Genomic DNA, 57,671 nt, shown 5'->3' on the forward strand with positions numbered 1-57,671 from the left:
GTCATCAGTTACGCGTAGGGTAAGGCAATCATGGCAATTCGTTTGAACGACGACCTCGATGAAAGCGGCGAAATGCATGACATTAACGTCACGCCTTTCATCGACGTTATGCTGGTGCTGTTGATCATCTTTATGGTTGCCGCGCCGCTGGCGACGGTAGACGTGCGGGTTAACCTGCCAGCGTCTACCGCCCAGTCTCAGCCTCGCCCGCCAAAGCCGGTGTTCCTGTCGGTCAAAGCGGACAACCAGATGTTTATTGGCGATCAGGCAATTACGCCTGATAACCTTGGCGCGCTGCTCGACCAGCGCACCAGCGGCGACAAGCAGACCACTATTTTCTTCCGTGCCGACAAGTCGGTGGATTACGCGACCATCATGAGCGTAATGGATAAACTGCGTGCAGCGGGTTATCTGAAAGTAGGGCTGGTGGGCGAAGAGAAGAACGGCGCTGCGGCGCAGTAAACCTTCTTTCTTCCTTTCTACGCGCTTAAGTTTCGCACTAAAATAGAAGGCCCGAGCCACGCAGGTGACTCGGGCCTTCTGCTTTTAACGATCTCCGCCTCGCCGCCGCCTTTGCCAAGGACTGTTATACTTAAGGCTGAACATTCTGGCAGGAGGAAGCATGAATCTGGACCTTTTCGCGCACCCCGATTTTCACCCGAGCTGGCGTGAAGACCTGTGCCCGGGCGCGGTGGTGCTGCGCGGCGCGGCGCTGGCCGACGAGCGGGAGTTGCTCAAAGCCATCAACAGGATTGCGATTAAAGCGCCGTTTCAGTATCGCGCGACGCCGGGCGGCTATGCGATGTCGGTGGCGATGACCAACTGCGGCGAGCTGGGCTGGATAACCGATCGACAGGGTTATCGTTATCAAACTACCTCGCCCGAGACTCGAAAACCGTGGCCGCCGATGCCGGACCTGTTCCACACGCTCGCCGTTCGCGCGGCAAAAGAGGCGGGCTTCGACGATTTCGAGCCTGACGCCTGCCTGATAAATCGCTATCAGCCGGGCGCGAAGATGTCGCTGCATCAGGATAAAGACGAAGAAGATTTCGGCCAGCCGATCGTGTCGATCTCGTTGGGATTGCCCGCGGTATTTCAGTTTGGCGGACTTGAACGTAGCGACCAGACTCAGCGCGTTAACCTGACTCACGGCGACATTGTGGTCTGGGGCGGGCCCGCGAGGCTGCGTTATCACGGAATTTTGCCGCTAAAAACGGGCGAGCATCCGCTAACGGGCCAGTATCGCTTTAATCTGACCTTTCGCAAGGCGCATTAACCGCGAGCATTGATGAGTCGCTGCGTAAAGCACAGGACTTCCCGCGCGTTGTGCATTAAACTAGGCGGCTTCACTGTTTCCCTCCCCGATTTCAAAAAAACGTAGCGGGTAAAACAGGCATTTTTGAACGAATTTATTAGGTGGTAAGAGCGATGAACGGTGTAATCACAACCTGGTTTGAAGATAAAGGTTTTGGCTTTATCAAAGATGAAAACGGCGATAACCGTTATTTCCATGTGATTAAAGTCGCCAATCCTGATCTTATCAAGAAAGATGCCGTGGTGACCTTTGAGCCGACGACCAACACCAAAGGTCTGTCAGCCTTTGCCGTGAAAGTCGAACCTGAGAGCAAGCATATTTTCATCGCCGGTGAGCGTATCAAAATCACCAGCATCAAGTCGTTCCTGGCTTTCAACGAAGAAGTGCCTGCAGAGACTAAAATTGATAAAGAGAACGCCGTTCTCTCTGTTGGCCTGCTGATGAATCGCATCAAGCCGAAAGATGAAGAAGTGAAAGCGACCACGCGTACCGTGAAAAAACTGCTGATCACTACCTTCCAGAATTCGACCTACGTCTTCACCGAAGATGAGATTGACGTCGACGCGACGGTTAAAATCCTTAAATCGCTGTAATCTGCTTTCAAGCCGTCGACACCTTCCCGCCGACGGCTCAATTTCTTTCTCTTCTTGCCTTTCTTCCAGCTTATCTTCTTGAATCTCTAGTTTAATAAGTCACGGTAACCGTCACGGTATCGCTATAGGTTCCGGCGGGCACGTTTGCCTGCGTGGTATTAACCTGCGCCGTATACCCTACCGCCTGCGAATTGCCGTTGCCCGTCGCCCCCTGATCGTTGGTCGGTGACCAGACGGTCGCATCCGCCTTGAGTATCTGATATTGCAGATAATATGTGGTGCCGTTAATCAGCGACGACATCTGTCGATAATTGCCAACCAACGGATTGCTGCTGGTCATTTTGATGGTGTAAGCCGCGCTTTGGGTGCAGCGCACGCTCAGGCTGTTGCTGGTAACTGGCGTAGTAAAGTTGCTCGGGAACGGATTGGAGCCGAAGCTGACGTTGGGCGCGCTGTCGAGGTAGCAAAAATTGGTGACCACCAGCGTTACGGGAATGGTGGTGGTGGCGGTTTGGTCAGTGTAAGAACAGAGCCCCAAAATGCCGATAAAGCAGACGTGTGACGCCCAGCTCAGGTTAAGCGTGTCATTGTAAGTACCGGCGGGAACGTTAGCCAAGGTCGTTTTAACATACAGCGGCAGCGTACCGTTGGTGCCGGTGAACAGGCCAAGCAGGCCGAGCAGCGAGGTCTGGGTGTAAGTATACGAACCGCCGATAGGCACGGTATTCGCGCAGCCGGAATCTATGCACAGCGTGTAAGGCACATAACCCGCCGGGATCGCGCCGTTGGCGGCGGCAAAGAGTCGGGGCGTGGTGCCCGTGCCGTTGGTGCTGGAAGAAAGCGTAACGCGAATCGTATTGGTTGCCAGCAGCGCCAACGCGCCGCCCGTACAGCGATAACCGGTGTTGGCGGTCACCAGCTGCTGCGTGCCGTTGACGGTAAACGAGCTCTGCGTGCCGAAGCTTGCACTGCCGGTCGCCGCGCCGGTGCCGTTGGTACAGTCGGCCAGCGCGGTGCCCATTCCCGCGAGGCTCAACAGCAGCATGATTGCGGCACGCCGTCCGGCATTTAGTCCGGCACGCAGTCCGGTAATAGGTTTCATTATTTATCTCCTTGTGGCGCGCTCGCGTTCGGGCGACAGACCAGCGGGCCGACCTGCTCGATGCTGTGATTTTCAGGATTCAGGTCGAAGGCGAGGCGGCAGGACGATTTGTCCTCAAGCTGCACGGTAATCATGTTGTGAACCTGCAAGTTGGTGAAATAGACCAACCCTTCATAGCCGACCACGGCAACCTGATGGCTGTTCTCTTCCGTCACCAGCGAGCCGAGTTTGATTGGCTGACCGCTGGCGTCGTTAAGACGAATGGTCGCCGACATCACTTTTTTCACCGGGAAATCGACCACCACGCCGCTGCCTTCGCGTACGGAAACGCGTTTCGAGACGTCTGGCGCAATCACGTCGGCGGGCAGGGGCAGGGTGTCGATATCAAATTTCGCCGGATAGAACGAGCTGACGTTCGGCACCAGCAGATGCCCGCGTCGGTCGGTATCGCCGATTTTCTGGTTTTCATACAGCACCGGCACGCCGCTATAATTTTCAGTATTGACCACCACGAAGGCGTCGTTAATCTTGTCGGAAATAAAGAAATCGTTGTCGATAAACACCACCGATCCGCTGACATCCGCCCAGTTGGTGTATTCGCCTTTCGGCCCGTAAACCCCGCCCTGCAACGTTGCGTAGTGGGTTTTCCACGTCACGTCGGCCTGCTGATAAGCATTGTTGCCGGTGGAATAGGCCAGATCCCAACCCACGCCGCCGTCCGTTGGCACCGATTTGCTGGCACCAATCTGCTGCTGATAATTGCCCTGATTGTCTCGCTGACTGCCGATATTAAGATTGGCGCCGAAGTCCAGCGGGATAATAAATTGCAGCTGCGCGCTGTAACCCGTTTCGCCCAGCGTTTTGTTGGCTGATAAAAACATGCTGCTTTGCCCCCACAGCGAGCGGCTGTAGGAGAGGTTCAGCAGTCGGGTGTGACTCTCATCGGCGGCTTCGACGTCAAAATAACCGATGCCCACCGTGCCGTTTGACGCGCCAAAAGGTGAGGCGCTGAAGGTGGCCTGATCGGCGCGGCGGCTCAGACGCGAATTATTGGAGTAGGAGGTAATATCCTGATAACCGTCGGTGCGCGAGGAGCGCTGCACCGCGACGCTGTAGCGGGTGGAGTAATAAGAGTAACCGACCACGTACTGCGAGCCGTTGGTGCGTTTATCTTCAATCGAATAACCGCCGAAATCATTGTAGGCCGCGCTGTTGGTCAGCGTCTGGGTCAGGCTGTCGGTGCCGTAATAAGCCGTGCCGACCACCCGATGATCGGCGCGACTCTGGCTGCCCGCGAGGCTCAATGTGCCAAGCCGCCAGACCGCGATGTCCGCGCCCACGCCGCCGAGCTGCAACCCTTTGGTCGCCTCGGCGTGGGTCGAAAGCGTGAGAGAGTTGGTTACGCCGAGCCGATAGATGCCGCTGAATGCCGGATCGCCGTAATCGTTGCTGTCGAGGCCGTAATTGTTACGCACCTTGCCGAGCGAGAAGTCAAAATCGGTCAGCCCTTTTTGCAGCAGCTGGTTGGAGACATAAAACGGCACCGAGGTTGAAACCTGCCGTCCGAGCGCATCGGTGGTGACTACCGTCGCCTCGCCCGCGCCGTTGATGTAAGGCACGTTTGTGAGCGTAAACGGCCCGGAATTCAGATTACTGCTGCTGGCCTTGTAGCCGTTGATAAATAAATCGACCGAGGTCGGCACCGCCGCCGTGCCGCTGTATTGCACCAGCGGATAGGTCACCACGTCAGGCCGCACGCCGAAGTTGCGGCTTATACGCAGGCCGCCCATGCGCGCCGAGTTGCTCCAGGTCAGCGAGTTACTCACGAAGTCGCCGACCTGATAACTGATCAGCCGCTGGTCGTCGCTGTAGCGCCAATAGGTGTCGTAGCGCAGATAGCCATCCTGATAACCTGCGCTTTCGTTATCGCTGCCGTCATCAACGCTGGTGCGCCAGGTTCCGGTGTTGGAGAGAATGCCGACGCTGCTGAACAGCCGCTGTTCCAGATAGGTCGCCAGCGTCCGCGAGCCGTGATACGGGTCGGAATAGTAGGAGTCATAGTTAAACAGCACCCCGTTGCTGCTCTGCGCGGGGGTGTAATTCAGCAGCCGCGCGCTCTGAATATCCTGCTTGGGCAGCCAGTCGTCCGGCATGGTAATAATCAGCTGCTGCGCCGACGCCTTGTAGCTGGCCTTGACGTTGGGCAGCGCGCCGACGTCGACCAGTCCCTGCTGCTGTCCGTTAAGATGAACATGATATTTAGACAGAATGCCTGATTCCACCAGATAGCTGCCGTTGCGATACACCACCGGCACCACCTGATTGTCGGTTTGCCCGTTCACCACCAGCGAAAGATAGTAGGTCGCGCTGCTGACCACCGGCGCGGCGCGCGGCGGCTCGGGCAGCGAGGAGTACTCCTGCCCCTGGGCACCGAAAGTCAGCAGACTCAGTCCGCTGACATAAAACAGGCTTCGACGACCCTTCAAACGCGTTTTCAGGGTCTGACGTCTTTTTTGCATGCAGCCAGGCTCCTGCCTTTATTCGCCGTATTTAATGACGATAGGCCGGGTGTTATCGGCAATCTGCGCGTTGAGCTGGCTGCTCGAGCTTGGCGTTCCCGCGCCTGATGGCAGCGGCCAGCGCATGGTTTTACCCGGTAAAACATAGCCAAGGAAGCCGGTGGTCATGGTTTTAACGGCCTGCTTCTGGTTATTGCTCGCCGACCAGAACACGTTGCTCAAACGCGCGTGAACGATGCCGCTGTTATGAACTTGCAGATAAGGTTTGCCGCCCACGTTTTGCAGGCTCCAGCTTAAAATCGGTTTGGTGGCTGAATCACTGTCGCGCTTAATGTCGGTGCGTTCGTCGGTCCACAGCCCTTCGCCGTCGATAAACAGCGGCAGCAGATAACGCATTTGCAGCTGTAATCCCACCATCGGTTTGCCAGATTCTTTAGGCTGATTTAAAGAAGACGGCACTTCGTCGATGATAATGCGGTAAGCCTGTTCCGTGCGCGCCGGGGCAGGCGTATTGCGGATTAAACGAATCAGCTGACGCTCGCCCGGCGCGACGGTCGCAAAAGGCGGGCTGATCACGATGTTGCTTTGATCGGCATAGGTTTCATTAAAGTTGTCCTGCTTCCAGGCGTAGACACGAATTTGCAGCGTAACGGGATCCGCCCCGCGATTCTCCAGCCACAGGGCAGAACCGTTTTGATCCGATTCGATAATCTGGTAAACCGGCCACACCAGCACTGAACTGGCGGCAAGGGAAGAGGCGCTGACGGTAAACGCGGCGGCAATAACGGCCCAGCGGGCTAAAGAACGCAATGTGGATAAAACCATAATAAAATCCTATCTGTCAGTAAGTTAAAGTCACAGTCACCGTGTCGGTATAAGTACCGGCGGACGGTAGCGTGCTGACGGCAAACATTCGGCCATATACCGTGTACGTTTGCGTGGTCGCAGGAAACGAGGCGACGGTCATCGCCTGCGCGCCTGTGCCCCAGACCAAAGTGCGGGCGTTGTTCTGATAAAGCTGATAGGCGAGGGTTTCGGTTCCGGCGGCATTGGCCATATAACGCTGGGTCACGTTGCCGCCGTGAATACCGTAATCCATCGCGATGCTGACGGCAGTGCCGGGCGTGCAGGTCACGACTACCGACCCTGCGCCGCTGGTACTGGCGATATCGACGTTGCTCGGTACGGTAGAAAAGGAGCCGAAATTCATCGTGCCGAGGTTGGTTATCGGACTGACGGGCGTGCTGCCAAAGGCACAGCCTTTTGTGATGACAGCGGAAACGGTAAAGGTGAGCGCAGGCGTTGTCGCGGCCCGAACGGGAAGCGCGAACAGCAGGCCGGTGAGCAGGGTTGGGAGCAGCAGATGGCGCGGCTTTATCATGGTAGCCTCCGCTTACCAGCTGACGGTGACATTAACGGTGTCGCTGTAAATACCGGCGGCGGGCGTCGTTTGGCTCGGAACGCGGCCATAAACCGTGTGCCATTGATCGGCGCCGTTGCCGACATCACTCACGCCGACAGTGTTATTCCACACGGTCGCGCGGGCGGCATCGGTATATAAGTTGTAGAGCACCGTCAGGCTTGTATTGGTGGTGTTGACCATCGTTCTATTGGTCACGCTGCCACTTTTTCCGCCATCCATGAAAATTTTGTAGCTCAGCCCATTGACGCATTTCACGCGGATCGATCCTGCCAATTGGGCGCTGGTGGCATTAATGACACTGTTTAATGAGGCATAATTGCCGAAATTGAGCGTGCCATAACTGATGGCACCGGAGGTGACCGTACCGGCTTCGCACGCGGGTAACAGGGTAGCTTGAACGGACAGGGTAGCGGCGCGGGCGCAATCAGATACGCCTAAACCGTAAGGCAGGAGGAAAAGCAGTGGTAGTACGCGTACCTGAAATCTCATACCTCTTCCCTTCGCTTGCCATTCCCTTGCTATACCTTGCCATTCCATTTAAGGCACTGATAAACAGGGCCTTGTTAGGCCCTGAATGTCAGATGTTACCATGCAATCGTAGCGACGACGGTATCATTATAGGTAGCAGCAGCCGGAGCCGTGGTGGTCTGATCGGCAGGCAGTACGCGTGCATAAATCGGGAAGTCCTGCGCACCGATGGCCAGCGCAATCGGGGTATTGATGCCGATTTCGGTGGTACGCGCGGTGTTGGAATAGAGACGATAAGGAATAGTGGTCGCGCCGCCTGCGGTCATGGCGCGCACGCCGGTTCCGCCGTTGTTGCCGGCATTAAGTGACAACGTTGGAGTCAGGCCGGTGCTGCAGGTCACGGTGACCGCAGAGGTTCCATTAGCACCAATCAACGTACCGTTGACCACGTTGGTCAGGTCGGAATAGTTACCAAAGTTGATGTTACCCCATTGGTTAACACCTGCAGTAACGCTGCCGTTGCCTACGGTACAACCTGCACTAATCGTCAGCTGAACGCCGATTTGACCTGTCAGAGTGCCCGCCGCAAATGCGCCTGATGACAGAGAGAACGTTGCCGCTGCTAACAGCGCAGATAAAGCTATGTGTTTAGTACCCATGATGACTCCCAATAACAACTTACACTGATGTGCTTCACGCAAGAAACTTGCGAGTGGAAATCCTTGGTGGTTTGAAATCAACAGCAAAACAAAGCAATACGTGGGCGAGCCTTTTGCTCTGGGGCAAAAGTTATCGTTTACTCTAGACCTGCTCGTTGCTGTCGATCCTTTGCGGATCTGGCCATCACGGGCGGGTGGCAAAACATTAATCAACCTTATGAAACATTCGGTCGTACCCTAATATAATTTAATAAAATTAACTTAAGGAGATCTTTTTAGCATCTTGCGAAGAATCGATTTAAATCCTTATTTACCTAAAAAGGCAGTGCAAAATATCGCCAGCATGCCCTTTTGGTAATGTTTGTTCTTTGTCAGATTTACGTTTAGGCTTTGTAAATTGACAATTAAAATAAAGTTAACATTCTTTTATGGATTGGGGTGCTGGCTCTTTCTTTAAACAGAGTGCCGCATAGACGATAACGGCTGAAATCAGCGTGATTGCCGCCAGCCACAGCAATAACTGATGGAAAGCATCGGCATAAACCGCCGTAAGCTGTTGCGCGTTACTGGTCGGCAGGGCCAGCAAAGCCTGCTTTACATCGCCGGTCGCCAGACGCTGAACCGCGACACTCGCGCCATGACTTCCCAGATTTACCGCGAGATCTCCACTGCTTGCCCGTAGATTCCCACCGCTTGCCAATAGATTTTCACTGTTTGCCAATAGCTTAGCCACGCTTTGGCCGACAAAACCCGCCAGCATCGCGCCGACAATGGCGAGGGCAATCCCTTCGCCCGCCACCCGCGTGGTGCTGAAAATTCCTGTCGCCATGCCCGCACGCTCTTTCGGTACCACGCTTATCGACAGCCCGTCCATCAATCCCCACGGCAGTCCAATCCCGATGCCAATTAGCGCCATCGGCAGCAGCGTCGCTGACATTGTTTGGCTGGCAATCGCCTGACTCAGCCACATCAGGCCGCCCGCTGAAATCACTAAACCTGCCGTGCAAACCAGACCCGCCGAAATCCAGCGCGTCAGTAAGGCGGCAAACAGCGGCACCACCAGCATCGGCACCGACAGCGCCATCATCATCAGTCCGGCCCGCTCTTCAGACATGCCGGCCACGCCAATAAACTGCATCGGCAGCAGCACCAGCAGCACCACGAAGGCAAAGGCGGTCGCCAGCGGCAGCGCCTGCACGCCGATAAAACGCGCATAGCGGAACAGTGAAAGATCCAGCATCGGATGACGAACGCGCTTTTCGGCCCAGACAAACAGTGTCAGCAGCACGACGGTCAACGCCATCAATCCCAGTACCTGCACGCTAGCCGCGCCGTAAGCCGGGATCTCCATTAATCCCCAGGTGAGCGAGGCGAGCATGGCGGTAAACAGCAGCGTACCGGGCCAGTCAATGCCTGCCGCCTGCGGATTTTTAGACTCGCGCACTCGCGTTACGCCAATTGAAAGCGACAGCAGCGCGATCACCATCGAAGAGAGGAACACGGCGCGCCAGCCAAAATGCGCAATCAGCAAACCGGCGAGGAAAGGCCCGAAAGCTAAACCGACGCCAAAACTGCTGCCGAGCAGGCTGAAGGCGCGCAGCTGCGCCCGGCCTTCAAATTCCTGCGCCAATGAGGCCGATCCGCCCGCCAACGCCGCCGCTGCCGCCATGCCTTGTGCCGCGCGCATCAGGTCAATCCACAGCAGGCTTGAGCTGAAGCCGATTAATCCGGAAAACAGGGTGAACAATGAGACGCCGATGATAAAGACTTTTTTGCGGCCTATCTCGTCGGCCAGCGCGCCCGCCGCCATCAGAAAGCAGCCGAAACTCAGCATAAAGGCGTTGGTTATCCAGCTCAGCGCCTGCGCGCTGCCACCTAATTCGCGGCTAATGACCGGCGTCGCAATCGATCCACTGACAAAGCTCAACGGCAAAATAATCCCCGCCAGACAAATTGCGAACAGCACGGGCGTTTTGCTCGCCGGCTTTTGGGTCGATGAAGAAGAGGGGGTAGATAAAGGCGAAATTGTGGGATGCGTCATCGGGCTTCTCCAGATAAGGTTAAGACCCAAGATGATAAATTGTCCTGAATTTGACGGAAACGGGCTGCTTGTCCGAGGATTAAGGACAAAAACGCTCTAATGGCAAGAGGTGAGATGGACAATATCAACGGCATGCTGGCGTTTGTACGGGCAGCACAGTGTCAGAGCTTTACCGCGGCGGGCGAACGCCTGGGTATTTCTGCCTCGGCGGTGGGCAAAAGTGTCGCGCGACTTGAAGCGCGGCTTAACGTGCGGCTGTTTAACCGCAGCACCCGCCGCATCAGCCTTACCGACGAAGGACAGCTGTTTTTCGAACGCTGCCAGTCGATTGTTTCGCAAATTGAAGAGGCCGAAAACGAGCTGTTGCGCCTGTCGGCCACGCCGCGCGGCAAGCTGAGGGTAAGTTTGCCGCACATTGGCTATCGAATGCTGCTGCCGTATCTTGCCGAATTTATGCAGCGTTATCCGGAAATTGAGCTGGAGCTGGATTTCACCGATCGGATGGTCGATATCATCGCCGAAGGAGTGGATATCGCCATGCGCAGCGGCGCGCTGACCGATTCGGAAATGATGTCGCGCTCGCTTGGCAGCTTTCGTTTCGTGATAGTCGGCAGTCCCGACTATTTAGCTCGCTGCCCTGCGCCACGGCGGCCCGAAGATTTATCACGGCACGCTTGTCTGCGTTACCGTTTTACAAAAAATGGCCAGTTGCAGAACTGGGATTTCGCCGACGGCAAGCCAAGAGATCTGCCAATTGCGCTAACCTTTAACAATCTCGAAGGATTATTACAGGCCTCGCTGCGCGGCCTTGGTTTAACCTATGCGCCGCAATTTATCGTCAAAGAGTATCTGGCGTCGGGCGAGCTGGTCTCGCTGCTGGAAGATTTTATCAGCGATGGCGGCAAGTTTTCGGTGGTCTGGCCGAGCAGCCGTCATTTATTGCCCAAAATTCGCGTGTTCATCGACTTTCTTAGCGAAAAGAAGGTGTTAAGTGAGGAGTGAACGATCCCGCCTGCGCCGCGAGAAAGCGCATGATCACTCATACAAATCGGGGACAATCATGGTTTCAGGCAGCATCGTGCGCTTGTAATCATCGCTGTAATTGCGCTTTGGCAGGGTGATGGTCGGCGGTTCCATCTCTTCGTAAGGCACCTGTTCGAGCAGGTGATTGATGCAGTTCAGGCGCGCTTTTTTCTTGTCGACGCCCTGCACAATCCACCACGGCGCTTCTGGAATGTGCGTACGTTTGAGCATCACCTCTTTGGCGGCGGTGTAGTTTTCCCAGCGGCGGCGGCTCTCGAGGTCCATCGGGCTGAGTTTCCACTGTTTCAACGGGTCGTGAATACGGCTCAGGAAACGTAATTCCTGCTCTTCATCGGTAATTGAAAACCAGTATTTCACTATTTGAATGCCGCTGCGGGTGAGCATTTTTTCGAATTCGGGCACGCTGCGAAAGAACTCTTCGTACTCCTGATCGGTACAGAAACCCATGACCTTTTCGACGCCCGCGCGGTTGTACCAGCTGCGGTCAAACAGCACCATTTCACCGGCGGCAGGCAGTTGCGCGATATAGCGCTGAAAATACCATTGGGTGCGTTCGCGATCGTTAGGCGCGGGCAGGGCGGCAACGCGACAGGTGCGCGGATTGAGCCGTTGAGTGATCCTTTTAATCACGCCACCTTTGCCGGCGGCATCGCGACCTTCGAAAATAATCACCATCCGATGGCCGGTGCGCATCACCCAATCCTGCATCTTGACCAATTCGCCCTGCAAACGCAGCAGTTCGCGGAAATACTGTTTGCGCCAGGTTTTATAATCGTCTGATTCCGGCTCGCCATCGCCAAGGCGACGATCGTCCAGCTCCATCTCCAGCTCTTCGTCGTAGCTGTCATAAAATTCTTGTAATAAGCGTTGGTTAAAGGTGTATTCACCTGCTGAACCGTTCTCGTGCATAGCCATAACGCTTTCCCTCAATGTTATGCTGCAAAAAAGTCATGCTGCAAAAAATGTCATGCTGCAAACGCAATAAATTCAGTAGGATTATTGGTACTGGAGGTGACATTTTTATGACAGTAAGGTGACATTTAAGCTTCTGTTTTATGAAGGAATTATTGCCAGCAATGGCGCATTAAACACAGCGGCAATTTTATGGGCGTCAGGCATCCAGCGTCAGTTTTTCCATCATCACAATCATCTTTTGAATCACGATTTGCGCCGCGCGGGAAAGCTGGCGACGAGGCGCGACGCACAGCGCGAGGGTCAGCGGTTTGACGCTATGGCCCTGTAACGGCACGAAAGCCAGGCGTTTTTCCTGCAAATCGGGAATAACGTCGAGCAGGCTGAGCACGCCAACTCCGGCTCCTTTGCGAATCAGCTCGCGCATCATCCGCACGTCGTTACAGACAATCGAAGGCGCCTCGTGCAGCTGATAGCGGTTATACAACAGCTTGGCACGCGCGTTTACCATCAGCGGTTCGGAGGGAATAATGTGCCGATAATCCGTGATATCGCCGAATGACAGCGACTTTTTTTCGGCCAGCGGATGCCCAATCGGCATCGCGATACCAATCGGTAATTCGGCAAACGCGCGAACTTCTAGACCCGTGTGCTCGATAGGGTCGAGCAGCAGGCCAAAATCGACCTCGGCCGAACTGACGTGTTCACTAATATTACGGCTCTCTTCAATACGAATATTGAATGTCAGATACGGAAACTCTTTGCCCACGTCGGCAATAAGCTGCGCCATCAAACCTTCACTTAACGCCGCTATTATCGAAATACTGACGTGGCCGCGACGTAAACCCTGCATTTCATCGAATCTTTCACGCGTGCGGGCAAACTCTTTGCGCCAACGTTTAATGTCATCAAACAGTACTTCACCCGCCGAGGTCAGTTTTAACCCTGCTGGCAGACGTTCGAAGAGCGGCGTTTCCATGGTCTTTTCGGCCTGCAAAATTTGCCGATTAATCGCCGAAGCCGAGACGTGCAGCACCTCGGCGGCCTTGCGCAAACTTCCCGTACGGGCAACTTCAACGAAATATTGTGAAAAGCGAGAGAATGGCGACATAGGGTGTACTAATTTTTGCAGTGAAATAGTGAGATATCTATTATGGACTGCATCACCTATTTTTCCTAGATTGTACGAGATCTGTATGGAAACAGGTTTTTCTGATGTTTTTCTACAAATTGGCTATAAATAACAGGCAGTGATGACAGGGTTCGTCAAAACACGCAGTTTTTCCGTGTGGTTTTATTTCGAGTCAGACGAATCTTGCCTTCTGTACTCTTGTCGCGCGGACGTGTTTTGAAAAACAAAACTTATAACAAGCGTGTATTGAATAGCGCGCGTCCGAGAGACAACCAATGTTAGAGAAAATATTTAAACTCAAGGCTCACCGTACTAACGTTCGTACCGAGATTCTGGCGGGCATCACCACGTTTCTGGCCATGGCCTACATTCTTTTCGTCAATCCGTCGATTCTAGGCGCGACCGGCATGGACAAAGGCGCGGTTTTCGTCGCGACCTGTCTGGCTGCCGCAATCGGTTCCGCGTTGATGGGATTCATCGCCAATTACCCTATCGCGCTTGCGCCGGGCATGGGTTTAAACGCCTTCTTTACCTATACCGTCGTGCTGCACATGGGATACAGCTGGCAGATTGCTTTAGGTGCGGTCTTCCTTTCAGCCTGTATTTTCTTCGCGTTATCAATTTTCAAAATTCGTGAATGGATTATTCGCAGCATTCCTCTGCCGCTGCGTTCGGCGATTGCCGCCGGTATTGGTCTGTTCCTCGCCCTTATCGCGCTTGAAAGCTCCGGCATCGTGATTGGCAATCCTGCGACGCTGGTGGGTCTGGGTGATTTGACCAAGCCTGCGCCATTGTTTGCGATTTTTGGCTTTATTATCATCGTAGTACTGGAAGCACGCCGCGTCACCGGTGCCGTATTGATCGGCATTCTGGCGGTCACTATTCTCGCTATCGCGCTGGGCTTTACGCCGTTTGGTGGCGTGATGTCGATGCCACCTTCGATCGCCCCGACCTTTATGCAGCTTGATATCAAAGGCGCATTCAACGTTGGCTTGATTAGCGTAATCTTCGCCTTCCTGTTCGTTGACGTGTTCGACAACTCCGGCACATTGATTGGTGTGACCAAGCGTGCGGGCTTAACGGACGCCGACGGCAATATCCCGAAGATGGGCCGTGCTCTGGTCGCTGACAGCGCTGCTGCACTGTTTGGCTCTTTGTTGGGGACATCAACAACGACCAGTTACATCGAATCTGCGGCTGGCGTAGAAGCCGGCGGACGTACTGGCTTAACGGCTATCGTTGTCGCGATTCTGTTCCTGCTAAGTCTGTTCTTCGCTCCGCTGGCGGGCAGCGTTCCGGCCTTTGCGACCGCGCCTGCGCTGTTGTTCATCGCCGTATTGATGACATCGGGTCTGGCTGAAATCGACTGGAAGGACATTACCGTCGCCGCGCCGGTGACGGTCACTGCGTTGACGATGCCGCTGACCTATTCGATTGCCAACGGTATCGCGTTTGGGTTTATCACTTGGACGCTGGTGAAGTTGCTTAGCGGGCGCTGGAAGGAGTTGAACACCGCAATGGTGGTGTTATCACTGTTGTTTGTTATTAAACTTGGTTGGCTGAGCGCATAAGCTTTGGTATTTAGATTTGGAATCTAAAGGCAATTTTTTAAAAGGCGAGTTTGGATTTTTAATTCAAACTCGCTTTTTTGTTTTAATTGCAAATTGGTTTTTAAGTTTAAGTTTAATTTTAAGTTCAAGTTCAACTGCATGCGCTTCGCTTACTGCGCGGCGGCGCAGACCGCCTCAAGGATGTTCCTAAGCGAACACCCTTGAGAATCCCGCGCTTTTTTTCCAAAGTTGCAACGTGAGGACTACATTCGTAGATCTTTCCAGATGCTCCCGCGCGTGGCGTAGGTCGCGCGGCTTCGCCGTTCCTTCGCTACGTTCACAAGCCAAAAACGTCTTGCTCAACTACGCTCAGCGCCGCCCTGAGGCCGCCAATAATAGCTAAAAATAAAAAACCGATAACTCTCAGGCGGTCAAAAGCCGATCCCTCAAACAATAATTTTTAGGTTGAAAGATCGGTCCTTGACCGCCTAAGAGTTTCCGCCCTTGCTTTAAGAGCTGTAATTGGCGGTCTCAGGGCGGCGCGGAACGGCGTGAAGAAGACGTTTTTGGCTTCTGAGCAAAGTGACGGAAGCGCGAAGCGCCGCGACCAACGCCACTCGCGATGGTCACTGCAAAGATGTAACTTTCTAGTCCTCATGTACCAGCTGTGGAAAAAAAGCTTGGGATTCCAAAGGGGCGAGCGACTGCGCCTCTTTGGGCGGTCTGCGCCGCCGCGCAGTAAGCAGAGCGCATGCAGTTGAACTTGAAGTTGAATTTAAAAGTTTGCTATTAGATTTTCAAATCTAAACCCGACTGCGCTTCTTTGGGCGGTCTGCGCCGCCGCGCAGTAAGCAGAGCGCATGCAGTTGAAGTTGAACTTGAACCTAAAAGCAATTTTTGAATCAAAAGACCAAGATTTTGCCCTTAAAATTAAATTTGAAATTAAAAAAGGAAAACATCTTTTCTCCGTTTTAGGGCCTTTTGGTGCTCTGAAACTTCAAAATTACCCCATTATTTGTTATATTATTGAGCACTTCATCGATACTGATTTTCATCGATGAACAGGCTTCTTTAAATCGCTTTACCAGGATAACGACATGTTAGATTTTCGCTTTCCGACAGCAATGCAGATGGTTTTTAGTGTGGCACTGGCTGAAAAGTCCGGTCATCGCTGTACCAGTGCGACTTTGGCAGCGAGCCTGGAAGCCAATCCAAGCTTTATTCGCAAACTGATGGTGCCGTTAACCCATCAAGGCATTATTGTCTCGACCCTCGGTCGTACCGGTTCCATTCGTCTGGGTCGTCTCGCCGATGCCATTACGCTGCGTGATATTTATACCAGCGTCATCGAAGATAAACGCCTGTGGGCCGCGCGTCCCGAAGGATCCGCCAAGTGTCTGGTCAGCGCCAACGCCTGCGGCTATTTCAAATCGGTTGTCCACGAGGCCGAAGAGGCGTCAATGGCCGTTCTGGCGCGCTACACCGTCGCCGATGCGCTAGCCGAATTCGAACGCAACGGCAGCTACAGCTGCGGCGGCGAAGAACTGGTCGCCAAGTAGCTTCCCATTTCTGAAGACATGAGTTTCTGAAAGTACGCACTGTGATAAACATTCAGTAAAAACAAAGGGACACCTCTCGCGACGTGTCCCTTTTTAGTTTCTGTTTTTCTGTGAGTTAACCGTAAATTTTAAGGCTTAACTTTCCGTTTGCGGAGCCGTAACCACCTCGCTTTTAGCCTCGCTTTTTTTACTGACCAGCTTTCTCAACGCGACGTAAAATACCGGCGTCAGGAACAGCCCAAACAGCGTGACGCCGAGCATGCCCGCGAATACGGTAATGCCCGTCACGCCGCGAACTTCAGCACCCGCGCCGTGTCCGAGGATCAGCGGCACAGTACCGGCGATAAAGGCTATTGAAGTCATAACGATAGGGCGCAAACGCAGGCGACAGGCTTGCAGCGCCGCCTCGACAATTCCTTTGCCCTGCAGCTCGAGTTCGCGAGCAAACTCGACAATCAGAATGGCGTTTTTGCACGCAAGCCCCATCAGCACGACTAATCCAACCTGCACAAAGACATTGTTATCGCCGCCCGTTAACCACACGCCGAACAGCGCGGAAAGCATGGTCATCGGCACAATAAGAATCACCGCCAGCGGCAGCGTCCAGCTTTCGTACAGCGCGGCCAGCACCAGAAAAGCCAGCAGCACGGACATCGGGAAGACGATGAGCGCGGCGTTGCCCTGCGTCGATTGCTGATAACTCAGGTCGGTCCATTCAATATTCATCCCGTTAGGCAGCAGATTTTTTGCCAGCGCGCTGACTTCGGTCATCGCCTCTGCGGAGGAAAGCACGCGCGGATCGGCGTCGCCAATTAAATCCGCCGCCGGATAGCCGTTGTAACGAATCACCGGATCCGGCCCGTAAGTAGTAGTGATATTGACCATGCTGCCAATCGGCACCATCTCGCCCTTATCATTACGGGTGCGCAGATTACCAATGTCTTCAACGCTGTCGCGAAACTGACCGTCGGCCTGCGCCATGACCTTCCACGTGCGGCCAAAGCGGTTGAAATCGTTGATATAAGCCGAGCCCAAATAGGTCTGTAGCGTACTGAAAAGTTCATTCAGCGACACGCCCTGCGCTTTGGCTTTGTCACGATCGATTTTCGCTTCGAGCTGCGGAACGTTGGCCTGATAGGCGGAGATCGGGAAACTCATGCCCGGCGTTTGCATAATCGCGCCCGACATCGTATTCACCGCCGTTTGCAGCGCGCCAAAGCCGAGACCCGCGCGGTCCTGAATATAAAGTGAATAGCCAGAGCCCTGACCTAAACCGAGTATCGGCGGCGGCATAATTGAGAACGCAAAACCTTCCTGCAGCTGCGAGATCTTGGCGTTGATTTCAGCATTAATCTGCGCCGCCGTGCGGGTACGTTCGCTCAGCGGTTTCAGCGCGAAAAATACCGTGCCGGTATTCGGCGTGTTGGTAAATTGCAGCGCGTTGAGGCCCGGGAAAGCGACGGCGTCAATCACGCCATCAGTTTGCAGCCCAAGCGCGCTGATTTTGCGCACCACGGCGTCGGTACGCGACAGCGACGAGCCTTCCGGCATCTTCACACCGGCAATAAGATAAAGTTTATCTTGGGTCGGAATAAATCCGCCGGGCACTACTTTAAACATAAATCCGGCCGCGCCAAGCAGCAGAATATAGACCACAAATACCGCGCCTCGACGGCTCAGCGTCTTAGCCACCGCGCTCTGATATTTGTGCGAGCTGGCGTTAAAAAAGCGGTTGAACGGGCGGAAGATCCAACCAAATAAGCGATCGATAATGCGCGACGGCACATCTTTCGGCGCGCCGTGCGATTTCAGCAGCAGCGCCGCCAGCGCGGGTGACAGCGTCAGGGAGTTGATGGCCGAAATAACGGTCGAGATAGCGATAGTCACCGCAAACTGCTTGTAGAACTGTCCGGTTACGCCCGACAGAAACGCCATCGGCACAAACACGGCGCAGAGCACCAGCGCGATAGCAATAATCGGCCCCGACACTTCGCGCATCGCCTGATGTGCCGCGTCACGCGGTGCCAATCCTTCCTCAATATTTCGCTCGACGTTTTCTACCACCACAATGGCGTCATCGACGACAATCCCTATGGCTAATACTAATCCGAACAGGCTTAGCGTATTAAGAGAGAAACCGAGTAAATAGAGAATGCTAAACGTACCGATAACCGAAATCGGCACCGCTAACAGTGGAATAATCGAGGCGCGCCAGGTTTGCAGGAACAGAATCACCACCAGCACGACCAGCACCACGGCTTCGAGCAGGGTGTGAACCACCGCGCTGATTGAATCACGCACGAAAACGGTCGGATCGTACGGCGCGCGCCACGTCAGGCCATCGGGGAAACGCGTCGAAAGCTCGGCCATTTTTGCCCGCACGGCGTCGGAAAGGTCGATGGCATTCGCGCCCGGCGCCTGGAAAATACCGATGCCGACGGCGTCTTTATTGTTTAACTGTGAACGAAGCGCATAGCTACCTGAGCCCATTTCGATGCGTGCGACGTCACGAAGGCGGACGATAGACCCATCTTCGCTGGTTTTAAGGATAATATTGCCGAATTCGCTTTCATCCTTGAGACGACCCTGCGCATTAATCGACAGCAGATAATCGCTCTCTTTTGGCATCGGTTCTGCGCCCAGCTGACCCGCCGAAACCTGCACGTTTTGCTCGCGCATCGCGGTGACTACGTCGGAAGCCGTTAAACCACGCGCCGCGACTTTATTGGGATCGAGCCAGACGCGCATCGCGTATTCACCCGCACCAAAAATCTGCACCTGACCCACGCCCGGCAGCCGCGCCAGCTCATCTTTGACTTTCAGCGTGGCGTAGTTGCGCAGATAGAGCGAATCATATTTGCCGGAAGGCGAGTACAGATGCACCACCAGCGTCATGGTTGGCGACTGTTTCTGGGTGGTCACGCCTTGACGCTGCACGTCTTCGGGCAGTCGAGCTGCCGCCTGCGCCACGCGGTTTTGCACCTGAACCTGCGCCTGATCGGGATCGGTTCCGGGGCGGAAAGTCACGGTGGTCACCAGCACGCCGTCCGAACCGGCCACCGATTTCATGTACATCATATTTTCGACGCCGTTAATCGCCTCTTCGAGCGGCGTGGCGACGGTTTCGGCAATCTCTTTCGGGTTGGCACCCGGATATTCGGCGCGCACCTGCACGCTAGGCGGCACGACGTCGGGATATTCGCTGACCGGCAGCAGCGGCAGGGCGATAGCGCCGGTGACTAAAATGAGGATCGACAGCACGGCCGCAAAAATGGGGCGATCGATAAAAAAGCGCGAAAAGTCCATGGTTGGGATCCTGTTATTGTGCGGCGTCAGCGGCGGCTGGCGAGCTATTTTTTGCCATCTCTACGCGCTTGGCGTTGACCGACATTCCCGGCATAAAGACTTTTTGTACGCCGTCGATCACCACGCGATCGCCCGGTTTCAGCCCCTGCTGCACGACGCGCAAACCGTCGGATAGCGCGCCGAGTCGAACATCCCGACGATCGGCTTTTCCGGCAGAATCGACCACGTAAACGTATTTGCGATCCTGATCGGTGAGCACGGCCTTGTCGTCAATCAGCAGGGCATTAAATTCGTTGCTGCCGGGCATTTGTACACGGGCAAACAGGCCGGGCGTGAAGCTGCGGTCGCGATTATCGAGCAGCGCGCGCATGCGAATGGTACCGGTGCTGGCGGTGAGCTGGTTATCGGTGAAGTCGATAACGCCTTGATGTGGATAACCTTCTTCGCCAACCAATGCCACGTGAACCGGCAACGGCGCGCTTTTTTGGCTTTGCGCACGGGCAATCGACTGATAACGCAGGAAGGTCGCTTCGTCGACGTCGAAGTAGACGTAAACTTTATCGAGTGAAACGAGGGTGGTCAGCACGCTGGCGCTGTCGCCGGTGGTCACCAGATTACCGGCGGTTATCATTGCGCGGCTGGCTTTGCCGTCGATAGGAGCGATAACACGAGTAAAATCAAGGTTGAGCTGCGCCATGTCCAGCTGCGCCTGCGCGGCCAGCACGTCAGACTGCGCCTGAGCCGCGGCGGAACGGCGCTGTTCCCAGAGCTCTCGAGAAATCGCCTCGGAGCTCACCAGCTTTTCAGTGCGGGCAGATTCGCTGCGCGCCAGAGCGGCCTGATTTTTAGCCCGAACCAGCTCGGCTTTCGCCTGTTCCTGCGCGGCGCGGTAGGTGCGATCGTCGATGGTAAACAGCACCTGACCTTTCTTAACTTCGTCGCCTTCCTGATAATTCACCCGATCGATATAACCGGAAACCCGTGGTCGCAGCTGCACGCTTTGCACGGCCTCGACGCGTCCGGTGAACTCATCCCACTGCTTAATTGGTTTAACGACCACGTCGGCAACGCTGACGGCAGGCGGCGGTGGCGGTGCGTTTTGCGCCACGCTGTTGTCACATCCCGAAAGCAGAGCCACCAACAAGGCGACGGCGGAAAGTGGCACGAGAAGGGACGTGACGGCGCGACCACCCTGAGGTCGCTGATGAGAATATTGCCTGCTGATCATTATTTTTATTTCCAGTGAATAAACGCCCTCAGCCATGACTATCGGTCCTGTCCACCGACGTGACGTCCTTTGCCTGAGCAGTTTTTGGGAGGCTTGTGCCTATCATAGACACAATAAAGTATCCATTACTGATACACTAACTGAAGGGGATTGTAGGGAGCGCGCGTATAAACTGCAAGAATTATTGTTGCACTTTATGTGCTATTGTTAAAAGGAGATTTGTGAAGAGCTGTAACTTTTACACTGCGATGGATTAAATGCAATAGTAAAACTTGCATTTTATGCAAAACTGCGTCAGCCTAATAACAGGCGCTCGTTGAGAGGGCACAAACCATACGGGAAAAGCGGATATGAAAACCGAAGATTTTATTCACGATCTGATCGACTGGATCGATCACAATCTGGAAGAGCGATTGGATATTAAAACCGTGGCTGAACGTGCAGGCTATTCGCGCTGGCACCTGCAACGTATGTTTAAAGAGCACACCGGCCTGCCGATGGGCGAATATATTCGTGCGCAAAAAATGAAAAAATCTGCCGCTATGTTGGCAAGCAGTGGCGAAACCATCGTCAGCGTGGCAATCTCCCTTGGCTTCGACTCTCAGCAGTCGTTTACCCGCAGCTTCAAACGCCAGTTTGGGCAAACGCCGGGCGATTGGCGTCGTGCTGAAAACGGCCAATCTGTCGCCCGCGCCTGCCACTAATCTGGTCAGTAAAAAGCGTGGACGGGTCAATGACAGGCCTACTGCATCAACTGTTGCATCTGTCGGCTTAACGCCATTAATTGCGCATTAAGCGGAACCAGCTGTTTCTGAATAGCGTTATATTTATTCAGCTGCGCCTGGCTCGCAAATTGAAGCGTGTTGCCTGTGACAGTGACTTTCTTACCCTGATCTTTGATAAAATCGGCCTTTACAACAATGAGTTTCAAAACTTGCGGTAGCAGGGTGAACAGCTGTTCAGCCACGTCTGCAGGCTGTGAAACGGCTTTGTTATAGGCCTGATCGTACACTTTAGCGAGATCGGGAGGCTGCTTTAATGTGCCGCGCTGCGCCTCTGCCTGACTGCGCATGGCGTTGATATCTTTCTGCCATTGAGCGCTTTTGTCGGCCATTATTTGCAAATCGTTGCGTTGCTCCAGCAGGGCATTTACCGACGTCAGCGCGTTCATGCTGGTAAAAACCGGCACCAATGAAGAGTTAAGCTCGGTAGCCATTTTTTGATGAAAGTGGGCGATAACCGCATAATCCTTAACATAATGTCCGAAGGCTTTATTCTGTTGTTCACTCAGTTGGGGCAGGTCTAGCCGACCATTAGCCAGCACGCGGGTCTGTAAAAAATCGATAAAGGCTTTTCGCTGTGTCTGTTCATTATCGCCACAGCCGCTGAGCGTGAAAATTATTAGCAATAAAAGGCAGGGAATAAAAAAATAAGGCCATAGCGTATTTTTATATTGGCGACTTTCAGGTTTCGACATCATTATTTCCGGCATGTCATTAATTCTCCTCTCGACTCACGACGTCCTTATTCACCTTAGCGCAAAACTTTCCCTTCAGGCAAAAACTGAATACGGCAAATTACTGTGATTAATTAAGGCGGAATGATAAAAGAGTGGAGAAGTTTGTCGATGAAAATGAAGGGAATTGACTGCAATCTTGAATTTACGACACCGCCGCCGGGAGGGCGATGCCGTTTCTTTGCAGAAGATACTGGCTTATAAAATCTGGCTCAGCATCTGTTCGCGGGTCCAGGCAGGATGACCCGTAATATGAGCGGCAATCTGTTCAATCATGCCTTGTGTCGTGGCTTGTTTACCCGTGCTGACCAGTATTAGCGGCACGATTAGCATCATGACCAATTGGGGCACGGTGAAAGCGCTAATACTATTCCTACGATGGGTAAACAGGAACAGCGTGCTGGCGGTAACGCCGATAATCAGCCCGGTCACCACCTCGCTTACGGAATGCGCACCAATGACCACGCGGCTGATTCCGACCATCACTGGAATCACATAGCCGATCGCTATCATCACCCGATGCACATTACGATGATAGCCACCACTTAGCAGCCACAATAAGACCGGCCAAACCGTGGCCGACATGGTGGTATGTCCGCTGAAGCCGGTGAAATTATAGCTGACGCTGCCAATTCCCCAGGCAAGAAACAACAGCTTGGAAACACTAACCAGTAATCCGACGATACCAAAAGTTATTAACCACGCAACAGGTGTTAATTTCCCGCTGACTTTCCACGCCATAAACAGGCCAATAATAATCCCTGTCGGCAGCAATAACATGCTGTCGCCAAAATAAGTCAAACTATTCCAAGACAATAGGATTCCCCTTAATTAAATTTTTTATAAACGAGAATTAATAGTAATTTCAGGGAGTTTACCAGCAGGGTAAGCGGGAGTGAAAGTTTAATCGTCTTAATAGCGTGGGTAAAAATCAGGGTAATTTAGGAAGCATTGTCATTAAAGAGAAAGTAGACAAATTCCGCTGGAATAAGGAGGGCGCAGAGGCTGTTAAGCTGTTGCGCCCATTAAAACTTTTACAATGCGTCGGCGATGGCCTGACCCAGCAAACGCGTGTTGCCTTTTCCGCCGAGGTCACCGGTCAGCGGCGCATTTTCAGGCCCCAGACTTAATACTTTTTCAATTGCCTGAAGTACTTCGGCACCCGCCTGTTCGTAGCCTAAATGCTCGAGCATCATGGCGCCGCACCAGATTTGGCCGATCGGGTTGGCGATGCCTTTGCCCGCAATGTCAGGCGCTGAGCCGTGTACGGGCTCAAACAGGCTTGGGAACAGCCCTTCCGGGTTGATATTTGCCGACGGCGCGATGCCGATAGTGCCGGTACACGCCGGGCCCAAATCTGAAAGAATATCGCCAAACAGGTTGCTGGCGACGACGACATCGAACCAGTCGGGATGCAGCACGAAGTTGGCAGTTAAAATATCGATGTGATATTTATCGACGTCAACCTCTGGATAGTTTTTGCCCATTTCCACGACCCGTTTGTCCCAATAAGGCATGGTAATCGCGATGCCATTGGATTTTGTGGCCGAGGTCAGATGTTTTTTAGGCCTTTTTTGCGCCAGCTCGAAAGCATATTTTAAAATACGATCGACACCGGTGCGGGTCATCACGGTTTCCTGAATCACGATTTCGCGTTCAGTATCAGGGAACATAATCCCGCCGACGCTAGAATATTCGCCTTCGGTGTTTTCGCGGACCACGTAAAAGTCGATATCACCCGGTTTACGGTTAGCCAGCGGCGCTTTTACGCCAGGCATCAAACGCACCGGACGAAGATTTACGTACTGATCGAATTCGCGACGGAATTGCAGCAGCGATCCCCAGAGTGAAATATGATCCGGCACCACGTCTGGCCAACCCACCGCGCCAAAATAGATCGCATCGAAGCTTTTTAAGGTTTCATACCAATCGTCTGGCAACATTTTACCGTGTTCGAGATAGTAATCGGCACTGGCGAAATCGAACCATTGCCATTCGATTTTAATATCATGCTTGGCGGCAATCTTATCCATCACTTTGATCCCTTCCGGCATCACTTCTTTACCAATCCCATCACCTGGAATCACGGCAATTCTGTGTGTTCTATCTGACATCGTGTAGGCCTTTTATTATTTATTTCGACCTCCTGAGTGTATTTGCTTCTCTGCCGAGCAACAATTTGCTAAATATTTAAGGCATTCTTAACTCAAAGTGAATAATCATGTCCTCACTTGACGATCTCAGATTCTTCGCGCTGATTGCCCGGCTTGGCAGCCTGACCGCTGTGGCCCGCGAAATGGGGCTTACGCTGGCGGCGGTGAGTAAACGTTTAACGCAGCTTGAACAGCGCCTGGGGGTGCAGCTGGTGCTGCGTACGACGCGCAGGCTGGATCTGACCGTCGAGGGGGAACGTTATGCCGAGGGCGCGCGGCCGATTATTCATCAGCTCGATGAACTTGAAAGCGTGGTCTCCAACAGTCAGGCGCTGCTCACGGGCCGACTGAATATCAATGCCTCCTTTGGTTTTGGCCGTCGATTTATCGCGCCGCTTATTTCCGCGTTTCAATGGCAGCATCCTGAGCTGGATATAGACCTCCAGTTAACCAGTCAGCCGCTTAATTTCCTCGATAGCAGTGTCGATATCGATTTACGCGTGGGCGAGCCGCCTGATTCGCGTTTGGTGGCGATAAAGCTAATGACCAATTCGCGGGTAGTTTGTGCGTCGCAGGCTTATCTGGATAAAAACGGTATACCCGAAAGTGTCACGGATTTGGCGCAGCATAATTGTATTGTGCTGCGCCAATATGAAAGTGACTATTCGCTGTGGCGATTCACCCGCGAAGGCCGGGAATATGTGCAAAAGGTGAGCGGCTCTCTCTCGAGTAATGATGGTGAAACCGTGGTGCATTATGCTCGCGAGGGACATGGCATTATCTTGCGTTCGCGCTGGGATATTAAAACCGACCTCCAACAGGGCGCGCTTATTCCCGTGCTGACCGATTATCAGGCACCGGCGGCAGATATCTACGCTGTTTATACTTATCGCAAACATGTACCTGCTCGAATAAAGGTCTTTATTACTTATCTTAAGCAGCGTTTGAGTGAGCAGCAGGAAAGCTGAGGAGTTGGCTGAATGCGCGTAAAAGCACCACTTTGAGAGGGTTTTGCTTTAAAAAACATCATTCGAACACGTTGGCAGACGAAACGGATAAAAAGCCGTTGACGGCAGAGAGCCAATACGGTTTAATGCGCCGCGTTGCCCGGATAGCTCAGTCGGTAGAGCAGGGGATTGAAAATCCCCGTGTCCTTGGTTCGATTCCGAGTCCGGGCACCATATTTAGAAGAACCCGCCTATGGCGGGTTTTTTGCTTTTGGAGATACGGACTCTACATCGAACTCCGTTCGAACTCTTTATTAGAACTCCGTTCTGAACGGCTATCCCATCCTACCAATATCCAACACTCCAAACAGCGCGTCATAAAGTCAAAAACCCCGACTGCCTGAAAGGCGGCCGAGGTTTTAGGGATAGATTGAAGCTGGAATAGATTAGAGCAATTTCTCGCCGTTATTCCAGGTCATCAGGCGTGCTGTAGACGATATGCTCCAGCGCCTGAAGATAAATATCTTGCTGAGTCTCATCTTGTTCAGACTCTATCTTCCTGATCAGACAAAGAATAATATCTTTATTGCTGACCGAATCTTTATATTTCTTCAGCTCGTTACAAATGGCGGCGATAACTTCATTATCAGAATGAAGCTCAGGGTGAGTAATCTGTATGTAGTCAGCTAACTTCAAATCGGTAGAGGACATATCAAACATTTTCTTGGGACCCCATTGTCAATACATCGAAATAGTCGAGCAGCGGTAAAAGCTACTAAATCTCTGAATCGAACAATACATCCTCTGTCCCCATCCTATGAATGAGAATGCCTGGTGCGTCTTTATTCGAACAGAGCTGCGTTATATCTGTAAAGCTATACAAAAGTTCAAAATTGTACAACATTGCGGTGAGCAAAAAATGCGGAATTAACGCTTAAAGCGCACACTTTTAACTATAGTCGTGATTCTCGTCCCTGAGTTTTTGTCCTTGAGGCTGACGGAATGCCGCGTTACAGCCTGTGAAGCGGGGCTCACACCAGAGGAGAGTGATTCTGTTCGCGTATGTACTGGCTAATGCTGTCGGTCGGCTGATCTTGCCGCGTGGCGATGAGATAAATTTTACCTTCCAAGTGAAACTCGCGAGTAATATATTCGCTCGCAGAATCTACCTCATTAATGTTTGACTCATTAACTTCTGCCTTTTCAGCAAGATAATTATCTTTCTCTTCATTTTCCCACGGTCTAATAACGCGGCCTGTTCCGTACCATGGCCACGGAATTAAGGAAGTATTTCCGTTGAAGGGACCTCCGATAAATAAAACGCTCTGTTTTTTCATTAAGTTGATTCATTCATTTTAAGTGGAGCACGATAAAATACTAATCAATGAAATGATCGGCGTTTACTTTCTCAAATAAGAAAATAAATATTTTAAAATTTTTAACGAGCGAGAAAGAGCGGCGATAGTAGAGGTAAAAGTCCTGACAAGCTAGCTATATTACCGACAGGTAAATATTTTGAGAAAATGGATAAAAAGAATTTCAAAACTATATTTAAGTTAAATTAATATATTAAGTGTTATTTTAAATTAACTTACCAATACTGTGTTGTTTTAGAGTTGCTAGTATGAAACAGGGTGGAATATTGAGTTTTATTAAATATGAGGTGGTTAAAAATAGAGGGAGAAATTTTATTTTTTCGCGAAGTTTAATTAAGAATAACCACCAAGGCTAAATTTTAGCCTATTAAAGACTACGTTCTGAGATCGTTTCGCGCCTGTAACAACTCGGCAAAGAGCCGGTTAAAATTATCAACCTTATTTCTCAGGTCGATCATGTGACGTTCTTTCTCGGATTCAGGCAGGTAGGCAAAAAGTTGGAGCAGTTCGAGTTCGCGCTCGGTAAGAGGCATCGCCAACGATGAAGCTGGAGTTGGTGAATATTCAGTGTCGCCGTATAAAATCCAGTTTGGTGAGCATTTTAGCGCATCGGCCAGAGCAAAGAGGTTTTTACCGCCGGGCGTAGTGTCTGAGCTTTCCCACTGCGAAATTGTGACGTGGGAGACCTTCACAGCCAAAGCAAGGTTGCGCTGTGTCAGTTTCATCTCTTTTCTTCGCAATTTAATGCGTTCGCCGGGAGTCATCATATTGGCTAATTCTAGATTGTCGTGGCTTAAATATCTCAAACACGTGAATATTAGATAAACTTAACAATAAGATGTGTGAAATTTACCTCGCAAGGCATAATTAATTTCTTCTGCTATCACACTTCAGTCTGAAAATTTAAAATATTTAAACACTATGGCGTGATTGGAAGAGGAAAAAGGCGGCAAATTCTAGATAAATGAGTTTACCCCCTCTTTTAATATGAACCTATTTTCTCCAGAAATCAGAGGTATTATCAAAAAAGGCTATTTAAGATAGTTTATGAATAGAATAGAGCTAAAAGTGGTCGAAAAAATGCGTTTATTTTGGCAGGGTTTAAGTGGAGAGTTAAGTAGGAAGTTAAGCAATTAATCAGTTCTACTAAATAATTATAAAGGACATTTTTGTTCGTAAAAATATTGATCCGTTATTCAGTGGAGTATTCAGCAAACAAAGAAAATTGCTGAAATTAAAAAGCTCACCCGAAGGTGAGCTTGAGTGGGCAGCGTGTAAACTACCCAGAGACGACGCAAGCCGATTTAGACTGTACCGGTACCGCCGTCTGAACACCACACCTGACCCGATGCATAGCTGTTATCGGATGAAGCGAAGGTCACATAAAGCGGGGCAATTTCCGCTGGCTGACCTGGGCGTTCCAGCGGCGCACTTTCGCCAAACTTCTCGATTTTGCTCTGTGGCTGACCGCCGCTGACCTGCAATGCCGTCCAGTATGGACCCGGCGCTACGGCGTTAACACGAATGCCGTCTGGACCCAGCTGTTTCGCCAATGCTTTGGTAAACGCGGCAATGGAAGCCTTGGTAGAGGCATAGTCGAGCAGGATATCACTCGGCTGATAAGCCTGAACCGAGGTGGTGTTAATGATTGACGCGCCGCGTGGCAGATACTCAACCGCCGCCTTGGTTATCCAGAACATGGCATAGACGTTGGTTTTATACGTCGCGTCAAAAGATTCGGTGGTTAAATCTTTGATGGATTCACAGAACTGCTGACGACCCGCGTTATTGACCAGAATGTCCAGCCCGCCTAACTGATCGGCCGCCTTTTTAACCAGCTCTTTACAGAAAGATTCGCTGGTAATATCGCCCGGAATCGCCACGGCCTTGCGTCCTTCGGCTTCGATAAGTTGAATCACTTCTTTCGCGTCGGACTCTTCCGCAGGCAGATAGTTGATAGCAACGTCTGCGCCTTCGCGGGCATAGGCAATCGCCACCGCGCGACCAATACCCGAGTCACCGCCGGTGATCAGCGCTTTTCGTCCGGCAAGTTTGCCGCTGCCTTTATAGGACGTTTCGCCATGATCCGGTCGAGGAGACATTTCGCTCGCTAGACCCGGCCAAGATTGTTCTTGCTGTTTGAAAGGTGGGGCAGGATAAGATGCCGCATTGCCCAAAACATTCGAATTAGGGGAACTTTGCTTGTTACTCATGGTGCGCTCCTTTCGTCTTTATGTTGATGATGCAAGCTGATGTAATGTGATTTACATAACTAAAGCCTAGTGCACGAAATCACACTTTTGAGGGTTTTAAGACTATTCTGCTAAATATTGGCCTTAGCAAAACTATCAGTCACTGCCCTCTCATCACTTATCACTACAGTCCGCTGATCGATCCGTCCTTCACCGCTTCGGCGTCAAGTTTGACTAAAAAGCAGAGCAGCGTTGAGTTGCCGGTTGATTCGATCTCGGGCAAAGGATCGTCGCCAGACACTGCGTCGCCTTTATAAAGCACGTTATTTTCTGCGCTGATTTCACCGTCCATCACATAAAGAAATTGGGCAAAACCCGTCTGCTGCGGAATCTCAATCAAATCTTTGTGTTCGAGTTTGACGTCGTAAACGTAAACTTCCTGCCTAATCTCCAGCGGCGCATTTTCACCTTCCGGCGCGGCCAGCAGCGTCCACTCTTTGGTTTTTATGCCGTCAGGCCTATCAAAAAACTGTACGCGGCCTTCAAGATTCGCCTGACGCGGACGAATAAAAATCTGCAGCATTTCAGCCGCTACAATCGGCGTCGACTCTTCGTGCCAAAAACTTTTTCCGGCATTCATCATCATTATTCTCTTGGATGAGAGCGGCGTACGATTACCCGTTGAATCTTCATGCACCATCGATCCCTGCCACACATAACTCAGGATTTCGTCATTAACGTGCTCGTGCATGCTGACCAGCGTTCCGGTTAGCAGATTAGCGTGATCGATCACGCTTAATGGCCCAAATGCGTCATCATTTTTTTCAGCAGCTTGCTTAGATTCTTGTTCAAGACCTTGTTTAGCTTCTTGATCAATAACTATTTTTCCAGGTCGCATTCGACGAATTTTGAAAGGGCCATATTCAAACGTCGATTTAGGTTCAGCACGCAATACCTTTAACATGACGATCTCCAAGAGGTTATTAAGCAACAGGAAATAAGCTAAAGCATAGTTCACCGCGAATATAGCTCACGACGAATAAATAACGGCGTAGTCCTCATAAAGATCCTCAGTAAGAGCAGGTTCGTCGTTTTCCGCGCTTGATAGCTGTATAAATATTCAGTAATATCGGGCTGTTTAATTTTCATTCGATAACTGCCTCGCTATTAAGCAACTATTCCAAATAAGCAACTATGCCAAACGAAAATTCGCCATTGCTTTACCAGTATCCTGAACATCTTCGCTTCACGCTTGAAACGCTGCCTTCTTGCAGCGGGGTCTATATTTTTTACGGGCAGGATCAGACATTCCCGCTTTATATCGGCAAAAGCATTAATATTCGCAGCCGCGTAATGTCGCATTTTAGAACCGCCGCCGAAGCCAAGTTACTGCGCATGACGACCAATATCGAATACATCGAAACGGTAGGGGAAATAGGCGCGTTATTACTTGAATCGCAAATGATTAAAGACCAGCGCCCGCTGTTTAATAAGCGGCTGCGCGTGACGCGCAAGCTCTGCTCATTGCGGGTTAGCGATACTGGCACCGGCATTGTATTCAGTAATGAAACGGATTTTTCCACCGCTGAAGATCTATTCGGATTATTTAAGACCAAGTTTGCGGCCATCGAAAGATTACGTGAAATCGCCGATCAGGAACGGCTTTGCTATGGCGCGTTAGGATTGGAAAAACTGACCGCCAAACGCGCCTGTTTTCGATTTTCTTTGGGTCGCTGCGCGGGCGTTTGCTGCCAAAAAGAGACGCTGGAGGAACATCAGCAGCGTTTGAAAACGGCGCTGGAGGCGATGCGGATCCGCGCGTGGCCTTATCCTGGCCGGATTGCCATTGAAGAAAAATCGGAAATTGGCCGCGAATATCACGTGCTGAATAACTGGTTTTATCTCGGCACGGCCAAAACGCTGGATGAGGCCAAAGAGGTGCAGGTTCCACCGCCGCATTTTGACCGCGACAGTTACAAGATTCTCTGCCAGCACGTGTTTAAACAGAAAGCGTTGAGCATTACTCTGCTCGACTGATTGGCTCAATTCTTTGAGCAAGTGACTAAATCGTCGGCAATTAGCTTAATCGTCGGCAAATAGCTAAATCGTCGGCAAATAGCTAAAACGTGCGTGAGTAACTAAAAGTTTCATTTGCATTACTTTGATACGTTTTGTTATGTTATTACATAACAAAATTTGTCGAGTTAATTCAGCATGGCCGTCAGTAATACCCAATCTCACCCGCAGACAGTGCTGGAAATCGCGCAGCTTTGTCTGCGTATTGAAGAAAAGATCCTGATTGATAATCTGAACCTGACACTTCACGCCGGCGAGAAAGTTTGCCTGCTTGGCGCGTCAGGCTCAGGAAAATCGTTAACCGCAAAAGCCGTTATCGGCACCTCGCCAGCCAATGCTGTGATCACTGGCTCGATACGCGTGATGGGAGAAGACGTTGCTAATTTGCATCCCCTTCAGCGTTCGTCGCTCGCCCGTGTTTCCGCCATTTTTCAAGATAGCTCGAGCGCGTTAAATCCGCTGATGACCGTCGGCAAGCAGCTGTTATTACTCCAAAACCACAAAAATAAAGAGGCGCTAAATGCACTGCTGGCGCAGGTCGAACTTGGCTCGTTAGAAGAATTAATGCGTCGTTATCCGGCGCAATTATCGGGTGGACAGCGCCAGCGAGCCTGCATCGCGCTGGCTTTAATGGGCAACAGCAAATTATTGGTTGCCGACGAGCCGACCACGGCGCTCGACGTCATCGCCCAGCGGCGAGTTTTGGAGGTGCTACATCAGGTTTGCGCGGCCAAAAACGCGCCCGCTTTGCTGTTTATTACCCACGATATTGCTGTCGCCGCACAGCTTTGCGATCGCGCAATCGTGATGGAAAGCGGCCGCGTGGTGGAATCCGCCACCCTGCGCCAGCTCATTACGCAGCCGAAACATCCTTATACTCGCCAACTGATTGTCGCCGCGCAAACGCCAAAAAGTGGCACCGAGGCGATCGCCGTATGAATTCCATGCTTCATGAGGTGAGCACGCCTTTTCTCCAATTGGAAAATCTCTGCCGCACGCATTCTTCACGGCGTTTTCCGTGGCAGCCAGCCAACGCGCGGACTATTTTTTCAAACCTCTCGCTCTCACTTCGTCGGGATGAAACCGTCGGTTTAGTCGGCGTCTCAGGCTGTGGAAAATCGACCTTACTCAATACCTTGCTGGCGCTCAGTGCCGCCGACAGCGGCCAAATTTACTGTGAAGGAAAAAGCGTCGTGCCCGGAAGCGTGCGCTCACTTCGCTGGTATCGCCGCAAAGTGCAGGTGGTGATGCAAGATCCCGCGGCATCACTTGCGCCGGGTCAAACCGTTGCTGCGCTGCTCGCGGAACCTCTCCGCTGCCTCGGCGTTGAAGCGAATATTGCAAAAAGTATTGCCGACGTCATGGAGCAGGTTGCGTTATCGCCTCAGCTGCTCACACGCACGGCGGCCACGCTTTCTGGCGGGCAGGCTCAGCGGGTTGCGATCGCCCGCGCACTGATTGTTCGTCCCGCATTTCTGCTTGCCGACGAACCCGTCAGCGGCCTCGACCTGCCTTTACGCGCCCAAATCAAAGCACTGCTTCAGCAGATTACCCGCGAAAATCGCATGGGTCTGTTAATGGTTTCGCATGACATTTCAATGATTAACGGACTTTGTGAACGCATCCTGGTGATGAGCGAGGGCGGCTTCGTCGAGCAGGGTCCCACCGCAAAAGTCCTTTCTTCGCCGCAGCATTCACACACTCGCGACCTGCTACAGGCTATTCCTGCAGTCGATTTTTATTAACACGCAATCACAGTTCATTTGCTGATCCATTAAATTAAAGGGAAATAAGATGAGTTTCCGTATGCCACTCTGGCCCTGTGCCGGACTCTTGACGGCGCTGTTTTTACTGGCGGGATGCTTTAACGAACCGGCGCAAACAACGGCAGATAATAGGCAAAACCGCCTGCGTTTGGCGATGCTGCAACCGCCGCGATCAGCCCTGACGCCGCTCAGCGACGATGCGTTTAAACTTTCGCGTTGGAGCACGGCGGAAACCTTGGTGGTGCTGGATAAACTCGGTGAAGCCAAGCCTGCGCTGGCAACAACGTGGCAGCAAATTGATAGCAACAGCTGGCGTTTTGAGCTGCGGCCCAATGTCCGTTTTCATGACGGCAGCGCGTTAACGCCGGCGAGCGTGGTGAATTCATTAGAGGTCGCGGCCCATGCTTCGCCAAAGCCGCGCATTCTCGACGGTGTTAAGCTCGAGGTGAAAACTGACGGGGAAAACGGCGTGCTGATCACCACGGCGCGGCCCGATCCTCTCTTGCCACAGCGTTTATCCAGCCCGCAGCTGGCGATTCTGGCAGCCGGCGCCTATCAGGCAAACGGCGTGGTCAATCCGATTAACAGCGGCAGCGGGCCCTTTGTTTTAAGAAGCGTAAACGGCACCAGCGGCGCGACATTGGAGCGCTTCGACGGTTATTGGGGCAATAAAGCCAAGCTCGCAGGCATTGACGTCAGCTTTGTGCCCGATGGCACCGCACGCGCCGCGGCGCTGCGTACCGATTCCGCCGATGTCGTTGAAGCCATTCCCGTGTCGCAGGCGCCGTTGCTTGATCCCGCCCGAGTCCACGAGGTGCCCATGCCGCGCACTAACACGCTTTATCTCAACACGAAACGGGGCGTAATGCAGGATCCCGAGCTGCGCGCGGCGGTGCGCGAGGCGATTAATCGCCAGCAGTTGGTGGATAACGTCTACGAAAAACGCGCCGACGTGGCAAAAGGGCTGCTTGGCCCCGCGCTGCCGTGGGCCGCAGCGTTGCGTCAGCCGGTGGCAAATCCTGCGCGACCAAAAGATCCGCAAGGTGCCGTGATAACGCTGGCGACCTTTAGCGATCGCGCCGAGCTGCCCGAGGTGGCGGTTTATTTGGCCCAGCAATTAACGGCGGCGGGATTTACCGTCAAGCAGGTGGTGCGCGAATATTCGCAGATTGAAGCCGATGCTTTGGCGGGTAAATTCGACGCCTTTATTCTCTCGCGCGCGACGGTGCTGGATTCGGGCGATCCGGTGGCCTACCTTTATAGCGACTTTTCTTGCGAGGGTTCCTTTAATATTTCTCAGCTTTGCCGTCCAGAAATAGACCGCGCCCTGCAGCAGGTCGCCGCCATTCCTGCGGGTGAAAAAAGGCGCGTGGCGATTATGCAGGCCGAAAACCTGATTTTAGCCACCGATGCCGCCATTCCAATGCTGCACGAACGGGTGATTCAGGGCGAAAGTGACAGCGTGCGCGGCGTGTTACGCGATCCGCGGGAACGCACGCTGATTGGCAGCGACACCTATTTTGCTACTGTGAATGAAAAAACAGGGAATGTAGCGGACTGATGAGCGGATCGTTATTTTGCATAAATCTCTGTCGAACCTGCGCCAAGGTCAGTCAAAACGCCCGACTGAAAGGGCTGATTCCGCTGATTTCACGGGCTGTGACTTTATTGATAGTGATCGCGCTGATTGGCGTGCTGCCGTGGTTATCCGGAGGCGATCCGGCGCTGGCGCTATTACGCGCCCGTTCTGGCGAGCAGGAAGCAACGGCGGAAACGCTCAACGCAATTCGCCAAACGTTGGGGCTTGAACAAGGGCCTTTTGCGCTGTTAATTGATTGGCTCGGCGGCCTTTTGCAGGGTGATGCGGGCAACTCCTGGGTTTCAGGCAAGGCCGTTTTACCCGCCATGTTACAGGCAACGGCCGTTTCCCTGACTCTCATGGCGTCCGCCGCGCTGGTAGCAATCGTGTTGTGCGCCATGCTTTGCAGTCCTATATTTATCAGCGGTTTACGCGGGAAAACGCGTAAACCTGCCGGGCTGTTTGCTGCAATATTTACCGCGTTACCGGAGTTTTTACTCGCGTCATTCCTGCTGATAATCGGCGCGATATTTCTACGCTGGTTTCCGCCTTACGGCTGGCAAGGCTGGCATTACGCCGTGTTGCCCTCGCTTGCTTTAGGCATTCCCGCGGGCGGCTATCTCGGAAGGATTATCAGCGACGCGCTTGCCGCTACGTTTAGCGAAAGCTGGATAACCACCTGGAGCGCCGTCGGCATAAACCGCCGCCACCTTGCTGTCGCGGTTCTTAAACGTACTTTACCGAGCGTGATGCCGTTAGTGGGCATGGTGCTGGTTTCGTTAACGGGTGGGGCAATCGCGGTAGAAAAAGTTTTTGCGATCCCGGGGTTGGGGCGCGCAACGCTAGGCGCGGCGGCGGCGCAGGATCTCCCTGCCTTGCAGGCAGGAATTTTGATTCTCCTGCTGTTAGCCATGCTGCTGGCGGGCGCGGCTCATCTCTGCCGATTGCTTATTCTTGGGCCCGCGCTTAACGCCGGATCGATGCCTTTGCCTGCAACACAGTCGGTTCAGCGCCGAGGGGTTCGGCTTATCCCCTTGTTATCGCTTCTTTTATTAGTCGCGCTGGTTCTCGCTGGACTGTGGCGAGATCCTTTTGCCTCAGCGTTTACTCGTTTGCAATCTCCCTCATTCATGCTGCCATTTGGCGCGGATGCAATGGGGCGCGACCTGCTGGCGAGAGTCGCTCACGGCACATGGAATACCTGTTTACTGGCTTTTATCGTTTCGTTGGCGTGTTTGGCGATAGGTATTGTGGTCGGCATTTTTCCGCGTTGGCTCAACGGCCTGATTGAGGTGACCAACGCGATGCCGCCGGTTATTGCCGGTTTGCTGGTTGCGGCGGTTAATGGCCCGACCGAGGCGGGCGCTGCGTTGGCCGTAATCGCCGTGAGTTGGGCGCCGCTAGCCGCGCACACGGCGAGCCTTTTGGCTGAGATAAAGGCTCGGCCTTATATCAAAGTCTTACCTTTATTAGGCGTTAGCCCACTAAGACAAACTTTAGCCTATTTTCTGCCCGCCTTGATGGGACCTCTTTTTCGCCATGCTATGTTGCGATTGCCGGGAATGGCGCTGGCGCTGGCATCACTTGGATTTTTGGGTTTGGGTGCCGCGCCGCCTACGCCTGAATGGGGAAGGGTGCTGGCCGAAGGAATGCCTTATATTGAGCGATCCTACTGGGGGGTAGCAGCACCGGCAGCGGCTTTAGCGCTACTGTCTATTCTTGCAGTTAGTGTAGGAAACCTCTCTTCCATTAAAAATAAATAGTTAGACATAATGATTAATAAGCAGAGGGATCGGGATTGGCTCTTTTATTTAGAATAATTTTAAATAAGAGAGTTAATCCTAAGTCGTTATTCTAATAAATATATTTGGTTTAATATGAAATTTGGTGAGTGCTTTAAGGATAAACGCAAATGTTAATTTATAATTTCATTTTTTAAGTACGTGAAAAATAGAGTGATTATTTATATCTTGAAAGAGTCATTTATTCTGATCATTTTTTTAACTTAACATAACTCATTGATTTAGATCGCAATATTTGATTTTTCGTTGGAGTAACGTTCAGGGTAACACACCACGGTACGACACTAAGTGAAATTAAAGGTTTATTTTCACTTTAAATTAAAATAATTAAAAAGGTAAAGGGATGAAAAGGTTTAACATCACGGATAATCTTTATTACTGCCAGGAAAAGCATACTCTCTGTGACAAGACGGGAGAAAACTTACGGTTAACTTACTCCCAGGGAAAGCTGTTTGAGTTAATTATCACCAATGGGCGGCAGCAACCCGTTAATAAAAGTTTACTTATTGAGACGATATGGGGAAAGGCCGCGCTGTTCGATTTTTCGCCCGCTATTAATCAAAAGATCTACACGTTAAGGAAGGATCTGAAACGCTTTCATCTTGAGAATCTGATTATTACGGTGCCTCGTCTTGGTTATAAGGTAAATTCAGACTTTATTATTACGGAAACGGATAATCTCGCTCATGCTGGTGGATTATGGCAGACAGTAAAGAGGTTTTTTGCGCACTTTTAGTCGCCCCTGCGCTGCGCTGAAATAGATTGTTAACAAAAATAAGTATTTCCTTATTAATTTAGCTAATAATCTGCGGATAATCTTCAGTTTCACTGTGCATTATCATTGGGTCTGTGCGAAAATTGCGCCCGCATGATGTGCTGAAGCAATTTGCTCGTTTGCCATCCTGTGATTTTAACGCCAGGTGGTCATTTTAGCTGAATTAACAGATCGAATAAGCGGCTTTGCACAGCGGCTGCTTATGAGTTTGATCTAAGGAATTGTATGAAATTAGCAAGTTTTTATCGCCCGCAGTCAGATGAAAAGTCTTACGGTATTGTTACTGAACAAGGCGTAATTGACGCAGGTAAACGTTTTGCCGACCAGTATTCCACGCTGCAATCGCTATTAAATGATAACGCGCTGCCTATCCTGCAAGAGTTGGCCGGTTTACCTGTCGACTACGCAGTAGATGATATTGTTTTTCTTCCGGTTATTGAAAATCCAGGCAAAATATTTTGCGTAGGGATGAACTACTCCGATAAAAGAAAAGAGTTCGAAGAAAACAATAACGCACCCACTTTATTTATTCGTTTTCCTGATACTTTTAGCGCCCATAAAGATAATCTTATCAAGCCTGCAAGCAGTGACGAGTTTGATTACGAAGGTGAACTTGCCGTGGTTATCGGCCGCTACGCCAGCGCAGTAAAGAAAGAAAATGCGCTGGATTATATCGCAGGATATAGCTGCTTCATGGATGCCACCGTGCGCGACATGCAGCACACCTGGTTTACCGCGGGTAAAAACTGGCGTCAGACCGGCGGTTTCGGGCCATGGTTAGTCACACGCGACGAAATTAGCGATCCTCAAGCTCTGCCAATCGAAACGTTCCTGAACGGTATGCGCGTGCAGAATGACACGACCGGCAATATGATCCACTCCGTGGCCGATATTATCGAATATATTTCCCGCTTCAGCCCACTTTCTCCGGGCGACGTTATTATTACCGGTTCACCGGGCGGCGTGGGTAAGAAAAGAACGCCACCGCTGTTTATGAAAAGCGGCGACGTTATTGAAGTGACTATTGGCGGCATCGGTACGCTGACCAACCAAATTGTTTCACAAGTTCTTTAATAGAATTATTTATTAAATAACGCTGTGGAATGAAAGACATAATGAGATTTCCTCCGTGATAATCGTGAGGGGGTTTCATTTGTCTATATTGGTCATTTTGAACAGTTAAAAGCTTTATCTATTTTTTAGCTAACGCTGACTAATCCGCTTTTTTTGAGACATGTAAAGCTGCCGCTTTATTGGCATTATTTACACTGACACCCAAGTTTTCACCTTTTAATATCGACGCGCAAAGCATCCCCATAAAGCAGTCTCCCGCTCCGTGAGTGCTGACTAATTCTATTTTTTCAGCCTCGAGCGTGTTCGATTCTCCGTTATTATCGGCATACGCCACGCCCATTTCTCCCGCAGTTACTACTACCGTCGAATATAACTGGCTGAGAGCCTGTGCAGCCTCGGCGGCATTCTGCAAACTGTTGACCGTAATACCCGACATATCCCGCGCTTCAACCCCGTTAACGACTAGGAGATCGATAAGGTTTATCAGCTCGGGCGACAGCGTTTTGGCCGGAGCCGCGTTAATACACACGCGAATACCGCGCTTTTTAGCTTCGGTGGCGGTGTATAAATTAATCTGTTCTGGCAGCTCATTTTGCAGTAATACCATGCCCACGTTTTCCCAGAGCGCATCGTTGGCAAACTGACTGCTGTTAATCTGGGTATTGGCGTTGGAAAGTACCACGGCGCCGTAATCCCCTTCGGCATCGGTTATGGCGACGCTCATACCCGACGCCACGCCACGGATAACCTCGACGTGGGCAGTATCAACCGAATGATTATTAAGAATTTCGAGCAACCATTTCCCGTGGTCGTCATCGCCGACTGCGCCCGAAAAAACGACTTCAATGCCTGCCTGAGCGGCAGATACAGCCTGGTTTCCGCCTTTGCCGCCGAACTTGTAGGAACATCCACTGCCGATAACCGTTTCACCTTTCTCAGGACGGTGGTGCGCGGCCACCATAATATCGTAATGCAGACTGCCGACCACGAGGAGCTTGCTCATATTAGTACTCTCTTAAGTTTTTAACGGCCTGTTGAGTTTTGTTCAAATTTAGCGCAGCTTTTTTCAGGTCTTTTTTAGCGATAGCAACGAAGAGAGCATCCAGAATATTGAGCTGGGCGATGCGTGACGCCGCGTTTTCACCTAATAAATGGGATCCTTGCGAGGTCGAATTCAGCACCACGTGCGCCTCTTTCGCCAGCGTCGACTCGGCATAGTTGGTGATGGCGATGACTTTGGCACCGTTTCTGGCCGCCAGCCTAATCGGGTCAACCACCGTTCGGGTCATCCCCGAATGGCTGATGGCGATCGCAACATCATCGTCATTTAAAATCGCGGCCGACATCATCATGATATGTGCGTCATCATGCACCATGGCTTTAATACCGATTTTGAGCAGCTTGTGTGATAAATCACGCGCTACCGACGCCGACCCGCCCACGCCATATAAGTCGATATGTCTGGCTTTAAAAACAATATCGGCCGCCCGATTAAATTCGGAAATGTCGAGAATAGCCTTTGTTTCTTCTATTGCCTGAATTGAGGTGCGAAAAACTTTTTCAAGTAATTCTTCCGACGAGTCATCTGGCCCAATTTCAGAATGAAGATTGGCGACATCGGAATTATTGTAATAAGTCAAACTCGTCCTGAATTCCCGAAAGCCGGTGAAATTCAATTTCTTTGCCAGCTTAACAATCATCGCTTCGGACACCGCATTCTCTGCGGCGACTTCTTTTAATGACGTTTGCTCTGAAAAATCATTTTTGGACGTAATTGACTCGACTACTTTTCTTTCCAACGGCGTGAGTTGTGGCAACCTCATTCTAATTTGAGCACCTATGGCTCGCAGGTCTTGTTTCATTACTTACCTCGTGTCGCGCGGTCAATCAGCATCGCTATAATAATGATGAGACCTGTGGCAAGCAATTGATAAAAGGCTTGAATATTCATTAACGTGAGGCCGGTACGTAATGAGCCCAAAATAATGGCGCCGATAATTGTCCCGATAATACTGCCTTTACCGCCCATTAATGAGGTGCCGCCAATCGCCGCGGCGGCAATGGCATCCAGCTCCCATAAATTACCCAGGGTTGGCTCTGCCGCACCAAGGCGACCAATCAGGATAAGCGAGGCCAACGCTGCTAATACGCCAGAAATAACATAGACTGTGACTTTGGTTCTTTTGACCGGCACACCCGCCACGCGCGCCGCTTCTTCATTGCCGCCCACCGCGAGAATATATTCGCCCAACGGTGTTTTATTCATTAATACCCAGGCTGCAATCGCAATAACGACCACAATAATAATCGGGCAGGGAATACCAAATAAGGTGCCGGTAATGGCGCTACGGAATTCCAGCGGAATGCCGAAAATCGGGCTGCCGCCGGTGGTGATCAGCGCCAGAGCACGGAACAGTGAAAGTGCGCCGAGCGTGACGATGAACGGTTGCAGGCCCGCATAGGCAACCAGCACGCCGCTGAACAGTCCGCAGACTGCGCCAATGCCGAGCGTACCTAAAATAGCCAGTGGAACCGGCACGCCCGCGACCATCAGCGTTGCGCCAAAGATGGCGGAAAGCGCCGCCGTCGAACCGACCGACAGGTCGATACCGCCCGAAATAATCACCAGCGTCATGCCCAACGCTATCGCGGCGTTAATAGAAGACTGTTGCAGGATATTCAGCAAGTTCGGCACGGTAAAGAATACCGGCGACAAGGCGGAAAACGTGCAGACAATAATAATTAAGCCAATCAGCGTGCCTGTATCACGAAGATTGAATTTAAAGAGCGTGGAAGTGCGCAAAGCAGGCATGGTTTTTCCTTGAGTATTCATGTGTCAGCCTCTTTTCAGTGTGTAGCGGCCAGTAATTTAGTGGCCGCTACCAGCAGGGTTATTTTTTATTAAATACTTCATTAATGGCGTATTGCGCGATATTTTCTTCGCTAATATCGTCACCGGTTAATTCAGCTGCGATCTTTCCTTCTCGCATAACTAATACGCGGTCAGAGATACGCATTATTTCCTGCATTTCTGACGACACGACAACTATTGCTTTACCTTCTTTGGCGAGTTTTTCAATCAGATTATAAATTTCTGATTTGGCGCCAATATCAATTCCCCGTGTTGGCTCATCAAATAAAAATACTTGGGTTTCTGCGGCTATCCAGCGGCCAATAATAACTTTCTGCTGATTACCGCCGCTTAATAAACCGATATGTTTTTCAGTATCCAGAGGACGTAAACGTAAATCGGTCATTATCTGTAAAGCCGAAGCATCCAGTCGAGATTTGTTGATCATGCCGTTGCGGGTATATTTACCCATTTTCGGCAGCGCCATATTTACGGCGACGGAACGCTGTTTAATAATGCCTTCTTTCTTGCGGTCTTCCGGCACTAATCCAATTCCGGCTTTGATTGCCGTTGAGACATTGAGATTGTGAATGTGCTGGCCGTTAACATAAATCGTGCCGCTGGTTTTGTTGTCGATGCCGGCGATCAGCTTTAATAATTCGGTACGGCCCGACCCGACTAAACCCGCGATGCCTAATACTTCTCCGGCACGCACGGTAAAGGTGGCGGGCAGTACGTCGTCGCCGCGACCCAGGCCTTCGACGCGCAGGATCTCTTTATCCGTAATAAACGACTGATGCTGAACCTTTTCGAGTTTACGGCCGATCATTTTCGATACGATAGTCTCTTCGGTTTCGTCTTTAATATTCACGACGCCAACCTGACGACCGTCGCGCATAATCGTAGCGCGATCGCAGATCCGGAAGATCTCGTTCATTTTGTGTGAGACGTAAATGATCGCCACGTTCATTGATTTCAAATCGGCGATCAGCTCGGCCAGTCGATCGAATTCGGTAGGCGTCAGGCTGGAGGTCGGCTCATCCATCGCAATGATTTTGGCGTCATCCAGCAGCGCACGGGCAATCTCGACGATCTGCTGCTGCGCGACTTTTAAATTTTTGATTGGCTCGTCAGGATTAATCGACGGATCCAGCGTTTTTAAAATCGTCACGGCGCGCGCCAACTGGGCTTTCTTATTAACAAATAGCCCCTTGTATTTGGTTAACGGGCGACCTAAAAACATATTTTGTGCAACGGAGAGTTCAGGGACGTGCTGCAATTCCTGATGGATCATCGCGATGCCTGCATGGCGTGCCGACAGCGGATTCTTCATTTTGACGACATTGCCATCTACTTTGATCTCACCCGCGTTAGCTTCGCGAACGCCCGACAGAATGTTTAGCAGCGTTGATTTACCTGCACCGTTTTCACCGATTAGCGCGTGAACTTCACCACTGACGACCGTGAAATTCACCCCTTCGATAGCCGCGACGCTGCCGTAAATCTTGGTAATTCCCTGCATGCTTAAACGATAGTTTTCCATAGCCTCTCCGTTACCCTCTGTATTTCCAAAAGCTCTTTATGTTTCTAAAACAGCGATTGAAAGGTTATTTCTGCTGATCGAGAAGCTGGCGCAGCTTGGCGTTGTCTTTGGTCGAGAATGCGTCGGCATTATCTTTAGTAATCAAGGCCTGTGGGGTGGAAACGACGCGGGAAATTTTCTGGCCGTTAATCAGGCGCAGCAGGACGTCCATCGCGACTTCACCCGTCAGCACAGGGAAACTGTCGACAGTGCCGGTCAGCTCGCCGCGTTTAATTGACGCGTAGGCATCGGAAATACCGTCGGTGCCAAACACGGCAGTTTGTTTGCTTTTACCCGCTGAACGTACGGCTTCGACCACGCCGAGCGCCATGCCGTCGTTATTGGCATAGAAACCAATCAAATTAGGATATTGCTGCAAAATTGTCGATGCGGCGTCATAGGCTTTTTCGCGGCTCCAGTTGGCTGGAATACTCGCCACGACTTTAAATTTGCTGTTGGCAGAAATCGTTTCGCGGAAACCTTTGGTACGCTGACCGGCTGCGTAAACGCCCGGCTGGCCTTCGATAATCGCGACGCTGCCGCCGTTTGGATAGTGTTCGATAAACCATTTGGCGACGCGAACGCCGTTGTCTTTCTGAACATTGCCGACGTAATGCGCGGCATTTGGCATCACGGCGTCATTGACGTTTACCACGGCGATCCCTTTGCTCTGCGCCACTTCATAAGCAGGTTGCAGGTTGGCATCGGTCTGAGGTGAAACCAGCAGGCCGTTAAAACCTTGTGCAATCAACGTCTCGGCGATAGAGAGCTGACCCAGCTGATCGTCTTCGTTGGCGGCGGCCTGATAGGCGAGGGTGAAACCGTCTTTATCGGCAACGTTTTTGTAACCCTGTCCGAGCGAACGCCAGTATTCATTCGTCAGCGTTTTGGAAACGCCACCGATTTTCAGTTTGGCATCAGCCTTTGGAATCGGACCGTATTTTGTATCGAGCTGGGTCCAGTCGGTTCTGTCTGGTTCAGTGTCGGATTGCAGGGGCGCCAATTCTGCGGCATAAACGCTGGTGCTGAGCAGGGCGGAGGCAATAGCCAGTAAAAGCAGCTTCTTCATGTTCTATCCTCTTAATTTTTGTAGGGTATCGGGAAGCCTGATTGTTGTTTTTAAAATGCCTGATCAAATGCTTAATGAAATACGTTAGAAATAAGGTGCTTAATAAACTCTTTATTAGGAAAGAAGCTGTTATCAGGAAAACAGGATGTCATTGATAATCAGCTGTGACGCGACGGCGTCTTGCTGGCTGATAGCGGCGTGTAGCTCAGCATTGTCATCCAGTTTGTCGCACAGCTTCAGCAGGCGAGTGACGGTCGCAATATTCGCTTCTGCTTCACGAACAGGGTCGAGGCCGCTAGCGTCCGGGAAGGTATCGAAGTAGTAAGCGCCCTGATATCCATCGCGTTTCATCTGCCACAAGAATTCGAGCGTAGCTTTCGGATTAACCGACGCGACCATTAAACCGTCGTCACGTTTTCCCCAGCCGTCATTGCAGTCGAGGCCGAGCAGGCGAGAGCGGCGCGAAACCATTGCAGCGGCGTAGGCCGGAATTTCGTTGGCGTAAAGTACGTGGGCGAAGTCGAGCGTGATGCCAAGATTCGGGCAACCGGCTTCTTCAACCGCCAGCAGGCAGGTCGTTACGTTCGGAAAGATGGCAAAAGCGCGCGGCTCGTTAGGTTTATATTCAATGCTGACATCGACATCTGGCGCATATTCGGCAACTTCACGCACGGCGCTGACAGCATCTTCCCAAATCTTTTTGTAATCAGCCTGGAAGCAGTAATCAAAACCGTCTTGACCCATCCACAGCGTCATTAAGTTGGAACCAAACTCACGACCGGCATCAATACCGCGTTTGGTCAGTTCAATCGCTTTACGGCGAATTTCAGGATTGGGGTTGGTAAAGGCACCGATTTTGAATTCAGGGGCATCCCAACGCATTTGCATACCGTTGACGGCCAAACCCACGTCTTCGATACGTTGACGCATGTCTTTGATATCCATGCTGATGTGCTGAGGGTAATTCAAATCAAGATGAGTCAGGCCTTTAACGGTCGACGCACGTTCAATCATTTGTAATGTGGAGGGCTTACCTTTCAGCTCCGGCCAATACAGGTGTGCCCCCGAGGCAAATGAGTTCAGACGTGTAGCAAATTTTAGTTCAGACATGTGTCTTCCTTTATGAATTGACCGTGATTTACTTTCCAACTTTACGTTTATTTGTAAAGTGGTTGGATTATTGAGCGGCGACTTCATTTACACAAGCTTAAAAAATATTCAAATAGCAGATTTGAGACGGCTTTCACAAATCTTGATTATGTTGAGGGAAGAAGGGGGTTTTGGCCTGAGTTATGACATGTGATGACGATCACTTTTGACAGCTAAAGGCAAAGGATGAGGGAAAGTTGGAAAAAGGAGAAAGCTGTACGCCTCACGATTTTTTTACTGATTTAATAAAATTTGTGAAGTTTTGAGGGTAAATAGGCTCATTGGAGCATTACTGGAGTAGCAAGGCTGCGCTTTATTGGTTTACTACCAGGCACGTTGGTTCGTTTAATTCACATTTTGTTGCCGCAATGTATAACGATTAACCTGTTAGCGTTTAAGGAAATAAATAAAACGCTATTTTTCATACTATTGATGAAAAAAACTTCAGCGTTTTTATCACGCCTTTATTTCACCATGTTTTAAAAATAGGCAATGATAAAATTTGTAACCTTATTTCGAGGAGGGATAACTTTCTGAATAACCGCTGTTTTTGCAGGGAAGTTGTACAAAATTGTTAATAAATTGGTCTGAAACAGTTATAGCATTAACACTGAAACGAATCAGATGGTACAATGCCGCGCTCTCGTTTTGACGCAAACATATTTGTTCTGGTCATGCTTGAGAAGACCGCAGTAACTATTACACTTTGTAATAACTTTCAAAATAAATAATTTCGGAGAGTGCCTGTATGTCTGGTATCAAATCCCAGTCGAGTCCCATACTCAGGCTATGGTGTTGTATATTAGGGGTTATTCTTACCGTTAGTGGTTTGTTCTTTGCCATTGAAGGTGGGAAGTTGGTTTCACTCGGCGGCAGCTGGTATTTCCTGATTGCCGGTATTGTGATGGTGTTGTCTGCTATCCAATATTTCCGCAGTAAATCCTCCGCTGTCACATTATTCATTCTGGTGTTCCTCGGAACGCTTATCTGGTCACTGTTTGATGCGGGTTGGGATTTCTGGCCGCTGATTTCTCGTCTGATGGTTCCAACCGGCTTTATGCTGTTGGGCTTCGCGACTTGGCCAACCCTGCGTAAGAAAGAAGGCAAAGCTAGCCTGGCCAAAATGTCCTACGGTTTCACCGTGGTTCTGGCTGTCGGCATGGTTGTCGCTTTCGTGCAGATGTTTATGCCACATCCGACCGTTGCATTTAAAGGTAATGAACTGCCTTTGGTGCCGGTAGATAAAGCTAAGCAGCAGAAAGACTGGGATAACTACGGTAACACCCCTGGCGGTGACCGTTTCGTTGCGCTGGACCAGATTAACCGCGACAACGTGAAAGACCTGAAAGTTGCCTGGACCTTCCACACCGGTGATACACCAATCAGCCCGGGCGGAAACGGCGCCGAAGATCAGGAAACTCCGCTGCAAATCGGCGATAAAGTGTTCCTGTGTACTCCGCACAACAATATTATTGCTGTCGATGCCAACACCGGTAAGCAAATCTGGAAGCGTGAAATCAATGCGCAGGCTCAGGTTTGGAACCGCTGTCGTGGTCTGGCGTATTTCGACGCAACTAAACCAATTCCTCAGCCTACCGTGCCGGGTTCAACGCCAGCAGCGCCAGTTTCTCTGGCCGCGGGTGACACCTGTCAGCGTCGTATTCTGATGAACACCATCGATGCGCGTCTGATTGCTGTCAACGCCGACAACGGTGAGTTCTGTTCAGACTTCGGTAACAACGGTACCGTTGACCTGAAAGCCAACATGGGTGATGCATCCGACCCTAAATATCAGCTGACTTCTGCTCCAACGCTTGCGGGTACTACCGTAGTTGTTGGTGGTCGTGTTGCCGATAACGTACAGACCGACATGCCTGGCGGCGTAATCCGTGGTTTCGACGTGATTACCGGTCAGATGCGTTGGGCGTTCGACCCAGGTAATCAGGATCCAAACGCGAAACTGCAACCGGGCCAGACCTATGTTCGCAGTACGCCAAACTCTTGGGCGCCGATGTCTTATGACCCGGCAATGAACACTGTGTTCATGCCTATGGGTAGCTCTTCTGTTGACCTTTGGGGTGCAAATCGTAACCGTCTGGATCACAAATATGGTGCTTCCGTTCTGGCCGTAGATGCGACCACCGGTAAAGAGAAGTGGGTTTACCAAACCGTTCATAACGATCTGTGGGACTTCGACCTGCCAATGCAGCCGAGCCTGGTAGACTTCCCGATGAAGGATGGTACTACCCGTCCAGCAGTTGTTATCGGTGCGAAAACCGGTCAGATCTTTGTATTGGACCGCGTTACTGGCAAGCCTCTGACAGAAGTGAAAGAGCTGCCGGTTAAAACCCGTAACATTCCAAACGAGCAGTACTCCAAGACTCAGCCATTCTCTGTAGGTATGCCTTCAATCGGTGCCGACAAGCTGACTGAATCTTCTATGTGGGGCGCTACGCCGTTTGACCAGCTGATGTGTCGTATTAGCTTCAAATCAATGCGTTACGATGGTCTGTTTACCGCGCCGGATACTGATAAGTCTCTGAGCTTCCCGGGTTCACTGGGCGGAATGAACTGGGGCGGGATGTCTACCGATCCAAACAACCATTATATCTTTGTGAACGACATGCGTCTGGGCCTGTGGGTACAGATGATCAAGCAGAACAACAAGGCCATTGCTGCAAGCAACGGCGGCGAGTCTGTTAACACCGGTATGGGCGCAGTTCCGCTGAAAGGCACCCCGTACGGCGTAAACAAAGACCGCTTCATGTCTCCGCTGGGTATTCCATGTCAGAAGCCACCGTTTGGTACGCTGTCTGCGATTGACCTGAAAACTCAGAAAATCGTTTGGCAGGTTCCGGCCGGTACGGTGCAGGATACGGGTCCATTCGGTATCAAGATGCGCGCACAAATGCCTGTTGGTATGCCTACTCTGGGCGGTACTTTGGCAACGCAGGGCGGCCTGGTGTTCATCGCCGGTACTCAGGATTACTACCTGCGTGCATTCGATGCTTCAACAGGTAAGGAAGTTTGGAAAGCGCGTCTGCCAGTAGGCAGCGGCGGTACACCAATGAGCTACGTTTCACCGACTACCGGTAAACAGTACATCCTTATCTCTGCTGGCGGCGCTCGTCAGTCACCAGATCGTGGCGACTACGTGATTGCCTACGCACTGGATAACAAATAAGACGTAAGTTTTATTGCCTGAACCAAGCCCCTGCTGGAAACAGCCGGGGCTTTTTTTATGGCTGCATTCTGTCTGAAAAGAAAGGTGGATACTGAGAAACCTCTCCTCTTTCGGCGGGTAAGAGGCTAACCTGATGTTGTTGAAGCATGCAGATAGGCCTCGTTTTGATTCACGTCAATTCGGGGCCTTTTTTTATGGCATGATTTTGCATTCGGTCGGAAAAAGGGGCGCTCGTGAATCCCTGCTCTCGCACCATGAGCCGGGAGCGAACTCCCGCCTGTGGGTTGCATTACCGTTTAGATTCGCAGGCCATGATGGCCTCAATCTTTTCGGTACCTAGTTTGGTGCGTAACTCCACATAGTTGTTACCGATGACCAGTAAAAGGATAATAATTCTTAAGCAGGTCATCACCACGTTCAGTACTTTTAGGGTTTGCGACATCATAGTCTCCGACTCTTGCCTTTCGGCGGGTAAGAGGCTAACCTGATGTTTCTGATGCATGCAGATAGGCCTCGTTTTGATTCACGTCAATTCGGGGCTTTTCTCTTTCTGTCATCCGCATACTTGCTACTGCAAACACTTAACGTATAAAACAAGACTTCATGCTCGGGACAAAAAGATCCAGAGCACCCGCAAGCAGTCTACGCTTATTTCTTCTGCAGAAAACGCCTAAAAGCATTATAAATCATATATTTAATAATAATTAATCTTGCTTGTTGTTAACTTTTTATCTTTTAATGAAGTTAACTGAGCAAATTAAATTTATTGCTTTAATGAATGAGGTAGGGCGCTGCATTCTGTCTGAAAAAGGCATGATTCGAGATATAAATCAGACATTTTTGTTTGGCATAGACTAACCTGATGTTGCTAAGCATGCAGATAGGCCTCGTTTTGATTAACGTCAATTCGGGGCCTTTTTTATGGCGTGATTTTGCATTCGGTCGGAAAAAGGGGCGCTCGTGAATCCCTGCTCTCGCACCATGAGGCGGGAGCGAACTCCCGCCTGTGGGTTGCATTACCGTTTAGATTCGCAGGCCATGATGGCCTCAATCTTTTCGGTACCTAGTTTGGTGCGTAACTCCACATAGTTGTTACCGATAACCAGCAAAAGGATAATAATTCTTAAGCAGGTCATCACCACGTTCAGTACTTTTAGGGTTTGCGACATCATAGTCTCCGACTCTTGCCTTTCGGCGGGTAAGAGGCTAACCTGATGTTGCTACGCATGCAGATAGGCCTCGTTTTGATTAACTTCAATTCGGGGCTTTTCTCTTTCTGTCATCCGCATACTTGCTACTGCAAACACTTAACGTATAAAACAAGATTTCATGCTCGGGACAAAAAGATCCAGAGCACCCGCAAGCAGTCTACGCTTATTTCTTCTGCAGAGAATATAATTATTAATATAAATCAGTAGGTTAATTTAAATCTAATGGCCGATTAATGGTTTAATTAACAAATTAATTTTCGCTGTAGAAATAAGAACGGCTTCTCCTAAGAGAAGCCGTAAATAGATTCACTAACTGTATTAATTAATATCGTAATTTTGACGTTCGATATTATTCCGCCAGTTTCTTACGCACCTTACTTACATCATCGGCCGATACTGCAGCGGCTTTATTACTCCAGCCTTGGCGGATAAAGGTCGAAAGCTGCGCCACTTCATCATCTGATAAACGAGCTTTAAAGCCCGGCATAGCCAGCGTTGACGGAGCTCGCGCGGTTGAAGGCTGCTGTGCACCTTGCAAAATAGTGTGGATCAGGCCCGTTGGGTCTTCCGCGTTTACGATAGTCGCCTGATCCAGTTCAGGGAATACGCCAGGCGCGCCCTTGCCCGTTACGAAGTGGCAGGCGGCGCAGTTGTCCAGATACAGGCGTTCGCCCTCGCTAAGATTTTTAGCCGCAGTCAGCTTGGTTTCGGTCGCGCTGGTGGCCTGCAAATTATCGGCAGGAACCGGCGGATTACCGCCCAGGAACTTCAAATACGCCGCGATAGCCTTGAGGTCGGCATCGGTCATATAACCGGTGCTATTTTCAACCACCGAGGTCATTTCACCGCCGACGGCCGCTTTGTCATTACGACCTTTACCCAGATAATCGACAATTTCCTGCTCGTTCCAATGCGCGATGCCGCGAAGAGAAGGCACGTCCCAACCATTGAGATTACCGCCGGAAAGGAATTTATCGTCACCGCTGTCGAGCGTTTTTTCATTCATGCCGAGGCCGCGCGGGGTATGGCAACTGCCGCAATGACCCAGACTTTCAACCAGATACGCGCCCCGATTGATTTCGGCCGACGCTCCGCCAATCGGTTTAAACGCTTTATCGGAGGTAAAGGCCCAGTTCCACAGCTTCATCCCCCAGCGCTGACTAAACGGGAAGCTGAGCTCGGTTTTGGCCGGCACTTCCGCGCTCGGTTTCACGCCCTGCATAAAGTAGGTGTACAGCGCGTGAATATCTTCATCACTGGTTTTGGCATAATCCGGATAAGGCATTGCCGGATACAGGCTGGTGCCGTCAGGTAAAATTCCTTTACGCACGGCGTCGGCGAACTGTTGTTCGGTGTAGTTACCGATGCCGTTTTCTTTATCCGGCGTGATATTGGTCGAATAAATAGTGCCCAGATCTGATTTGATTGCCAGACCGCCGGAAAAAGCCAGTTTACCCGGCAAAGTGTGGCAGGCGGAGCAGTCACCGAGGCGTGAAACATATTCGCCCTGTTTGATCAGCTGCGCGTCATCGGCCTGTGCCTGCGCCATAAAACCCGCGGCCATCAACACGGCGTGAGTAATGAAAATCGTCTTTAAATTCATCATCTTCATGTCACTTATACCTGTACCAGAGGGCCGGGATTTTTCAGATACTGTTCTTTAATCGCCTGCGCGGCCATCAGCGTAATGGCACCAATAGTATCGGTCGGGTTAGCCTGGAAATTCTGCGGGAAGGCATTGCCGCCCGGCACAAAGACGTTATGCACGTCCCAGCTTTGCAGATACTTGTTCAGCGCCGAGGTTTGCGGATTGTCACCCATCACCGCGCCGCCAACGTTATGCGTGGAGACATATTTGGTCAGGTCAAAGTGCGCATCCATCGGTAGGAAGCTTTCGCTGTAGCTGTCCGGATTCAACTCTTTGGTGATGTTACTCACGATGCCTTTCAAATACTGTTGCAGCTTAAGTTCGTTCTCTTTCCAATCGAAAGTCATGCGCAGCAGCGGATATCCGTATTCGTCCTTGTAATTCGGATCGAGGTCGAGATAAATGTCGCGATAAGACTGGCAGGTGGTGGTGATGCTGATTTTCATCGAATGGCCGTACCACTCTTCCATGCCTTCTTTCCAGCCGGTTCCCCACGTCGGCGTGCCTTTTGGCAGCGAAGTGCTGATCGGCGTGCCCGTAGCTTGCGAGCTGTGGATTTTGGCACCGCCGATGAAACCGAGTCTCGGACCGTCAAAGTTGCCCGGCGAAATGTCATTGATCATCTGGCCGGTCGCGCCTGCGGTAGCAAACGGATTAAAGTTTTTATCCTTAAAGAACAGCGTTGAACCGCCATTGCTTAGGAATGCATAGTTGCGGCCCACCACGCCTTCTTCGGTGATTGGGTTGTACGGCTTGCCGATGCCCGACAGCAGCATCAAACGCACGTTGCAGAACTGGAAGCTGCTCAGCACCACGATTTTCGCAGGCTGGAAGCATTCGTTGCCCTGCGCGTCCATATAGATGACGCCCTTGGCGGTTTTCTTGTCATCGTGCAGCACGACTTTCAATACGTTGGCATGAACTTCGTAGGAGAAATTATCCATACGTTTCAACGCGTCCATCACTGCCGTCTGCGGCGAAGCTTTGGAGTAGTTCAGGCAAGGATATTTACTGCAATAGCCGCAATAGTTACACGGCGCTATCTGGTTGCCGTACGGATTGGTCCACGCGCGAGAGACGCAGGCCGACGGGTTCGGGAACGGGTGATAACCCATTTTTTTGGTCACGTCGGCGAACATGCTGCTATTAAGAGTATCTTCCAGCGCAGGCAGCGGATAAGGCTCGGAGCGCGGGCCTTCGAACGGATCGCCGCCTTCCATGATTTTTCCGCGCAGATTGCCCGTTTTACCCGATTGGCCGCAGATATTTTCAAACTTGGTGTAATACGGTTCGATCTCGTCCCAAGTGAAAGGGAAGTCCATGATCCGCATGTCTTCTTGCAGGATCCCGGGCTTATAGGCCTGATCGGCATAGGTTTTAAGTTTGAGATCGGTCGGCGTCGGGCGAATCAATACGGCCGTCCAATGCAGGCCTGACCCGCCAACGCCCGTTCCCGGAGCGAAAGCGCCCCATTTTCGAGTGGGCAATGCCGTTTCACGCATGTTGTAGCGCACGGTAACGGCCGCTTCGGCAGGCGTTGCCATGACTTTATTTCTTACCGCGTAGGCGTATTCGTCCGCCGGTTTCGGGTAGGCAAACTCTTCATAGCCGCGATCGCCGCCGCGTTCCAGCGCGCGGACTTTCAATCCGGCCATCGCCAACTCGATACTCATCAGCGAGCCAGCCCAGCCCAGGCCGACAACAACGACGTCGACTTCTTCTTTGGTTACTTGTGCCATCTTTAATCCTGTTAAATCATCAAAAAACGCAAAGGGTCGTTTTGCCGGTTACGCGCGTGCGCCTGCCAGACTGACAGGGCCGAGCGGATAAGGGATGTTGTGCTGTTTGACCCATTCCGTGTAGCTGGCTCGCGCGCCCGGGAAGCCGATGGCAATCCAGGCTTTCATGCCTTTGTTGCCGCCGTAAATCGGGTCTGCGAGATAGCCGTGCTTGGTGTCGGAGAGCAGCTCGTTGAAAAACTGTGAAGCAACCAGCGACGCTTCACCCATCTGGGCAAACTGGACGCCGTTTTTCTGTAGCTGATTCAGAACGCTGTCTTTGTCCTGATCCGACAGTTCATGGAAGGCTTTTTGATGATTTTGCTGACACCAGCTGTTCGCCAGGCGAATGCCGATTTTGTAGATTTGCTGCGGGCGATACGGCAGCTGATAACCCATGGTGGCAGGCGCGTGTACGTTGAACGGACCTTGAAGATAGATCTCCTCGCCGAATTCGCCGTGCATTTGCTGGTCGATAAAAATGGGCACGTTGGTTTCCAGCGCGCCCGGCGCTTTGCCTTTGCCACCTGCGGGGATCAGGCGGTCGGCAGCGGCCATAATAAATTGCCACTCATCGGCGCTGAAAAATACGGGTTTATAATCGCTTAATTCGGGGGCGGCCATTTCCGCAGCTTGGGCAGCGGTTAAACCTTTTATCAAAATAGTACTGACGGGTAATGCCATTATTGACCCGAGTAAAAACTTACGGCGGGTAGTTTTCTTTTGAAGGAGCATAGCACGACGACTCTCACTGGCTTAAATGTTAGATGAGGGTTAATTATTATTATCACTTGGGTACAAAATTATAATATCACCGTTACATAAAAAATGAATATATAAATTCCCTAATCTTTGTATGGCCGGATATTTGTAGGCTTTCAAGGAATATAAAACCGGTTAGCACTTCCATTAATCTTATGATTATGAAAGATTTTTATTATGTGGCGCTAGGTTTTTACTTTCGGGGTAATCTAAAGTAATTAACGGATTACAGGCGTGCATAATAATTTCATAGCGAAACGTTGTGATATTAAATGATGTATTTGATAGCTAACATTTCTAACATAACAAACAAATAAGAGTGATTTTCATTAATTGACTAATATACAGGTTAACTTGAATGGGTGAATTAATGATACTGAACATTCTTGCTCATCGATTATTTAGGCATTTGTTTCAGTGAATGGTTGGGTGGATAGGGGAAATAGAATAGCCTAAGCCGCACAATGTTTTCACAGTATGCGGGTTAGGATTTTTGTTAAAAATCTCTTGCGGTAGGGATCTTGCGATAAGGGCTTGGCTAAAAGCACCGGGTAGAACCACGGGCTGAAAAGCGTTAAGCAGATTCGCGAACCACCAGCGAGAAGCCGATATCTACCACGTTTTCGGTTATCTCGAGGCCTTCGATTTTATCGGCCAGCATGGTTGCCGCCTGTTGACCGATACGGGATTTATCGACGCAAACGGTGGTGATAGCAGGGCGGTTGTGCGCGGCAAAGTTTAAGTCGGCAAAACCAATCACCTTGAGATCGTCAGGCACGCGCAAACCTTGCGCTTCCGCTTCCATAATGACGCCCTGCGCTAACGTATCGGAAGTGCAGATTATCGCATCGAAACGTTCACCGGCCTCAATCAGGCTGCGAAACGCTAGTCTACCGACTTCCATATTGGCTGGCGTTTGCACCGTTATCTCTTCAACTACGTTTTGCGGATGCTGACGTAATACCGCCGCTGCGCTGTTATTGCGTACCTGCGCGCGTCTGTCCGAAGCGCAAACCATGCCAAAGCGTGTGAATCCCTGCTCCAGAAAATAGTGGCCCACGGCCTGACCAATTTTTTCGTGTGAAAATCCGATGAGCATATCGAGCGGCGTTGGCGTGAGATCCCAGATTTCAACCACCGGAATATTGGCGTTGAGAATGATCCGTTTGAGCTCGGAAGAGTGATGAATGCCGGTAAGCACAATGCCGTCCGGGCGACGCGACAGCAGGGTAGCGACAATATCGGTTTCCGAATCGGCGTTGTAACCCACAATACACAACAGCATATGATAGCCGCGCAGTGCAAGTTCGTCGCCAATCGCCTGCACGGTATCGACAAACATATTGTTATTGATTTGTGGCACGACGACGGCGATGAGCTTGGTGCGTCGAGTCGTTAATCCGCCTGCCAACATGTTGGGAATATAGCCGGTGAGATTGACCGCCTCCATGACCCGCGCGATGGTCGTTGGACGAACCACTTTTGGATTATTCAGCGCCCGACTGACTGTCATGGGGGAAAGGCCTGCGGCTTTGGCAACATCCTCTAACGTGGGGGATCGCGATGGATTTTTGTTAGGATTTTTATCGTAATTCAATGCATTTTCCACAGGTTACTCAAGCCAACTTGCGTTGGAAATAGAAATGTTTGCGCAATCATTGCGCGATGTCCCCATAATATCCCTTCATTGAGTTAGGTTAAAGTGTTCAATTATTGTTACTAAAAATAATATTTGAGGTTAATAGCTAGTTTGCTATTTTTTAAACGTTTTTAGGCCCAGCGCGCTTCAGGTAAAAAAAAGCCCACCAATTGGCGGGCTTTCATTTTCGATAATCATAGCGTTCAAAAACATTGGCGTTCAAAAACAATGACGTTCGAAAATCATGACGTTCGAAAATCTATCATTCGGCGGTTTTATATCGCTCGAGCCAATGAGCGTAAGGGGCAGGCAACACCCACGATGGCTCGTCTTTTTCCAGCGCTTTGGCTGCCTGATAAGGCCAGTTCGGGTTAGCAAGATGCGCACGGCCAACCATAACCAAATCCAGCTGCTCGTTTTCGATTGCCTGATTGGCGATAACCGGAGAATCGATACCCCACGCAGAAGCCACGGCAATGCCGGCTTCATTACGCACGCGTTCGGCGATGGGCGCCAGAAAGCCCGGTGCCCAGGGAATATTTGATTCAGGCGTCGAGAAGCCCATGCTGACGCTGAGCAGATCCAGACCGCCCGCGCGGAATTTTTTAGTCAGATCGATAGCTTCTTCCAGCGTCTCTTCGTCACGACCGTCATATTCGATCACGCCAAAACGCGCGGTCAGCGGCAGGTTTTCCGGCCACTCTTTACGCACGGCGTCCAGCGTTTCAAGCAGGAAGCGGCTACGTCCTTCGGCGTTGCCACCGTAAGCATCCTGACGTTGGTTCGCGTGTACCGAGAAGAAACTCTGCGCCAGATAACCGTGGGCGAAGTGCAGCTCGATCCACTCGAAACCGGCATCGCGCGCGCGACGGGTTGCAGTGACAAAATCGGCCTTAACGCGCTCGATATCGGCCAGCGTCATCTCGTGCGGGACTTTCGGCAAGTTGGCACCAAACGCGACGGCGGAAGGGGAGATCGTTTCCCAGCCACGGCTGTCGCCAGCGGCAATGTGGTCGTCGCCTTCCCACGGCAGATTGGCGCTGGCTTTGCGGCCCGCGTGACCAATCTGGATCCCTGGAATAGCGCCAGCCGCTTTAATTTCTTTGGCGATTTGCGCTAATTTTTCAGCCTGATTTTCGTTCCACAGGCCGAGGCATCCCGGAGTGATGCGACCTTCTGGAGAGACGGCCGTGGCTTCGACAATCACCAGACCCGCGCCGCCGCGTGCCAGACTAGTGTAATGCACGCGGTGCCATTCGTTAGGCACGCCGTCAACGGCGCTGTATTGGCACATCGGTGGAATAGCAATTCTGTTGCGAAGGGTGACGTCTTTCAGCTTGAAGGTTGAAAATAAACCGGACATATCAATTCTCTGAGTTGATTGGAAAACATCCTGCCATCATGCGCCAACCGGGAGGGTTTTGGATTGCCAATCGGTGCTGTCATCTTGCGGAGAGGGCGCTTGCAGAGGATTTTCGAATGGAAACGAATCAGCCCGATAACAACGGTTAAGTCATTATCGGGCTGGCTAAGTATTTAAAAATCAGGTCGTCTTTATTTGTAAATCAGACCTTAGAACTTAGAACTTATAGCCTAGAACTTGTAGCTTAGGGAAATCGACGCATTGCGCGGTTCGCCGTAAACAATATAGTTGCTCAGGTTGGTGTAATAGGTTTTGTCGAACAGGTTATTAATGTTGACCTGCGCCGACAGCTCCGGCGTTATCTGGTAGCGAGTAAACAGGCTGAACAGCGCGTAGCTGCCCTGATAGATGCGCACGCTTTCGCCTGAAACGCCGGTCGTGTCCTGATAAGTTCTGTTCTGCCAGGTTGCGCCACCGCCCACGGCAATATCCTGCGGGATAGGCAGTTTATAGCGGGTAAACAGTTTGAACGAGGTGCGCGGCAGGTTAGTGCTGACGCCGTTGTTGTCGCCGTCTTTAATGCTGTAAGTCGTGCCGCCGAAGGTCATTTTCAGGTTGTCGGTGACTGCGCCGTTAACCTCGAATTCTACCCCTTTGCTGACGGTTCCCTGCGCTGCGTAGTAAGCCTGATCGCCAGTGCCCGCCACAAATTGGCCGTCGATGGTTTGCGCGAGGTTGTCCTGCTCGATGCGGAACACTGCTGCCGACGCTGTCAGGCTGCCGTTGTACCAGTCGGATTTAACGCCGGCTTCATAGGCTTTGCCCGTGATCGGGTCCAGCAACTTGCCGCTCGTGGATTGATAATCCTGCGGTTGGAAGATAGACGTGTAGCTGGCGTAGGCAGACCAGGTATCGTTGATGTCATACACCAGACCCGCATAAGGTGCGATGTTGTTTTTCTCGTAGCTGGCGCTGCCTTTGAAAGCGCCAGACTCTTCGGCGCTCCATTTGGTATAGCGCGCACCTACGATCAAATTAAGCGGATCGGCCAGCGAGAATCGGGCGGCGCTGTAGGCTGATTTCTGACGGATAACTTCGCCGGAATAGGGGGTCATGTCGGCCCATTGAGGATCCGCCATCGAGCCATCCCAATCGTTGAGATTGCCAATCTGGTCTTCATCAAAGGCGGTGGTGGTCGCCATATAGCTGTTGTTTTGACGGCTGTACGTCACGCCTGCGATCAGTTCGTGCTGGCGTCCAAACAGCTGGAACGGTCCGCTGGCCATTGCGTCGACGGAGTCCAGCTTACGTTTGCCGAGATACCAGCC

51 protein-coding genes and 1 tRNA gene (2 of these 52 running past the window's edge) are annotated in these 57,671 nt (G+C 51.3%); 19 read left to right on the forward strand and 33 right to left on the reverse strand.

What is annotated here, in order from left to right; genetic code table 11:
- From exbB to SC206_RS07435, 4 genes are all read left to right on the forward strand, one after another.
- A protein-coding gene (gene exbB / locus SC206_RS07420) for a tol-pal system-associated acyl-CoA thioesterase (protein WP_332735841.1) crosses the window boundary here: on the forward strand, positions 1-23 show its 3' end. 928 nt of this gene lie to the left of the window's left edge; 23 of the gene's 951 nt are visible here — the last part of the coding sequence; its start codon lies beyond the left edge, outside the window; its stop codon occupies positions 21-23.
- 7 nt (positions 24-30) lie between these two features.
- Positions 31-462, forward strand: coding sequence for a TonB system transport protein ExbD (gene exbD / locus SC206_RS07425; protein ID WP_332735686.1), 432 nt, complete (start codon positions 31-33; stop codon positions 460-462).
- A gap of 160 nt (positions 463-622) precedes the next feature.
- Positions 623-1,276: a DNA oxidative demethylase AlkB gene (gene alkB, locus SC206_RS07430; protein WP_332735688.1), complete on the forward strand. Its 654-nt coding sequence runs from the start codon at positions 623-625 to the stop codon at positions 1,274-1,276.
- A 152-nt stretch (positions 1,277-1,428) separates the two neighbouring features.
- Positions 1,429-1,908 carry a cold-shock protein gene (locus tag SC206_RS07435; protein WP_332735690.1) on the forward strand — a complete coding sequence of 160 codons (480 nt, stop codon included), beginning with the start codon at positions 1,429-1,431 and terminating at the stop codon, positions 1,906-1,908.
- 91 nt (positions 1,909-1,999) lie between these two features.
- Here SC206_RS07435 and SC206_RS07440 read toward each other — a convergent pair whose 3' ends face one another.
- From SC206_RS07440 to SC206_RS07470, 7 genes are all read right to left on the reverse strand, one after another.
- A complete protein-coding gene (locus SC206_RS07440; protein WP_332735692.1) occupies positions 2,000-3,010 on the reverse strand; it encodes a Csu type fimbrial protein in 1,011 nt (336 codons plus the stop codon).
- A complete protein-coding gene (locus SC206_RS07445; protein ID WP_332735694.1) occupies positions 3,010-5,529 on the reverse strand; it encodes a fimbria/pilus outer membrane usher protein in 2,520 nt (839 codons plus the stop codon). The genes SC206_RS07440 and SC206_RS07445 overlap by 1 nt, the downstream gene beginning before the upstream one ends.
- 18 nt (positions 5,530-5,547) lie before the next feature.
- The gene (locus SC206_RS07450) at positions 5,548-6,354 is read right to left on the reverse strand and encodes a fimbrial biogenesis chaperone (RefSeq protein ID WP_332735696.1); all 807 of its coding nucleotides are present in this window, start codon (positions 6,352-6,354) and stop codon (positions 5,548-5,550) included.
- Between the two features lie 16 nt (positions 6,355-6,370).
- Positions 6,371-6,910 (reverse strand): Csu type fimbrial protein, encoded by a 540-nt coding sequence (locus tag SC206_RS07455; RefSeq protein ID WP_332735698.1) that lies wholly within the window; start codon positions 6,908-6,910, stop codon positions 6,371-6,373.
- A 12-nt stretch (positions 6,911-6,922) separates the two neighbouring features.
- Positions 6,923-7,441, reverse strand: a complete 519-nt coding sequence (locus SC206_RS07460; RefSeq protein ID WP_332735700.1) for a Csu type fimbrial protein — start codon at positions 7,439-7,441, stop codon at positions 6,923-6,925.
- 95 nt (positions 7,442-7,536) lie between these two features.
- On the reverse strand, positions 7,537-8,079 hold the full coding sequence (locus SC206_RS07465; RefSeq protein ID WP_332735702.1) for a Csu type fimbrial protein: 543 nt from the start codon (positions 8,077-8,079) through the stop codon (positions 7,537-7,539).
- 415 nt (positions 8,080-8,494) lie between these two features.
- A complete protein-coding gene (locus SC206_RS07470; protein WP_332735704.1) occupies positions 8,495-10,120 on the reverse strand; it encodes an MFS transporter in 1,626 nt (541 codons plus the stop codon).
- A gap of 114 nt (positions 10,121-10,234) precedes the next feature.
- On the opposite strand from SC206_RS07470, the gene SC206_RS07475 reads away from it, so the two are divergent.
- Positions 10,235-11,122, forward strand: coding sequence for a LysR family transcriptional regulator (locus SC206_RS07475; protein WP_332735706.1), 888 nt, complete (start codon positions 10,235-10,237; stop codon positions 11,120-11,122).
- Positions 11,123-11,155: 33 nt separating this feature from the next.
- Here SC206_RS07475 and ppk2 read toward each other — a convergent pair whose 3' ends face one another.
- Together ppk2 and SC206_RS07485 are read right to left on the reverse strand one after the other, a co-directional pair.
- Entirely contained in the window at positions 11,156-12,079 is a 924-nt protein-coding gene (gene ppk2, locus SC206_RS07480) for a polyphosphate kinase 2 (protein ID WP_332735708.1), read from the reverse strand.
- Positions 12,080-12,275: 196 nt separating this feature from the next.
- Positions 12,276-13,187 (reverse strand): LysR family transcriptional regulator, encoded by a 912-nt coding sequence (locus tag SC206_RS07485; protein ID WP_332735710.1) that lies wholly within the window; start codon positions 13,185-13,187, stop codon positions 12,276-12,278.
- A gap of 296 nt (positions 13,188-13,483) precedes the next feature.
- On the opposite strand from SC206_RS07485, the gene SC206_RS07490 reads away from it, so the two are divergent.
- The 3 genes from SC206_RS07490 to SC206_RS07500 all read left to right on the forward strand — a co-directional run bounded on the left by SC206_RS07490 (position 13,484) and on the right by SC206_RS07500 (position 16,317).
- Positions 13,484-14,779, forward strand: a complete 1,296-nt coding sequence (locus SC206_RS07490) for an NCS2 family permease (RefSeq protein WP_332735712.1) — start codon at positions 13,484-13,486, stop codon at positions 14,777-14,779.
- Positions 14,780-15,618: 839 nt separating this feature from the next.
- Positions 15,619-15,819: a hypothetical protein gene (locus tag SC206_RS07495; RefSeq protein ID WP_332735714.1), complete on the forward strand. Its 201-nt coding sequence runs from the start codon at positions 15,619-15,621 to the stop codon at positions 15,817-15,819.
- Between the two features lie 36 nt (positions 15,820-15,855).
- Positions 15,856-16,317 (forward strand): RrF2 family transcriptional regulator, encoded by a 462-nt coding sequence (locus SC206_RS07500; protein WP_332735716.1) that lies wholly within the window; start codon positions 15,856-15,858, stop codon positions 16,315-16,317.
- Between the two features lie 135 nt (positions 16,318-16,452).
- Here SC206_RS07500 and SC206_RS07505 read toward each other — a convergent pair whose 3' ends face one another.
- The gene (locus SC206_RS07505) at positions 16,453-19,623 is read right to left on the reverse strand and encodes an efflux RND transporter permease subunit (RefSeq protein ID WP_332735718.1); all 3,171 of its coding nucleotides are present in this window, start codon (positions 19,621-19,623) and stop codon (positions 16,453-16,455) included.
- Positions 19,624-19,636: 13 nt separating this feature from the next.
- Entirely contained in the window at positions 19,637-20,851 is a 1,215-nt protein-coding gene (locus SC206_RS07510; protein ID WP_332735843.1) for an efflux RND transporter periplasmic adaptor subunit, read from the reverse strand.
- A gap of 350 nt (positions 20,852-21,201) precedes the next feature.
- Here SC206_RS07510 and SC206_RS07515 point away from each other — a divergent pair, with 350 nt between their 5' ends.
- Positions 21,202-21,555 carry a helix-turn-helix domain-containing protein gene (locus SC206_RS07515; RefSeq protein WP_332735720.1) on the forward strand — a complete coding sequence of 118 codons (354 nt, stop codon included), beginning with the start codon at positions 21,202-21,204 and terminating at the stop codon, positions 21,553-21,555.
- A 38-nt stretch (positions 21,556-21,593) separates the two neighbouring features.
- On the opposite strand, the gene SC206_RS07520 is transcribed toward SC206_RS07515, so the two are convergent.
- From SC206_RS07520 to SC206_RS07530, 3 genes are all read right to left on the reverse strand, one after another.
- Positions 21,594-22,343 carry a DUF3053 domain-containing protein gene (locus tag SC206_RS07520; protein WP_332735722.1) on the reverse strand — a complete coding sequence of 250 codons (750 nt, stop codon included), beginning with the start codon at positions 22,341-22,343 and terminating at the stop codon, positions 21,594-21,596.
- A gap of 222 nt (positions 22,344-22,565) precedes the next feature.
- Positions 22,566-23,183, reverse strand: a complete 618-nt coding sequence (locus SC206_RS07525; protein WP_332735724.1) for a phosphatase PAP2 family protein — start codon at positions 23,181-23,183, stop codon at positions 22,566-22,568.
- A gap of 218 nt (positions 23,184-23,401) precedes the next feature.
- Positions 23,402-24,481, reverse strand: a complete 1,080-nt coding sequence (locus tag SC206_RS07530) for a tartrate dehydrogenase (protein WP_332735726.1) — start codon at positions 24,479-24,481, stop codon at positions 23,402-23,404.
- A 107-nt stretch (positions 24,482-24,588) separates the two neighbouring features.
- Here SC206_RS07530 and SC206_RS07535 point away from each other — a divergent pair, with 107 nt between their 5' ends.
- A complete protein-coding gene (locus tag SC206_RS07535) occupies positions 24,589-25,488 on the forward strand; it encodes a LysR family transcriptional regulator (protein ID WP_332735728.1) in 900 nt (299 codons plus the stop codon).
- Positions 25,489-25,625: 137 nt separating this feature from the next.
- A tRNA-Phe gene (locus tag SC206_RS07540) sits at positions 25,626-25,701 on the forward strand.
- A gap of 231 nt (positions 25,702-25,932) precedes the next feature.
- On the opposite strand, the gene SC206_RS07545 is transcribed toward SC206_RS07540, so the two are convergent.
- The 5 genes from SC206_RS07545 to SC206_RS07565 all read right to left on the reverse strand — a co-directional run bounded on the left by SC206_RS07545 (position 25,933) and on the right by SC206_RS07565 (position 29,999).
- Entirely contained in the window at positions 25,933-26,187 is a 255-nt protein-coding gene (locus SC206_RS07545) for a biofilm development regulator YmgB/AriR family protein (protein WP_332735730.1), read from the reverse strand.
- A 311-nt stretch (positions 26,188-26,498) separates the two neighbouring features.
- A complete protein-coding gene (locus tag SC206_RS07550; protein WP_332735732.1) occupies positions 26,499-26,804 on the reverse strand; it encodes a hypothetical protein in 306 nt (101 codons plus the stop codon).
- Between the two features lie 413 nt (positions 26,805-27,217).
- Positions 27,218-27,610 (reverse strand): helix-turn-helix domain-containing protein, encoded by a 393-nt coding sequence (locus tag SC206_RS07555; RefSeq protein ID WP_332735734.1) that lies wholly within the window; start codon positions 27,608-27,610, stop codon positions 27,218-27,220.
- A 537-nt stretch (positions 27,611-28,147) separates the two neighbouring features.
- The gene (locus SC206_RS07560) at positions 28,148-29,056 is read right to left on the reverse strand and encodes an SDR family oxidoreductase (RefSeq protein ID WP_332735736.1); all 909 of its coding nucleotides are present in this window, start codon (positions 29,054-29,056) and stop codon (positions 28,148-28,150) included.
- A gap of 163 nt (positions 29,057-29,219) precedes the next feature.
- Positions 29,220-29,999: a pirin family protein gene (locus SC206_RS07565; protein WP_332735737.1), complete on the reverse strand. Its 780-nt coding sequence runs from the start codon at positions 29,997-29,999 to the stop codon at positions 29,220-29,222.
- 230 nt (positions 30,000-30,229) lie between these two features.
- Between SC206_RS07565 and cho the strand changes: the two genes are divergently transcribed.
- The 7 genes from cho to SC206_RS07600 all read left to right on the forward strand — a co-directional run bounded on the left by cho (position 30,230) and on the right by SC206_RS07600 (position 38,107).
- Entirely contained in the window at positions 30,230-31,072 is an 843-nt protein-coding gene (gene cho, locus SC206_RS07570; RefSeq protein ID WP_332735738.1) for an excinuclease Cho, read from the forward strand.
- A 177-nt stretch (positions 31,073-31,249) separates the two neighbouring features.
- Positions 31,250-32,050, forward strand: a complete 801-nt coding sequence (locus SC206_RS07575) for an ABC transporter ATP-binding protein (protein WP_332735739.1) — start codon at positions 31,250-31,252, stop codon at positions 32,048-32,050.
- Entirely contained in the window at positions 32,047-32,856 is an 810-nt protein-coding gene (locus SC206_RS07580) for an ABC transporter ATP-binding protein (protein WP_332735740.1), read from the forward strand. Before SC206_RS07575 ends, SC206_RS07580 begins: the two co-directional genes overlap by 4 nt.
- 49 nt (positions 32,857-32,905) lie before the next feature.
- Positions 32,906-34,438 (forward strand): ABC transporter substrate-binding protein, encoded by a 1,533-nt coding sequence (locus tag SC206_RS07585; protein ID WP_332735742.1) that lies wholly within the window; start codon positions 32,906-32,908, stop codon positions 34,436-34,438.
- Positions 34,438-36,219, forward strand: a complete 1,782-nt coding sequence (locus tag SC206_RS07590) for an ABC transporter permease subunit (protein WP_332735744.1) — start codon at positions 34,438-34,440, stop codon at positions 36,217-36,219. Before SC206_RS07585 ends, SC206_RS07590 begins: the two co-directional genes overlap by 1 nt.
- Before the next feature lie 382 nt (positions 36,220-36,601).
- A complete protein-coding gene (locus tag SC206_RS07595) occupies positions 36,602-36,994 on the forward strand; it encodes a winged helix-turn-helix domain-containing protein (protein ID WP_332735746.1) in 393 nt (130 codons plus the stop codon).
- 264 nt (positions 36,995-37,258) lie between these two features.
- A complete protein-coding gene (locus SC206_RS07600) occupies positions 37,259-38,107 on the forward strand; it encodes a fumarylacetoacetate hydrolase family protein (protein WP_332735748.1) in 849 nt (282 codons plus the stop codon).
- Positions 38,108-38,246: 139 nt separating this feature from the next.
- On the opposite strand, the gene SC206_RS07605 is transcribed toward SC206_RS07600, so the two are convergent.
- The 6 genes from SC206_RS07605 to SC206_RS07630 all read right to left on the reverse strand — a co-directional run bounded on the left by SC206_RS07605 (position 38,247) and on the right by SC206_RS07630 (position 44,719).
- Complete coding sequence (locus SC206_RS07605) at positions 38,247-39,110, reverse strand: ribokinase (RefSeq protein ID WP_332735750.1); 864 nt, start codon at positions 39,108-39,110, stop codon at positions 38,247-38,249.
- Between the two features lies 1 nt (position 39,111).
- Positions 39,112-39,969, reverse strand: a complete 858-nt coding sequence (locus SC206_RS07610) for a MurR/RpiR family transcriptional regulator (RefSeq protein ID WP_332735752.1) — start codon at positions 39,967-39,969, stop codon at positions 39,112-39,114.
- Positions 39,969-40,940, reverse strand: coding sequence for an ABC transporter permease (locus SC206_RS07615; protein WP_332735754.1), 972 nt, complete (start codon positions 40,938-40,940; stop codon positions 39,969-39,971). Before SC206_RS07615 ends, SC206_RS07610 begins: the two co-directional genes overlap by 1 nt.
- A 58-nt stretch (positions 40,941-40,998) precedes the next feature.
- Positions 40,999-42,501: a sugar ABC transporter ATP-binding protein gene (locus tag SC206_RS07620; protein ID WP_332735756.1), complete on the reverse strand. Its 1,503-nt coding sequence runs from the start codon at positions 42,499-42,501 to the stop codon at positions 40,999-41,001.
- Between the two features lie 64 nt (positions 42,502-42,565).
- Positions 42,566-43,609, reverse strand: a complete 1,044-nt coding sequence (locus tag SC206_RS07625) for a sugar ABC transporter substrate-binding protein (protein ID WP_332735758.1) — start codon at positions 43,607-43,609, stop codon at positions 42,566-42,568.
- A 132-nt stretch (positions 43,610-43,741) separates the two neighbouring features.
- Entirely contained in the window at positions 43,742-44,719 is a 978-nt protein-coding gene (locus tag SC206_RS07630) for a TIM barrel protein (RefSeq protein WP_332735760.1), read from the reverse strand.
- A 787-nt stretch (positions 44,720-45,506) separates the two neighbouring features.
- On the opposite strand from SC206_RS07630, the gene SC206_RS07635 reads away from it, so the two are divergent.
- Entirely contained in the window at positions 45,507-47,942 is a 2,436-nt protein-coding gene (locus SC206_RS07635) for a glucose/quinate/shikimate family membrane-bound PQQ-dependent dehydrogenase (RefSeq protein ID WP_332735763.1), read from the forward strand.
- A gap of 289 nt (positions 47,943-48,231) precedes the next feature.
- Here the strand turns inward: SC206_RS07635 and SC206_RS07640 are convergent, their stop codons facing one another.
- From SC206_RS07640 to fhuE, 8 genes are all read right to left on the reverse strand, one after another.
- Entirely contained in the window at positions 48,232-48,444 is a 213-nt protein-coding gene (locus SC206_RS07640; RefSeq protein ID WP_332735764.1) for a hypothetical protein, read from the reverse strand.
- A gap of 514 nt (positions 48,445-48,958) precedes the next feature.
- Complete coding sequence (locus tag SC206_RS07645; RefSeq protein ID WP_332735766.1) at positions 48,959-49,114, reverse strand: hypothetical protein; 156 nt, start codon at positions 49,112-49,114, stop codon at positions 48,959-48,961.
- 388 nt (positions 49,115-49,502) lie between these two features.
- Positions 49,503-50,717, reverse strand: a complete 1,215-nt coding sequence (locus SC206_RS07650; RefSeq protein ID WP_332735845.1) for a c-type cytochrome — start codon at positions 50,715-50,717, stop codon at positions 49,503-49,505.
- 53 nt (positions 50,718-50,770) lie between these two features.
- Positions 50,771-52,540, reverse strand: coding sequence for a GMC family oxidoreductase (locus tag SC206_RS07655; protein WP_332735768.1), 1,770 nt, complete (start codon positions 52,538-52,540; stop codon positions 50,771-50,773).
- 48 nt (positions 52,541-52,588) lie between these two features.
- Entirely contained in the window at positions 52,589-53,314 is a 726-nt protein-coding gene (locus tag SC206_RS07660; RefSeq protein WP_332735770.1) for a gluconate 2-dehydrogenase subunit 3 family protein, read from the reverse strand.
- A 601-nt stretch (positions 53,315-53,915) separates the two neighbouring features.
- The gene (locus tag SC206_RS07665) at positions 53,916-54,938 is read right to left on the reverse strand and encodes a LacI family DNA-binding transcriptional regulator (protein ID WP_332735772.1); all 1,023 of its coding nucleotides are present in this window, start codon (positions 54,936-54,938) and stop codon (positions 53,916-53,918) included.
- A 304-nt stretch (positions 54,939-55,242) separates the two neighbouring features.
- On the reverse strand, positions 55,243-56,343 hold the full coding sequence (locus SC206_RS07670) for an NADH:flavin oxidoreductase/NADH oxidase (protein ID WP_332735773.1): 1,101 nt from the start codon (positions 56,341-56,343) through the stop codon (positions 55,243-55,245).
- 230 nt (positions 56,344-56,573) lie between these two features.
- Positions 56,574-57,671 carry the end of a ferric-rhodotorulic acid/ferric-coprogen receptor FhuE gene (fhuE, locus tag SC206_RS07675; RefSeq protein WP_332735775.1) on the reverse strand. Its footprint extends 1,125 nt past the window's final position, so 1,098 of the gene's 2,223 nt are visible here — the last part of the coding sequence; its start codon lies beyond the right edge, outside the window; its stop codon occupies positions 56,574-56,576.

This window comes from Rouxiella sp. T17 (assembly GCF_036663475.1).
Taxonomy (GTDB): domain Bacteria; phylum Pseudomonadota; class Gammaproteobacteria; order Enterobacterales; family Enterobacteriaceae; genus Rouxiella.

Bases quoted from the DNA above. Each gene is read 5' to 3' on its own strand.
- exbD (WP_332735686.1), top strand. From the start codon at position 31: ATGGCAATTCGTTTGAACGACGACCTCGATGAAAGCGGCGAAATGCAT.
- alkB (WP_332735688.1), top strand. From the start codon at position 623: ATGAATCTGGACCTTTTCGCGCACCCCGATTTTCACCCGAGCTGGCGT.
- SC206_RS07435 (WP_332735690.1), top strand. From the start codon at position 1,429: ATGAACGGTGTAATCACAACCTGGTTTGAAGATAAAGGTTTTGGCTTT.
- SC206_RS07440 (WP_332735692.1), bottom strand. From the start codon at position 3,010: ATGAAACCTATTACCGGACTGCGTGCCGGACTAAATGCCGGACGGCGT.
- SC206_RS07445 (WP_332735694.1), bottom strand. From the start codon at position 5,529: ATGCAAAAAAGACGTCAGACCCTGAAAACGCGTTTGAAGGGTCGTCGA.
- SC206_RS07450 (WP_332735696.1), bottom strand. From the start codon at position 6,354: ATGGTTTTATCCACATTGCGTTCTTTAGCCCGCTGGGCCGTTATTGCC.
- SC206_RS07455 (WP_332735698.1), bottom strand. From the start codon at position 6,910: ATGATAAAGCCGCGCCATCTGCTGCTCCCAACCCTGCTCACCGGCCTG.
- SC206_RS07460 (WP_332735700.1), bottom strand. From the start codon at position 7,441: ATGAGATTTCAGGTACGCGTACTACCACTGCTTTTCCTCCTGCCTTAC.
- SC206_RS07465 (WP_332735702.1), bottom strand. From the start codon at position 8,079: ATGGGTACTAAACACATAGCTTTATCTGCGCTGTTAGCAGCGGCAACG.
- SC206_RS07470 (WP_332735704.1), bottom strand. From the start codon at position 10,120: ATGACGCATCCCACAATTTCGCCTTTATCTACCCCCTCTTCTTCATCG.
- SC206_RS07475 (WP_332735706.1), top strand. From the start codon at position 10,235: ATGGACAATATCAACGGCATGCTGGCGTTTGTACGGGCAGCACAGTGT.
- ppk2 (WP_332735708.1), bottom strand. From the start codon at position 12,079: ATGGCTATGCACGAGAACGGTTCAGCAGGTGAATACACCTTTAACCAA.
- SC206_RS07485 (WP_332735710.1), bottom strand. From the start codon at position 13,187: ATGTCGCCATTCTCTCGCTTTTCACAATATTTCGTTGAAGTTGCCCGT.
- SC206_RS07490 (WP_332735712.1), top strand. From the start codon at position 13,484: ATGTTAGAGAAAATATTTAAACTCAAGGCTCACCGTACTAACGTTCGT.
- SC206_RS07495 (WP_332735714.1), top strand. From the start codon at position 15,619: ATGCAGTTGAAGTTGAACTTGAACCTAAAAGCAATTTTTGAATCAAAA.
- SC206_RS07500 (WP_332735716.1), top strand. From the start codon at position 15,856: ATGTTAGATTTTCGCTTTCCGACAGCAATGCAGATGGTTTTTAGTGTG.
- SC206_RS07505 (WP_332735718.1), bottom strand. From the start codon at position 19,623: ATGGACTTTTCGCGCTTTTTTATCGATCGCCCCATTTTTGCGGCCGTG.
- SC206_RS07510 (WP_332735843.1), bottom strand. From the start codon at position 20,851: ATGATCAGCAGGCAATATTCTCATCAGCGACCTCAGGGTGGTCGCGCC.
- SC206_RS07515 (WP_332735720.1), top strand. From the start codon at position 21,202: ATGAAAACCGAAGATTTTATTCACGATCTGATCGACTGGATCGATCAC.
- SC206_RS07520 (WP_332735722.1), bottom strand. From the start codon at position 22,343: ATGCCGGAAATAATGATGTCGAAACCTGAAAGTCGCCAATATAAAAAT.
- SC206_RS07530 (WP_332735726.1), bottom strand. From the start codon at position 24,481: ATGTCAGATAGAACACACAGAATTGCCGTGATTCCAGGTGATGGGATT.
- SC206_RS07535 (WP_332735728.1), top strand. From the start codon at position 24,589: ATGTCCTCACTTGACGATCTCAGATTCTTCGCGCTGATTGCCCGGCTT.
- SC206_RS07545 (WP_332735730.1), bottom strand. From the start codon at position 26,187: ATGTTTGATATGTCCTCTACCGATTTGAAGTTAGCTGACTACATACAG.
- SC206_RS07550 (WP_332735732.1), bottom strand. From the start codon at position 26,804: ATGAAAAAACAGAGCGTTTTATTTATCGGAGGTCCCTTCAACGGAAAT.
- SC206_RS07555 (WP_332735734.1), bottom strand. From the start codon at position 27,610: ATGATGACTCCCGGCGAACGCATTAAATTGCGAAGAAAAGAGATGAAA.
- SC206_RS07560 (WP_332735736.1), bottom strand. From the start codon at position 29,056: ATGAGTAACAAGCAAAGTTCCCCTAATTCGAATGTTTTGGGCAATGCG.
- SC206_RS07565 (WP_332735737.1), bottom strand. From the start codon at position 29,999: ATGTTAAAGGTATTGCGTGCTGAACCTAAATCGACGTTTGAATATGGC.
- cho (WP_332735738.1), top strand. From the start codon at position 30,230: ATGCCAAACGAAAATTCGCCATTGCTTTACCAGTATCCTGAACATCTT.
- SC206_RS07575 (WP_332735739.1), top strand. From the start codon at position 31,250: ATGGCCGTCAGTAATACCCAATCTCACCCGCAGACAGTGCTGGAAATC.
- SC206_RS07580 (WP_332735740.1), top strand. From the start codon at position 32,047: ATGAATTCCATGCTTCATGAGGTGAGCACGCCTTTTCTCCAATTGGAA.
- SC206_RS07585 (WP_332735742.1), top strand. From the start codon at position 32,906: ATGAGTTTCCGTATGCCACTCTGGCCCTGTGCCGGACTCTTGACGGCG.
- SC206_RS07590 (WP_332735744.1), top strand. From the start codon at position 34,438: ATGAGCGGATCGTTATTTTGCATAAATCTCTGTCGAACCTGCGCCAAG.
- SC206_RS07595 (WP_332735746.1), top strand. From the start codon at position 36,602: ATGAAAAGGTTTAACATCACGGATAATCTTTATTACTGCCAGGAAAAG.
- SC206_RS07600 (WP_332735748.1), top strand. From the start codon at position 37,259: ATGAAATTAGCAAGTTTTTATCGCCCGCAGTCAGATGAAAAGTCTTAC.
- SC206_RS07605 (WP_332735750.1), bottom strand. From the start codon at position 39,110: ATGAGCAAGCTCCTCGTGGTCGGCAGTCTGCATTACGATATTATGGTG.
- SC206_RS07610 (WP_332735752.1), bottom strand. From the start codon at position 39,969: ATGAAACAAGACCTGCGAGCCATAGGTGCTCAAATTAGAATGAGGTTG.
- SC206_RS07615 (WP_332735754.1), bottom strand. From the start codon at position 40,940: ATGAATACTCAAGGAAAAACCATGCCTGCTTTGCGCACTTCCACGCTC.
- SC206_RS07620 (WP_332735756.1), bottom strand. From the start codon at position 42,501: ATGGAAAACTATCGTTTAAGCATGCAGGGAATTACCAAGATTTACGGC.
- SC206_RS07625 (WP_332735758.1), bottom strand. From the start codon at position 43,609: ATGAAGAAGCTGCTTTTACTGGCTATTGCCTCCGCCCTGCTCAGCACC.
- SC206_RS07630 (WP_332735760.1), bottom strand. From the start codon at position 44,719: ATGTCTGAACTAAAATTTGCTACACGTCTGAACTCATTTGCCTCGGGG.
- SC206_RS07635 (WP_332735763.1), top strand. From the start codon at position 45,507: ATGTCTGGTATCAAATCCCAGTCGAGTCCCATACTCAGGCTATGGTGT.
- SC206_RS07640 (WP_332735764.1), bottom strand. From the start codon at position 48,444: ATGCATCAGAAACATCAGGTTAGCCTCTTACCCGCCGAAAGGCAAGAG.
- SC206_RS07645 (WP_332735766.1), bottom strand. From the start codon at position 49,114: ATGATGTCGCAAACCCTAAAAGTACTGAACGTGGTGATGACCTGCTTA.
- SC206_RS07650 (WP_332735845.1), bottom strand. From the start codon at position 50,717: ATGGCCGCGGGTTTTATGGCGCAGGCACAGGCCGATGACGCGCAGCTG.
- SC206_RS07655 (WP_332735768.1), bottom strand. From the start codon at position 52,540: ATGGCACAAGTAACCAAAGAAGAAGTCGACGTCGTTGTTGTCGGCCTG.
- SC206_RS07660 (WP_332735770.1), bottom strand. From the start codon at position 53,314: ATGCTCCTTCAAAAGAAAACTACCCGCCGTAAGTTTTTACTCGGGTCA.
- SC206_RS07670 (WP_332735773.1), bottom strand. From the start codon at position 56,343: ATGTCCGGTTTATTTTCAACCTTCAAGCTGAAAGACGTCACCCTTCGC.